The sequence below is a fragment of the Pseudomonas sp. JL2 genome (assembly GCF_031570495.1).
In the GTDB taxonomy this organism is placed as follows: Bacteria; Pseudomonadota; Gammaproteobacteria; order Pseudomonadales; family Pseudomonadaceae; genus Aquipseudomonas; species Aquipseudomonas rhizophila.
This window is the reverse complement of the sequence record NZ_JAKUDH010000007.1, coordinates 115,344-171,258: the sequence shown is the minus strand read 5'-3', so window position 1 is coordinate 171,258 and position 55,915 is coordinate 115,344. Positions and strand designations below refer to the sequence as shown.

General features: G+C 62.7%; 54 protein-coding genes (1 of these 54 running past the window's edge). 33 read left to right on the top strand and 21 right to left on the bottom strand.

Annotated elements, in window-relative coordinates; all coding sequences use genetic code 11:
- From MKS85_RS12375 to pedF, 5 genes are all read right to left on the bottom strand, one after another.
- On the bottom strand, positions 1–611 hold the 5' portion of the coding sequence (locus MKS85_RS12375; protein WP_188251610.1) for an alpha/beta fold hydrolase. Its footprint begins 262 nt before the window's first position; the window shows 611 of its 873 coding nt (coding positions 1–611); its start codon is at positions 609–611; its stop codon lies beyond the left edge, outside the window.
- Between the two features lie 178 nt (positions 612–789).
- Positions 790–1,725 carry a quinoprotein relay system zinc metallohydrolase 1 gene (locus tag MKS85_RS12370; RefSeq protein ID WP_076385153.1) on the bottom strand — a complete coding sequence of 312 codons (936 nt, stop codon included), beginning with the start codon at positions 1,723–1,725 and terminating at the stop codon, positions 790–792.
- Between the two features lie 16 nt (positions 1,726–1,741).
- A complete protein-coding gene (locus MKS85_RS12365; RefSeq protein WP_188251611.1) occupies positions 1,742–2,497 on the bottom strand; it encodes a quinoprotein dehydrogenase-associated SoxYZ-like carrier in 756 nt (251 codons plus the stop codon).
- 10 nt (positions 2,498–2,507) lie between these two features.
- Entirely contained in the window at positions 2,508–3,383 is an 876-nt protein-coding gene (locus MKS85_RS12360; protein WP_047229004.1) for an ABC transporter substrate-binding protein, read from the bottom strand.
- Positions 3,384–3,388: 5 nt separating this feature from the next.
- The gene (pedF, locus tag MKS85_RS12355; protein ID WP_160892508.1) at positions 3,389–3,850 is read right to left on the bottom strand and encodes a cytochrome c-550 PedF; all 462 of its coding nucleotides are present in this window, start codon (positions 3,848–3,850) and stop codon (positions 3,389–3,391) included.
- A 252-nt stretch (positions 3,851–4,102) separates the two neighbouring features.
- Here pedF and exaA point away from each other — a divergent pair, with 252 nt between their 5' ends.
- Positions 4,103–5,959 carry a quinoprotein ethanol dehydrogenase gene (gene exaA, locus MKS85_RS12350; RefSeq protein WP_047229002.1) on the top strand — a complete coding sequence of 619 codons (1,857 nt, stop codon included), beginning with the start codon at positions 4,103–4,105 and terminating at the stop codon, positions 5,957–5,959.
- A 783-nt stretch (positions 5,960–6,742) separates the two neighbouring features.
- Positions 6,743–7,384: a pentapeptide repeat-containing protein gene (locus MKS85_RS12345; protein WP_310662926.1), complete on the top strand. Its 642-nt coding sequence runs from the start codon at positions 6,743–6,745 to the stop codon at positions 7,382–7,384.
- Positions 7,385–7,570: 186 nt separating this feature from the next.
- Here MKS85_RS12345 and MKS85_RS12340 read toward each other — a convergent pair whose 3' ends face one another.
- Positions 7,571–8,209: a response regulator transcription factor gene (locus MKS85_RS12340; RefSeq protein WP_047229000.1), complete on the bottom strand. Its 639-nt coding sequence runs from the start codon at positions 8,207–8,209 to the stop codon at positions 7,571–7,573.
- Positions 8,209–9,465 (bottom strand): sensor histidine kinase, encoded by a 1,257-nt coding sequence (locus MKS85_RS12335; RefSeq protein WP_047228999.1) that lies wholly within the window; start codon positions 9,463–9,465, stop codon positions 8,209–8,211. Before MKS85_RS12335 ends, MKS85_RS12340 begins: the two co-directional genes overlap by 1 nt.
- A gap of 406 nt (positions 9,466–9,871) precedes the next feature.
- On the opposite strand from MKS85_RS12335, the gene MKS85_RS12330 reads away from it, so the two are divergent.
- From MKS85_RS12330 to MKS85_RS12305, 6 genes are all read left to right on the top strand, one after another.
- Entirely contained in the window at positions 9,872–11,056 is a 1,185-nt protein-coding gene (locus tag MKS85_RS12330; protein WP_188251613.1) for an ABC transporter substrate-binding protein, read from the top strand.
- A gap of 31 nt (positions 11,057–11,087) precedes the next feature.
- Positions 11,088–12,092 (top strand): YVTN family beta-propeller repeat protein, encoded by a 1,005-nt coding sequence (locus tag MKS85_RS12325; protein WP_047228996.1) that lies wholly within the window; start codon positions 11,088–11,090, stop codon positions 12,090–12,092.
- Positions 12,089–12,817 carry an ABC transporter ATP-binding protein gene (locus MKS85_RS12320; RefSeq protein ID WP_274090829.1) on the top strand — a complete coding sequence of 243 codons (729 nt, stop codon included), beginning with the start codon at positions 12,089–12,091 and terminating at the stop codon, positions 12,815–12,817. Before MKS85_RS12325 ends, MKS85_RS12320 begins: the two co-directional genes overlap by 4 nt.
- Positions 12,814–13,605: an ABC transporter permease gene (locus MKS85_RS12315; RefSeq protein ID WP_076385171.1), complete on the top strand. Its 792-nt coding sequence runs from the start codon at positions 12,814–12,816 to the stop codon at positions 13,603–13,605. The genes MKS85_RS12320 and MKS85_RS12315 overlap by 4 nt, the downstream gene beginning before the upstream one ends.
- A 250-nt stretch (positions 13,606–13,855) precedes the next feature.
- Positions 13,856–14,389 carry a PQQ-dependent catabolism-associated CXXCW motif protein gene (locus MKS85_RS12310; RefSeq protein WP_310662925.1) on the top strand — a complete coding sequence of 178 codons (534 nt, stop codon included), beginning with the start codon at positions 13,856–13,858 and terminating at the stop codon, positions 14,387–14,389.
- 56 nt (positions 14,390–14,445) lie between these two features.
- Positions 14,446–15,111, top strand: a complete 666-nt coding sequence (locus MKS85_RS12305) for a response regulator transcription factor (RefSeq protein ID WP_188251614.1) — start codon at positions 14,446–14,448, stop codon at positions 15,109–15,111.
- Positions 15,112–15,273: 162 nt separating this feature from the next.
- Here MKS85_RS12305 and nahK read toward each other — a convergent pair whose 3' ends face one another.
- The 4 genes from nahK to MKS85_RS12285 all read right to left on the bottom strand — a co-directional run bounded on the left by nahK (position 15,274) and on the right by MKS85_RS12285 (position 21,988).
- Positions 15,274–17,916, bottom strand: coding sequence for a hybrid sensor histidine kinase/response regulator NahK/ErcS' (nahK, locus tag MKS85_RS12300; protein WP_281459298.1), 2,643 nt, complete (start codon positions 17,914–17,916; stop codon positions 15,274–15,276).
- Entirely contained in the window at positions 17,846–19,009 is a 1,164-nt protein-coding gene (nosP, locus tag MKS85_RS12295) for a nitric oxide-sensing protein NosP (protein ID WP_310662924.1), read from the bottom strand. The genes nahK and nosP overlap by 71 nt, the downstream gene beginning before the upstream one ends.
- 237 nt (positions 19,010–19,246) lie before the next feature.
- Complete coding sequence (locus tag MKS85_RS12290; protein ID WP_310662923.1) at positions 19,247–20,431, bottom strand: porin; 1,185 nt, start codon at positions 20,429–20,431, stop codon at positions 19,247–19,249.
- A gap of 282 nt (positions 20,432–20,713) precedes the next feature.
- Positions 20,714–21,988: a glucarate dehydratase family protein gene (locus MKS85_RS12285; RefSeq protein ID WP_188251615.1), complete on the bottom strand. Its 1,275-nt coding sequence runs from the start codon at positions 21,986–21,988 to the stop codon at positions 20,714–20,716.
- Between the two features lie 107 nt (positions 21,989–22,095).
- On the opposite strand from MKS85_RS12285, the gene MKS85_RS12280 reads away from it, so the two are divergent.
- Entirely contained in the window at positions 22,096–22,992 is an 897-nt protein-coding gene (locus MKS85_RS12280; RefSeq protein WP_188251616.1) for a LysR substrate-binding domain-containing protein, read from the top strand.
- A gap of 143 nt (positions 22,993–23,135) precedes the next feature.
- Positions 23,136–23,570: a nuclear transport factor 2 family protein gene (locus MKS85_RS12275; RefSeq protein ID WP_047228987.1), complete on the top strand. Its 435-nt coding sequence runs from the start codon at positions 23,136–23,138 to the stop codon at positions 23,568–23,570.
- A 95-nt stretch (positions 23,571–23,665) separates the two neighbouring features.
- On the opposite strand, the gene MKS85_RS12270 is transcribed toward MKS85_RS12275, so the two are convergent.
- Positions 23,666–24,589: a LysR family transcriptional regulator gene (locus MKS85_RS12270; RefSeq protein ID WP_107321696.1), complete on the bottom strand. Its 924-nt coding sequence runs from the start codon at positions 24,587–24,589 to the stop codon at positions 23,666–23,668.
- 126 nt (positions 24,590–24,715) lie between these two features.
- Here MKS85_RS12270 and MKS85_RS12265 point away from each other — a divergent pair, with 126 nt between their 5' ends.
- Together MKS85_RS12265 and MKS85_RS12260 are read left to right on the top strand one after the other, a co-directional pair.
- Complete coding sequence (locus MKS85_RS12265) at positions 24,716–24,922, top strand: 4-oxalocrotonate tautomerase family protein (RefSeq protein WP_003202537.1); 207 nt, start codon at positions 24,716–24,718, stop codon at positions 24,920–24,922.
- Between the two features lie 286 nt (positions 24,923–25,208).
- Complete coding sequence (locus tag MKS85_RS12260; protein ID WP_310662922.1) at positions 25,209–25,943, top strand: SDR family NAD(P)-dependent oxidoreductase; 735 nt, start codon at positions 25,209–25,211, stop codon at positions 25,941–25,943.
- Positions 25,944–26,009: 66 nt separating this feature from the next.
- On the opposite strand, the gene MKS85_RS12255 is transcribed toward MKS85_RS12260, so the two are convergent.
- The gene (locus MKS85_RS12255) at positions 26,010–28,151 is read right to left on the bottom strand and encodes a TonB-dependent siderophore receptor (RefSeq protein WP_310662921.1); all 2,142 of its coding nucleotides are present in this window, start codon (positions 28,149–28,151) and stop codon (positions 26,010–26,012) included.
- 205 nt (positions 28,152–28,356) lie between these two features.
- On the opposite strand from MKS85_RS12255, the gene MKS85_RS12250 reads away from it, so the two are divergent.
- From MKS85_RS12250 to MKS85_RS12175, 16 genes are all read left to right on the top strand, one after another.
- Complete coding sequence (locus MKS85_RS12250; RefSeq protein ID WP_076385185.1) at positions 28,357–29,028, top strand: GntR family transcriptional regulator; 672 nt, start codon at positions 28,357–28,359, stop codon at positions 29,026–29,028.
- A gap of 111 nt (positions 29,029–29,139) precedes the next feature.
- Entirely contained in the window at positions 29,140–30,072 is a 933-nt protein-coding gene (locus tag MKS85_RS12245; protein ID WP_139050463.1) for a 4-hydroxyproline epimerase, read from the top strand.
- Positions 30,069–31,184, top strand: a complete 1,116-nt coding sequence (locus MKS85_RS12240; RefSeq protein ID WP_139050464.1) for an FAD-binding oxidoreductase — start codon at positions 30,069–30,071, stop codon at positions 31,182–31,184. The genes MKS85_RS12245 and MKS85_RS12240 overlap by 4 nt, the downstream gene beginning before the upstream one ends.
- Positions 31,177–31,413, top strand: coding sequence for a 2Fe-2S iron-sulfur cluster-binding protein (locus MKS85_RS12235; RefSeq protein WP_047228979.1), 237 nt, complete (start codon positions 31,177–31,179; stop codon positions 31,411–31,413). The genes MKS85_RS12240 and MKS85_RS12235 overlap by 8 nt, the downstream gene beginning before the upstream one ends.
- Complete coding sequence (locus tag MKS85_RS12230; RefSeq protein WP_139050465.1) at positions 31,410–32,666, top strand: FAD/NAD(P)-binding oxidoreductase; 1,257 nt, start codon at positions 31,410–31,412, stop codon at positions 32,664–32,666. The genes MKS85_RS12235 and MKS85_RS12230 overlap by 4 nt, the downstream gene beginning before the upstream one ends.
- 188 nt (positions 32,667–32,854) lie before the next feature.
- Complete coding sequence (locus tag MKS85_RS12225) at positions 32,855–33,604, top strand: AraC family transcriptional regulator (RefSeq protein WP_139050466.1); 750 nt, start codon at positions 32,855–32,857, stop codon at positions 33,602–33,604.
- 232 nt (positions 33,605–33,836) lie between these two features.
- Positions 33,837–34,655 (top strand): transporter substrate-binding domain-containing protein, encoded by an 819-nt coding sequence (locus MKS85_RS12220; protein WP_310662920.1) that lies wholly within the window; start codon positions 33,837–33,839, stop codon positions 34,653–34,655.
- 10 nt (positions 34,656–34,665) lie between these two features.
- Positions 34,666–36,444, top strand: a complete 1,779-nt coding sequence (locus tag MKS85_RS12215; RefSeq protein WP_310662919.1) for an aconitase family protein — start codon at positions 34,666–34,668, stop codon at positions 36,442–36,444.
- Positions 36,437–37,102, top strand: coding sequence for an amino acid ABC transporter permease (locus MKS85_RS12210; protein WP_047228974.1), 666 nt, complete (start codon positions 36,437–36,439; stop codon positions 37,100–37,102). The genes MKS85_RS12215 and MKS85_RS12210 overlap by 8 nt, the downstream gene beginning before the upstream one ends.
- Before the next feature lie 24 nt (positions 37,103–37,126).
- A complete protein-coding gene (locus MKS85_RS12205) occupies positions 37,127–37,777 on the top strand; it encodes an amino acid ABC transporter permease (RefSeq protein WP_139050468.1) in 651 nt (216 codons plus the stop codon).
- On the top strand, positions 37,770–38,492 hold the full coding sequence (locus MKS85_RS12200) for an amino acid ABC transporter ATP-binding protein (RefSeq protein ID WP_139050469.1): 723 nt from the start codon (positions 37,770–37,772) through the stop codon (positions 38,490–38,492). The genes MKS85_RS12205 and MKS85_RS12200 overlap by 8 nt, the downstream gene beginning before the upstream one ends.
- 118 nt (positions 38,493–38,610) lie before the next feature.
- Positions 38,611–39,639 carry a trans-3-hydroxy-L-proline dehydratase gene (locus MKS85_RS12195; protein ID WP_310662918.1) on the top strand — a complete coding sequence of 343 codons (1,029 nt, stop codon included), beginning with the start codon at positions 38,611–38,613 and terminating at the stop codon, positions 39,637–39,639.
- Positions 39,640–39,726: 87 nt separating this feature from the next.
- Positions 39,727–40,644, top strand: coding sequence for a dihydrodipicolinate synthase family protein (locus MKS85_RS12190; RefSeq protein WP_310662917.1), 918 nt, complete (start codon positions 39,727–39,729; stop codon positions 40,642–40,644).
- Positions 40,645–40,821: 177 nt separating this feature from the next.
- A complete protein-coding gene (locus MKS85_RS12185; RefSeq protein WP_310662916.1) occupies positions 40,822–41,376 on the top strand; it encodes a DinB family protein in 555 nt (184 codons plus the stop codon).
- A 26-nt stretch (positions 41,377–41,402) separates the two neighbouring features.
- Positions 41,403–41,753, top strand: coding sequence for a DUF6152 family protein (locus MKS85_RS12180; RefSeq protein WP_047228968.1), 351 nt, complete (start codon positions 41,403–41,405; stop codon positions 41,751–41,753).
- Complete coding sequence (locus tag MKS85_RS12175) at positions 41,753–42,259, top strand: DUF6644 family protein (protein WP_274091103.1); 507 nt, start codon at positions 41,753–41,755, stop codon at positions 42,257–42,259. Before MKS85_RS12180 ends, MKS85_RS12175 begins: the two co-directional genes overlap by 1 nt.
- A gap of 55 nt (positions 42,260–42,314) precedes the next feature.
- On the opposite strand, the gene MKS85_RS12170 is transcribed toward MKS85_RS12175, so the two are convergent.
- The 5 genes from MKS85_RS12170 to MKS85_RS12150 form a co-directional block, all read right to left on the bottom strand.
- Positions 42,315–43,379, bottom strand: a complete 1,065-nt coding sequence (locus MKS85_RS12170) for a 2,3-butanediol dehydrogenase (protein WP_230682633.1) — start codon at positions 43,377–43,379, stop codon at positions 42,315–42,317.
- Between the two features lie 84 nt (positions 43,380–43,463).
- The gene (locus tag MKS85_RS12165) at positions 43,464–44,576 is read right to left on the bottom strand and encodes an acetoin dehydrogenase dihydrolipoyllysine-residue acetyltransferase subunit (protein WP_274091102.1); all 1,113 of its coding nucleotides are present in this window, start codon (positions 44,574–44,576) and stop codon (positions 43,464–43,466) included.
- A complete protein-coding gene (locus MKS85_RS12160) occupies positions 44,576–45,592 on the bottom strand; it encodes an alpha-ketoacid dehydrogenase subunit beta (protein ID WP_047228964.1) in 1,017 nt (338 codons plus the stop codon). The genes MKS85_RS12165 and MKS85_RS12160 overlap by 1 nt, the downstream gene beginning before the upstream one ends.
- 35 nt (positions 45,593–45,627) lie before the next feature.
- Entirely contained in the window at positions 45,628–46,605 is a 978-nt protein-coding gene (locus tag MKS85_RS12155; protein ID WP_047228963.1) for a thiamine pyrophosphate-dependent dehydrogenase E1 component subunit alpha, read from the bottom strand.
- A 2-nt stretch (positions 46,606–46,607) separates the two neighbouring features.
- Positions 46,608–47,681, bottom strand: a complete 1,074-nt coding sequence (locus MKS85_RS12150; protein WP_310662915.1) for an NAD(+)/NADH kinase — start codon at positions 47,679–47,681, stop codon at positions 46,608–46,610.
- A gap of 361 nt (positions 47,682–48,042) precedes the next feature.
- Here MKS85_RS12150 and MKS85_RS12145 point away from each other — a divergent pair, with 361 nt between their 5' ends.
- Entirely contained in the window at positions 48,043–49,923 is a 1,881-nt protein-coding gene (locus tag MKS85_RS12145) for a sigma-54-dependent Fis family transcriptional regulator (protein WP_047228961.1), read from the top strand.
- Between the two features lie 8 nt (positions 49,924–49,931).
- Here the strand turns inward: MKS85_RS12145 and MKS85_RS12140 are convergent, their stop codons facing one another.
- The 3 genes from MKS85_RS12140 to MKS85_RS12130 form a co-directional block, all read right to left on the bottom strand.
- Positions 49,932–50,261, bottom strand: coding sequence for a hypothetical protein (locus tag MKS85_RS12140; protein ID WP_047229012.1), 330 nt, complete (start codon positions 50,259–50,261; stop codon positions 49,932–49,934).
- Between the two features lie 227 nt (positions 50,262–50,488).
- Positions 50,489–51,700, bottom strand: a complete 1,212-nt coding sequence (locus MKS85_RS12135) for a cytochrome c biogenesis protein DipZ (protein ID WP_310662914.1) — start codon at positions 51,698–51,700, stop codon at positions 50,489–50,491.
- Positions 51,701–51,878: 178 nt separating this feature from the next.
- A complete protein-coding gene (locus tag MKS85_RS12130) occupies positions 51,879–52,142 on the bottom strand; it encodes a DUF2790 domain-containing protein (protein WP_047228959.1) in 264 nt (87 codons plus the stop codon).
- 232 nt (positions 52,143–52,374) lie between these two features.
- Between MKS85_RS12130 and MKS85_RS12125 the strand changes: the two genes are divergently transcribed.
- The 4 genes from MKS85_RS12125 to MKS85_RS12110 all read left to right on the top strand — a co-directional run bounded on the left by MKS85_RS12125 (position 52,375) and on the right by MKS85_RS12110 (position 55,885).
- Complete coding sequence (locus MKS85_RS12125) at positions 52,375–53,115, top strand: response regulator (protein ID WP_003202589.1); 741 nt, start codon at positions 52,375–52,377, stop codon at positions 53,113–53,115.
- Positions 53,112–54,422 carry an ATP-binding protein gene (locus tag MKS85_RS12120; protein WP_310662913.1) on the top strand — a complete coding sequence of 437 codons (1,311 nt, stop codon included), beginning with the start codon at positions 53,112–53,114 and terminating at the stop codon, positions 54,420–54,422. Before MKS85_RS12125 ends, MKS85_RS12120 begins: the two co-directional genes overlap by 4 nt.
- 284 nt (positions 54,423–54,706) lie before the next feature.
- On the top strand, positions 54,707–55,372 hold the full coding sequence (locus MKS85_RS12115) for a ferric reductase-like transmembrane domain-containing protein (protein WP_310662912.1): 666 nt from the start codon (positions 54,707–54,709) through the stop codon (positions 55,370–55,372).
- An 18-nt stretch (positions 55,373–55,390) separates the two neighbouring features.
- A complete protein-coding gene (locus MKS85_RS12110; protein ID WP_047228956.1) occupies positions 55,391–55,885 on the top strand; it encodes a DoxX family protein in 495 nt (164 codons plus the stop codon).
- The last annotated feature ends 30 nt before the right edge of the window (positions 55,886–55,915 follow it).

Below are 55,915 nucleotides of genomic sequence, written 5' to 3'. Positions count from 1 at the left end.
CGCAGCGCGCCTGGTTTGATGATCTGCCGGACATATTCCTCGAAGTCCTCGCCGCTCACGCCCTCAGGGTTGGCGGACATCTTCCAGAAAAACCAGGAGAGCAGCTCGCGCTCCTTTCCGCGAATGAACATTTCCGCAACATCGGGCTGAGTGAAGAAGCTGAGTTGCCAGCTACTGGCGACGTCCCAGTCTCGAGATGGCGTCAGCTTGGCCTCGTAGCCGAACCCCGGCAGCGCATATTCGGCGAGGGCCAGCCGTAGAACCTCGTTGGGGTGCGCGCCGGCATATTGGTAAGCAACGCCAACACCGTGATCGTAGCCCACAAGGAAGACCGGCCCCAGGTTGAGCTTCTCGATGAGGGCTCGTAGATCGCGCGCCATGGTCCGCTTGTCGTAGCCCCCGGGCGTAATCGACGATCCTCCGGCTCCGCGCAGATCAGGGGCAATGATTAGATACTGGTCGGCGAGTTCCGCCATGACCCGATTCCACATCAGAGAGTGTTGTGGCCAGCCGTGGAGAAGGACGATCGGTGCCCCTTGCCCGGTAAACCGATAGTGCATTTCGATGCCATTGGCGTGGACTTTGTCGTGGAGGATTTTTGTGATGGTCATTTCATCGCTGCTCCAGAGTTCTGCCTTGCGTAGAAAGCACTCTGCGGCCATGACATCTTCGGTTCCGCGACTTCGGCTATTTTTTCAGGCACCACACCCCTGCTGTGTCCTTAACAATGACCTTAGACCAAGGCCCGCCTTTTTTCATTTTTGGCGCTAGCCGGGGGATTTGCCGGGACTACTCAATCTTGGCATCTACTCGCTTCATCCCTACCCGCTCATAACGCGGATAAAGATGACTGACACTGCGAATCAGCTCATACCGACTCAAGCTGATTCCGGCAAAACGCTCGGGGATGGGGCTGCGGATCATCTCGGCCATGTCATCGCCCCGGGCCGCGCCGTCGCGCATCAGTTGGTCGAGCCAGCTGAGGTAGTCGCGCATTTGCAAGAAAGGCCGGGCATCGCTCGCCACTGGACCATGGCCGGGTACGATCTGCTTCCACGACAGGCTTTGCAGGGTGTCCAGATCCTTGAGCCAGACCTCCAGACCGGGGCTGTTCGGGGTGGTCAGGGCTCGTTCGTAGAACACCAGATCGCCGGCAAACAACACGCCGGTGGTTTCATCGAGGATCGCCAGGTCCGCCCCGGTGTGCCCGGCCAATGCCAGCAGACGCAACGAATGGTTGCCGACCTTCAGCGGACCGGGAACCAGCACTTGGTTTGGCAACACCACTTCGGTGCCACGCATCCAGTCACCGACCAGCCGGTACATGTTCTCGGCCATGGCATCGCCCTGCTGGCGCAACAGATCCGTGGTCCCCGCCAGCGCGCCGATGGAGACGTCGCTGAAGGCCTGGTTGCCCAAGACATGGTCGGGGTGATGATGGGTCAGCAACACCTGGACTACCGGCTTATCGGTGATCGCGGCAATCGCCTGGCGCAAGGCCTGCCCGTAGCGCCGGGACGGGCCGCTGTCGATGACCACCACGCCGGCCTCGGTGACAATAAAAGCGGTGTTGACGATGTTGCCGCCGTTGGCCTTGGCAAAATTGTCCGTGCTGCCTTCCAGCAGCCAGGTGCCTTCGGCGATCTGCCGGGGCTTGAGTGAATAGTCCGCTGCGGCCCATGTCGGCAGGCACAGGCCCAGCCAGATCAGCAACAACCAACGCATGGCGCGCTCCTTGTGGTCAGGGGACCGTTGCCTCGAATTCATTGCCGCTGTTGTCACGCAACAACAGGCGGGTCTGCCCGGGGCCTTGAATGTCGAAGCTCAGGTTGGGGTTTTCGCTGACGGCCGGGAACAGCTCCAGGCGCGCCAGCACCTGGCCGTCGTCGTCCAGCAACTGCGCCTGGTTGAGGTAAAACTCCGGGATGCCGCTCACCAGCCCATTGTCCATCGGGTGGGCGACTTGCAGGCGCAGGCGGCTGTCTTCACCTCGGGGGTACCGAGCTCCCAGCACTTCGCCCAAGTGTTCTTCCCAGCCCGGCTGGGTCCGCACCACGCTTGGCGCGGTGCAGCCGCCACCGGCCGCGTCGATCAACGTCGAACCGACGTGCCACAGGCCGTCACGGGTCTGCACGGCGGCGCGCAACGGCGTGGCCTGCTCGATGCGAATGCGGATCGACAGCCAGGGCAGCACCCGCTCCCCCGGCTGGAAATCGACGATCTTGGGCAGTGGGTTCAATTCGGCCCAAACCAGCATGCGCACCACGTCGCCGGTGAATGCGCGGGCATCGATCTGCAACGGCACCTGGCGCGCGTCTTCGGCAAAAGGCGGCGCCAGCAATCGGACCCGGTCATCGAACACGAAGGGCGCCTCAGCCAGCAGTTGTTTGTGATAGAAGGCCCACATCACCGAGGGCACCGGGTCCTTCCCGGTCTCGAGCGCCGTCGCCGTCAACGGCAGGCAGCACAACAGCAGACCCCACGCTCGCCAGTTCATCCCTGCGCTCCTATTGATACATCTCGGGCACTTCGTAACGCAGGCCGTAATGGGCATAGATGGTTTTGAGACTGCCGTCGCGGATCAACCCTTCCAGCGCTTCTTCTACCGCATAAGCCAACTGCCGGTTGCTCTCATGCACCGCCATACCGATTTCCCACCGTTGCTTGCCCATGTTCGGGTAAGCATTTTCGGCCAATGCCAGTTGCGGATCGGCCGCCTCATGCAGTTGCCAGTCGATCTCCCCGCGCATGGCCATGACCGCGTCGACCTGCCCGGCCCGCATGGCCTTGAACGCCTGGCCTACGCCGGGGAAGTGATGGGTCCTGGCGCTGAGCATGCCGTTGAACACCGAGGTCAGGTAGAACGACGGCACGCTGTCGACTTCAACGCCAATGGGGTGCTGCTGGAATACCGCGACACTGCCTACACTTTCAAGCCGGCGGCGGTCGTACGCCACTTGCCAGCACTCCTGCTGATAAGGCCCGAACATGGCGACCTGGGCGTTTTCCAGTTCACCGATGTCGTTGCGCTTTTGCACGTAGTCGCGATCGTAAGGCACGCGCATCATCAGGTCGGCCAGTTGCCGACCATGCAGGGCGCTGCTGCGCCAGATGTAATCGCGCAGGTCGTCATCGAGCTTTTCGCCGGGCGGCGCCCAGATCAATCGCAGGCGCACGCCAAGGGCTTTGGCCAGGGCCTGGGCCAGCTCCACATCCACGCCCCGAGGCTGACCGTGGTCTTCGAAGCTATAGGGGGCAAAATCCTTGTACACCGCCACTTTCAGCTCGCCGGCGGCGATCATTTCGTCGTAGTTACGCACCTGTGCCTGAACCGTCTGGCCACACAGCAACAGGCTGCAGAATATCCACGCGAACAGGCGCATGGCGATCACTCCTCGACGTGCACGCTGTCGAGATAGGTGCGCACCGCCCACAAGGCTTCCTGGCTCAAATAGTCCGCCATTTTCGGCATGTAGACCCGGCCGTCGCGCACCGCGCCGTGACGCACGCGCTCGACAAACCACTCATCTCCGGCTTCGGCGGCATCCAGCATGCGCAGATCCGGCGCGATCCCGCCGGACTTGGCTTCCAGGCCGTGGCACGCGGCGCAGTTCTGGTTGTAGGCCGAGGCGCCGATTTCCACCGCTTTGTCTCGCTCAGGAGAACTGCGGTAAGGGTTCTGGGCGACCCAACCATCGCCATCCAACGGCAGGCCGGTGTCCTTGATCGGGGTCAGCCCTTTGGTTTCCACTGCCTGGGGCACTACGTTGCCATGGGCCCACACGGAGCCTGCGCCGGTCAGCCCTATCAGCAATGCGGTAGCGATGATGGCGTTGCGTTTTGTTGTCATTGTTATGCCCTCGAATTTGCACGCAAGACCTCTCTACAGAGGCCGTGCCGTCATCTTAGGAACGCCTGCACCCCAGCCGAATGCTGCTTTGGTGGCCGCACTCTAGTTCCTTGGTAGCGGGTCATCCGGCGCGGTTCGCAAAGACAGCCGGTTCGGGAAGTCTTCCCGGCAAGGGCGGGACTTTTTCCGTATCGGTAGAGCCCTGACGCGACCCAACCTAGTCAGGCCAAAACCTCACTGGGAATGCCCACCATGACAATAAAAACGCTCCCCGCCCTCTCTTCCCTGACCGTTGCCTTGCTGCTGGCCGGCAGCCTGTCCCTGACTCCGCAGGCGAACGCAGCAGTCACCTGGGAAGACATCGCCAACGACCACCTGACCACCCGCGACGTATTGCAATACGGCATGGGCACCAACGCCCAGCGCTGGAGCCCGCTGGCCCAGGTCAATGACAAGAACGTGTTCAAGCTCACGCCGGCCTGGTCTTATTCATTCGGCGACGAAAAGCAGCGCGGCCAGGAGTCCCAGGCCATCGTCAGCGACGGCGTGGTGTACGTCACCGGCTCTTACTCGCGGGTGTTCGCCCTCGACGCCAAGACTGGCAAACGCCTGTGGACCTACAGCCATCGGCTGCCGGACAACATTCGCCCGTGCTGCGACGTGGTCAATCGGGGCGCGGCCATTTACGGCGACAAGATCTACTTCGGCACGCTGGATGCGCGGGTGGTCGCCCTGAATAAAAACACCGGCAAAGTGGTGTGGAACAAGAAGTTCGGCGATCACGCGGCCGGCTACACCATGACCGGAGCCCCGGTACTGATCAAGGATAAAACCAGCGGCAAGGTGCTGTTGATCCATGGCAGTTCCGGGGATGAGTTCGGCGTGGTCGGGCAACTGTTCGCCCGGGACCCGGACACCGGTGAAGAAGTCTGGATGCGGCCTTTCGTCGAAGGCCACATGGGCCGTCTCAACGGCAAGGACAGCACGCCGACCGGCGATGTGAAAGCACCGTCCTGGCCCGACGACAAAACCACCGAAACCGGCAAGGTCGAGGCCTGGAGCCACGGCGGCGGCGCACCTTGGCAGAGCGCCAGTTTCGACCCCGAAACCAACACCATCATCGTCGGCGCCGGCAATCCGGGGCCATGGAACACCTGGGCGCGCACGGCCAAGGATGGCAACCCGCAGGATTACGACAGCCTCTACACCTCCGGCCAGGTGGGCGTCGACCCGAGTACCGGCGAGGTGAAGTGGTTCTACCAGCACACGCCCAACGATGCCTGGGATTTCTCCGGCAACAACGAGCTGGTGCTGTTCGACTACAAAGACAAGGACGGCAAGCTGGTCAAGGCCACCGCCCACGCCGACCGCAACGGCTTTTTCTACGTCGTGGACCGCAACAACGGCAAGCTGCAGAACGCCTTCCCTTTCGTCGACAACATCACCTGGGCCAGCCACATCGACCTGAAGACCGGCCGCCCGGTGGAAAATCCAGGTCAGCGTCCGGCCAAGCCACTGCCGGGTGAAACCAAGGGCAAACCGGTGGAGGTCTCACCGCCTTTCCTGGGTGGCAAGAACTGGAATCCCATGGCCTACAGCCAGGACACCGGGCTGTTCTACGTGCCGGGCAACCAGTGGAAGGAGGAATACTGGACCGAAGAGGTTAACTACAAGAAAGGCTCGGCCTACCTGGGCATGGGCTTTCGCATCAAGCGCATGTATGACGATCACGTCGGCAGCCTGCGGGCGATGAACCCCACCACCGGCAAGGTGGTCTGGGAACACAAGGAAGCCTTGCCGCTGTGGGCCGGGGTGCTCGCCACCAAGGGCAATCTGGTGTTCACCGGCACCGGCGACGGCTTCTTCAAGGCCTTCGACGCCAAGACCGGCCAGGAATTGTGGAAGTTCCAGACCGGCAGCGGCATCGTCTCCCCGCCCATCACCTGGGAACAGGACGGCGAACAGTACATCGGCGTGACCGTCGGCTACGGCGGCGCCGTGCCGTTGTGGGGCGGCGACATGGCCGAGCTGACCAAGCCGGTGGCCCAGGGTGGGTCGTTCTGGGTGTTCAAGATTCCGAGTTGGGATAACAAGGTGGCCCGCCAATAACCCTTGTGGGAGCGAGCCTGCTCGCGATAGCGGTGGTTCAGTGGGCAGTGATGTTGAATGTACCGACGGCTTCGCGAGCCGGCTCGCTCCCACTCTTGATCTCATTGGACCCAGAATCTGTTGCCAGCAAAGAACCCATGCGGGAGCGAGCCTGCTCGCGATAGCGGTGGTTCAGTTGGCAGTGATGTTGAATGTACCGACGGCTTCGCGAGCAGGCTCGCTCCCACTCTTGATCTCATTGGACACAGATTCTGTGTCCAGCAAAGATCCCTTGTGGGAGCGCGCCTGCTCGCGAAGCCGTCGGTACATTCAACATCACTGCCAACAGAACCACCGCTATCGCGAGCAGGCTCGCTCCCGCAAGGGATCTTTGCTGGACACAGAATCTGGGTCCAATGAGATCAAGAGTGGGAGCGAGCCAGCTCGCGAAGCCGTCGGTACATTCAACATCACTGCCAACAGAACCACCGCTATCGCGAGCAGGCTCGCTCCCGCAAGGGATCTTTGCTGGACACAGAATCTGGGTCCAATGAGATCAAGAGTGGGAGCGAGCCGGCTCGCGATAGCGGTGGTTCAGTTGGCAGTGATGTTGAATGTGCCGACGGCTTCGCGAGCAAGCCCGCTCGCACTCTTGATCTCATTGGACACAGATTCTGTGTCTAGCAAAGATCCCTTGTGGGAGCGAGCCTGCTCGCGATGGCGGTGGTTCAGTTGGCAGTGATGTTGAATGTACCGCCGCAATCGCGAGCAGGCTCGCTCCCACAGTTAACTCGAGTTCCTGCCATGAACTATCCACTGGTTTTATTGATCGTGTTCGCCGCAAATGCCAGCGCCGCCGACCCCGACATGCCCCTGACCATCAACGGCTGCATCATCGCCGAGTCCAGCCAATGCCCCGGCGCCGACCTTCGCGGCGCCCGGCTGGCCAACCAGGACCTGCGCAAAATGAACCTCAGCGGTGCCGACCTGCGGGGCGCCGATCTGCGCCATGCGCGGCTGGACCTGGCCAATCTGGAAAAAGCCCGTCTGCAAGGCGCCAACCTGACCCGAGCCAGCTTGCAGCAAAGCAACCTGCGCCTGGCGGACTTCAGTGGGGCCACGCTCAAGGCTATCCAGGGCTGGGGCCTGTTTGCCCAGGGCGCGCAGTTCCAGAAAGCCGACCTGAGCGCCGCGTATCTTCAATTCGCCCGGCTGTCCGGCGCCCGAATGCACGAAACCAACCTGCAAGCCGCCGACCTGGAAATGGCCTGGCTGAGCAAGGCAGATCTCAAGGGCGCCGACCTGCGCGACGCCAACCTGCAGGAAGCCAAGCTTGGCGAAAGCAACCTGGAAGACGCCGACATGAGCGGTTCACGCCAGCATTACGGGAATTTTCAGGATGCGAATATGCAAGGGTGTACGGGTTGCCCGACGACTTGGGATTAGTACCCATTCAAGGACCGACACAGATCCCGTGGCGAGGGAGCTTGCTCCCGCTGGGCTGCGCAGCAGCCCCCATCCAGACAACTCAATCTTCCTGATGCACCGAAGCGATTGGTATTGGGGCTGCTTCGCAGCCCAGCGGGAGCAAGCTCCCTCGCCACAGTTGTGTATTGCTTTCAAGGATGGGATTCACCCCGCCACCCGCACCACGCCCATGTCGATCCCCAGGTGGACCAGTTCGGCATGGGAACTGACCTGCAGCTTGCTCTTGAGCAGCGTCAAGTGATTGGACACGGTCTTGGCGCTGATGCACAACTGTTCGGCAATGGTGCGAGCCGGGGTGCCCCTGGCGAGCATGACGAAGATCTCCAGCTCGCGCTGGGTCATGCATTGCAAGCGCGGGTCGGTGTCGTGTCGGGTACTGGCGCAGGCCAACTGGGTGGCCAGGGCTTGTTCGATGTAGGCATGGCCGGCCAGCACCCGGCGCACGGCCTCCACCAGTATCTGAGGTGCCGAATTCTTGGTCAGGTAGCCCGCAGCCCCGGCGTCCAGCGCCTGACGGACCAATGGCAGTTCATCGTGCATGCTGAAGAACAGCACCCGCAGTTGCGGCAGGCGCTGGCGCAGGCGCCGGGTGGTTTCCAGCCCGCTGATACCGGGCAGGCCGAAATCCATGATCACCAGATGAGGCACCTGCTCCAGCACTTGACTCAACGCCTCCTCACCGGTGGCGGCTTCGCGCACGTGCAGCTCCGGCATCAGCGCCCGCAATAGGCTGGCATAGCCCTGCCGAACCACCGCATGATCGTCGACCAACAAGATGTTCATCACGCCTCCAGGGGAATATTCAAGGCCAGCGCCCAACCGGCACCGGGCTGGCTGATGATGCGCAGTTCGCCACCCAGGCTGCGGGCGCGCTCGGACATCGAGTGCAGGCCAACGCCCGCTCGATGGGGCCCGGTCGCTCCCCGGCCGTTGTCACGCACCAGCACTCGCAAACGCCCGGCCCGATGGTGCAGGCGAATCCGCACCTGCGTGGCGCCGGCATGCCGGACGACATTGGTCAGCGCTTCCTGCAACAGGCGATACAGGTGGGTCTTGTTCGAGCCCGACAACGGCGGCAACGGCGCGTTGATCCGCAGCTGACAGGCGATGCCCTGGTTTTGTTGCCACTGAGCCACCAGCAGCTCGATGGCCTCGGACAGCGGCAGGTGCTGAAGCACCACCGGATACAGGTCTTGCACCAGCGCACGGAATCCCTGTTGCAGATGCTCGCAATGACCCTCGAGCTGGCTGACGGTCTGCTCCAGCATCGGCGGCTGATCGATCACCAGCCGCAGCAAGCATGCCCGGGCGCGGATCCCTGCCACGTATTGGCCCAGGTCATCGTGCAGGGTCCGAGCCAGCTGCGTGCGTTCCTGCTCCTGCACGGCCAGCAGGGCTTGAGTAAGCCGGGTGTTATCGGCCTGGGCCTGAGTCAGGGCAGCGGTCATGCGATTGAAATGCACCGCCAATTGCCGGGCCTCCGGGATAGCATCAGCGGCCAGCCGCACCCGCAGATCGCCGGCGCAGACCTGACGCAGGGCCTGCAGCAATTCATCGAGCAATCCCATACCCCGGCGCACCGCCCAGCGGATCACCAGCAGGCTGACCAACAACGCCAGCGCACAGACGCCGAGCAGTTGCACCAGGGAATCGAGGACTTCTTCGATTTCGTCCCGAGGGTCGACCGCGATCCAGGCCCGGCGACCGTCGCGCAAATCCACCACCGCGGCAGCCGGAGCGTCGCCCAGTAACCAGCGACCAAGCCAGGCGCTCACCCCGCCCTCGCTGTTCCCCGGCTGCACCTGCCCCGCCGCCAACCAGTGCACCCGCACATGACGCAAACTGCCGGTCAGCCGCGACTGGAGACTGGCCGGGTTGCGCTCGGCGGTTTCACTCAGGTAATGCACCACGGACTCGGCCGATTGCAGCTCACGTTTCACATCAGCCGTGGCTTGATGCAGCAACAGGACCGCACAAGCCAGGGTGACCAGGGCGAAAAACGCCGTCACCCAGAGGTTGATTCGCCAGAGGGCCGACATGGTTAGCGGCCCATTCCCTGGCCGGCACAAAACCCCTGTGGGAGCGAGCCTGCTCGCGATGAGATCGGCACATTCAACAGCGCTGTCGACTGAACCACCGCTATCGCGAGCAGGCTCGCTCCCACAGGGGGACCTCTGTGCTCGCAGGTTTTGTGTTCGCGGCTGCTCTTTGGTTTGCCAGACAACCGGTCCACGCCAATCAGACTCAAGATCAGCAACAGCGGCAGCAGCAGGGCTTTGAGAATCCGCACGGTCTGTCCGCTCCTGATGAATGACGATGACTGGCATCCTAAAACCCCGGCGTCGACAGCGGGTTACTACCTTGGTACTGGCCCGGCGGTACTTTCTGCATATTTCCCCCTGGACACAGGCTTCCTATGCTGGCGCTACCCGCAATGGAGGTGTTATGCGCCGGCTCGTCAGTTACGCCTTGATCCCTTTGCTCGCAGCGGCCAGCGCCGGGTTGCCGGTCGCCGCCCAGGCTGGCGACGGCGCGCCGCTGCAAGTGCGCATCGGCTACCTGGGTTATCGCCCCGACCCGGGCCCGCTGCTGTCCAACGTCATTGAAGAGCCCGCCGATGCTGGGCTGCGCGGGGCGCAGTTGGCGATTGTCGACAGCAACAGCACCGGGCGTTTTCTCAAGCACGATTACCAGCTGCAAAGCGCCAGCGTCGACAGCCCCGAAGCCTTGCTCCAGGCCGCCCAAGCGCAGCATGACCAGGGCCTGCGGTTGTTTGTGGTCAACGCACCATCCGCCAGCCTGCGCCAACTCAGTGCCGCCCTGCCCGACAGCCTGCTGTTCAATGTCGGCAGCGCCGACGACAGCCTGCGCACCACCGATTGCCTGGGCAACGTGCTCCACAGCCTGCCCGACCGGGCGATGCTCGCCGATGCCTTGGTGCAGTTCAGCGTCGTACGCAAATGGCAGCGGGCGTTACTGATCGTCGGCCAGACCGCCGAGGACCAGGCCTATGCTGCCGCGCTACGACGAGCCATGAAGCGTTTCGGCATGAAGGTCGTCGCGCAAAAAGACTGGCAGTTCGACAACGACCAGCGCCGCAGCGCCCAGGCCGACATGCCTTTGTTCACCCAGACCGCCGAATACGACGTGGTGCTGGTGGCCGACGAGCGCGGCGACTTCGGCGAATACGTGCCCTATCAGACCTGGTACCCGCGTCCGGTGGCCGGCACGCAAGGCCTGACCCCCACCGCCTGGCACAAGACCGTGGAAACCTACGGCGCGGCACAGCTGCAAAAACGCTTCGAAGCCCTGGCCGGGCGCTGGATGAATGATCGTGATTTCGCCGCCTGGATCGCCGTGCGCAGCATCGCCAGCGCCGTGAGCAAACTGCGCCAGGACGACCCATTGGCCATCCGCCAACTGGCGCTGAGCGAGCAATTGCCGCTGGACGGTTTCAAGGGGCGCAAGCTCAGTTACCGGCCGTGGAACGGGCAACTGCGCCAGCCGATTCCCCTGGTTCAGCCGCGAGCGCTGGTGAGCACCTCGCCCCAGGACGGTTTTCTGCACCCTACCAACGAAATGGACAGCCTGGGCTACGACCGGCCCGAAGTGAGCTGCCGCTACCCCTGATCCCTTCAAGAACAACAATAAGGAAACCGCCATGCGCCGCCCCCTGCTTGACCCGACCCGGTTCCAACCTGCCCTGCTTTGCCAGACCCTCACCCTGGCGGCGGCGTTGTTGGTCGCCGGACCCGCCGCCGCCAGCATCGCCTGGGTTTCCAATGAGAAAGACAACAGCCTGAGCCTGATCGACATGCAGAGCCTGGAGGTCATCGAGACCCTGCCGGTGGGCCAACGCCCCCGAGGCCTGTTGCTGTCCCACGACAACCGCCTGCTGTACATCTGCGCCAGCGATTCGGACCGGGTCCAGGTGATGGACGTCGCCACCCGCAAGATCATCAAGGAATTGCCCTCCGGCAAGGACCCGGAACAGTTCGCCTTGCACCCCAATGACCGCTGGCTCTACGTGTCCAACGAAGACGATGCCCTGGTGACCGTGATCGACACCCAGACTTCCGAGGTGCTGGGACAGATCGGCGTCGGCGTCGAGCCCGAAGGCATGGCCGTCAGCCCCGATGGCAAATGGGCGGTCAACACCAGTGAAACCACCAACATGCTGCACTGGATCGACACCAGCACCCAGACCTTGGCCGACAACACACTGGTGGACCAACGGCCGCGTTTCGTCGAGTTCAGTCGTGACGGTTCGCAGCTCTGGGCCTCGGCGGAAATCGGCGGCACGCTGACGATTCTCGATGTCGCCAGTCGCCAGGTGCTCAAGACGCTGACGTTCCAGATCAAGGGCGTTCACCCCGACAAGGTACAACCGGTGGGCATCAAGCTCAGCGCCGACGGCAAACTCGCCTTCGTCGCCCTGGGCCCGGCCAATCACGTCGCCGTCATCGATGCCAAGACCTTCGAAGTGCTGGATTACCTGCTGGTGGGGCGGCGCGTCTGGCAACTGGCATTCACTCCCGATCAACGCCAACTGCTGGCAACCAATGGCGTCAGCGGTGATGTGTCGGTGATCGACGTGCAGAGCCGCAAAGTGCTCAAGTCGGTGAAGGTTGGGCGCTATCCCTGGGGCGTAGTGGTGACGCCATGAACGCCCTGGAAGTCAGCGACCTGAGCTTCGCCTACGGCGCGCGCGAAGCCCTCAGGCAGGTGAGTTTCAACCTCGCAGCCGGGCGCTTCGCCGCGTTGCTGGGCCCCAATGGCGCCGGCAAATCGACGCTGATTGCTTTGCTCACGCGCCTGTACGACGTACAGCGCGGTGAGGTCCGCGTCGGCGGCCATTCGTTGCAGACCTCGCCGCGGCCGGCCTTGCGCCAGTTGGGCGTGGTATTCCAACAGAGCACCCTGGACCTGGACCTGAGTGTCGAGCAGAACCTGCGTTACCACGTCGCGCTGCATGGCCTGTCGCGGCGCCAGGGCAGTGTGCGCATTGACGCCGAACTGGCCCGCCAGCAGTTGACCGAGCGGCGCCACGAACGGGTGCGCGCCCTGAATGGCGGCCATCGTCGCCGGGTGGAAATCGCCCGGGCGCTGCTGCATGAACCGCGCCTGTTACTGCTCGATGAACCCAGCGTTGGCCTTGACCCGGCCAGCCGGCTGGCCCTGAACCAACACGTCCGCCAGTTGTGCCACGAGGGCATCAGCGTGCTGTGGACCACGCACCTGCTGGACGAAGTACAGCCCAGCGACGATCTGCTGATCCTGCATCAAGGCCGCCTCGTCGCCAGCGCACGCGCCGACGCCGTGAGCCAGGCACACGGCGGCACCCTCGGTTCGGCCTTCACCCACCTCACCGCAGCGGGAGTTCACCCATGAACGCGTATTGGCAATGCTTCAGCGGCATCGTGGTGCGTGAATGGCTGCGTTTCGTGCTGCAACGCACGCGCTTTCTCAGTGCCCTGGTGCGGCCGCTGCTGTGGCTGCTGGTGTTCGCCGCCGGCTTTCGTGCGGCACTGGGCATCGCCATCATTGCCCCCTATGACACCTACATCCCTTATGAGGTGTACATCGTGCCTGGGCTTGCCTGCATGATTCTGTTGTTCAATGGCATGCAGGGTTCACTGTCGATGGTCTATGACCGGGAAATGGGCAGCATGCGCGTGCTGCTCACCAGCCCCCTGCCGCGGGCCTTCCTGCTGGCGAGCAAGTTGCTGGCAACCTCGCTGATCTCGTTGTTGCAGGTCTACGCATTTCTCGCCATTGCCTGGCTGTACGGCATCCAGCCACCGGCCATGGGTCTGCTGCTGGCATTTCCGGCGCTGCTGCTGGTGGCCCTGATGCTCAGCGCCCTGGGCCTGCTGCTGTCCAATGCCATCCGGCAACTGGAGAACTTTGCCGGGGTGATGAATTTCGTGATCTTCCCGATGTTCTTCCTGTCCTCGGCACTGTATCCATTGTGGAAAATGCTGGAGGCCAGCCCTTGGCTGTATTGGCTGTGCGCGGTGAGTCCGTTCACCCATGGGGTGGAGCTGGTGCGTTATGCGTTGTATGAACGGTTCAATCTGCTGGCGATGGTGGTGTGCGCGGGCTTGACCCTGGTGTTCGCATTACTGGCGGTGTGGACGTTCAATCCGCAGCATGCGGCGTTGCGCAAAGCAGGCTGATTGCACGACGAATATCCCTTGTGGGAGCGAGCCTGCTCGCGATAGCGGTGGTTCAGTTGGCAGAGACGTGACTGACGCACCGCTATCGCGAGCAGGCTCGCTCCCACAGGGGATAGAGCATGACCTAGGTTTCACACTTGTCTTTGAGCCCGAAATTACTACTTTAGTACCGGTTTTCCTGTCTATGGTCGCATTCACAAGACCTCGACCCTGGCATGTAATGGGCGCATAACAAAAAGGATAAATTCCCATGCCCCGTTTGCTGGTGATCGTCTTGCTGGGCCTGTGGCTGAATGTCGCCCAGGCTGACACTGCGCTGTTCTCCGCGCAGGGCTATCGCATTGCCCAGTACCGCAGCCCGACGCCCGCCACCGTCGATGGCGCAGAGACGCTCGATACCCAGGCACTGCAACAGCTGATGATGCAAACGCCGTCTGCGATCCTGATCGACGTCTATCGCCGCCCCTGGCTCCAGGGACGCTTCATCGACAACGAGCCCCACGCCAACCTCCCCGGCAGCCTGTGGCTGGCCAATACCGGCGACGGCGAACTCGACCCAACCTGGCAGGATTACTTCAACCATCACCTTGGAAAAGCCACGGGCGGGCGAGCGGATCAACCGCTGGTCTTTTATTGCCGCTCTGATTGCTGGTTGAGCTGGAACGCGGTAAAACGCGCCGCCGCCATGGGCTATAAACAGTTGTATTGGTACCGCGACGGCCTCGACGCTTGGGAGGCGGCCCGCCTGCCCTTGCAAGCGGCCCGGCCCGAACCCTTTCCCTGATTTCAATGAGTGCGTGCCCCCGCTCCACCCACACGACAATAACGAGGTGAATGGCCATGTATAAGATCCTGATAGCCGACGATCACCCACTGTTTCGCGAAGCCATCCACAACGTCATCAGCGACGGTTTTGCTGGCAGCGAGGTGATGGAAACCGCCGACCTGGACAGCGCCCTGGCGTTGACCCGCGAGCACGACGACCTCGACCTGATCCTGCTGGACCTGAACATGCCCGGCATGCACGGCCTCAATGGCCTGATCAACCTGCGCAACGAGGCGCCGACCATCCCCGTGGTGATCGTCTCCGCCGAACAGGACAAACAGGTGGTGCTGCAAGCCATTACCTACGGCGCGGTGGGGTTCATCACCAAGTCCTCGCCGCGCTCGCAGATGACCGACGCCATCGAGCAGATTCTCAACGGCAACGTGTACCTGCCACCGGACATCATCCGCACGCAGAAAAGCCCGATGGGCCGCCGCCTGAACGAAACCCCGGCCTTTGCGCCCGAGCTGCTGCAGGCACTGACCCGTAAACAATTGCTGGTGCTGGAACGCATGACCAAGGGCGAGTCGAACAAACAGATCGCCTACACGCTGGAGATCGCCGAAACCACGGTCAAGGCTCACGTTTCGGCCATCCTGCGCAAGCTCAATGTGCACAATCGGGTGCAGGCGATTCTCAGTGCCGGGGATATTGATTTCGGGGCTTATCTGCGCCGTTGAACCGCTGACACACATCCCTGTGGCGAGGGGATTTATCCCCGCTGGGGCGCGAAGCGCCCCCAAACCCAGGCACCTCGGTGAGTCAGGCTTACTCAGTAAGCTGGATGGGGCTGCTTCGCAGCCCAGCGGGAGCAAGCTCCCTCGCCACAGAAGCGGTTCGGCTCAATGACTCTTGGGCCCACTCAACAAATGACTCATCGCAATCTTCAGTTTCATCGGCCGCACCGGCTTGTGCATCAGGGTGTGGCCGCGTTCGCGGATCTGCTGCTTGAGTTCGTTGCTGTAGTTGGCGGTGATCATCATGGCCGGGATCGCCGAGGCCCGGCGGGCGTTGATCCGGGCCACGGCGTCGACGCCGTTCTGCTCGTTGTCCAGGTGATAGTCGGCAATCAGCAGGTCGGCCTCGGCATGGTAATTGTCCACCTGGCGCGCCAGGTCCTGCTCCGACAGCGCAGTCACCACCCGACAACCCCAACCTTCGAGCAACGTACGCATGCCGGCGCAGATGGCCGCGTCGTTATCCAGCACCCAGACCCGGGCCCCGCGCAAGCGCTCAAGCATCGGTTCGCTCATCTCCAGGCTCGGCAACGGCTTGGGCGCGGTGGCGCTCAGGGGCACGTCGATGGAGAACACCGAGCCCTTGCCCGGCCATGAACGCACCTGGATCCGGTGCCCAAGGATCCCGGCGATTTTCTCGACGATCGCCAGCCCCAGGCCCAACCCTCGATCCTGATCCGGGCGCTGCACATCGCCGCGCTTGAACTCCTGGAAGATCTCTTCAAGACGGTTTTCGGCAATGCCGATGCCGCTGTCCCAGACCTGGATGGACAAGCGCTGACGGTGCCGGCGACAGCCCAACACCACCCGCCCGCTGGGGGTATAGCGAATGGCATTGCTCAGCAGATTGCGCAGGATCCGCGCCAGCAACTGCATGTCGCTGCGCACCAGGGCCGAACACGGCACAAAGTGCAGTTCCAGCCCCTCACTGCGCGCCACCTGGACGTATTCGGCGGCCAGGTTGTCGAGCAACTCGCTGAGGGCGAACGGCGCGATATCGGCCTTGATCACCCCGGCATCGAGCTTGGAAATGTCCACCAGCGTGCCCAACAGGTTTTCCACGTCCTGCAGCGAGTGGCTGACGTTGCGCACCAGTTGCGCGTTCGCTACCGGCTCACGGCGCTCGAGCAAAGCGCTGGTGAACAGCCGCGCGGCGTTGAGCGGTTGCAGCAGGTCATGGCTGACCGCCGCGAGGAATTTGGTTTTCGACAGGTTGGCCTGCTCGGCCTCGCGCTTGGCCTCGCGCAAGCGCAACTCCACCCGGCTGCGCTCGTCGATTTCGCGCAATAGCTGGTCATTGAGGGTGGTCAGTTCGGCGGTGCGTTCCTGGACGCGCTGTTCCAGGTTCTGGTAGGCCTGGTGCAGCGCCTCGGCGGTGCGACGCCGCTCGGTGATGTCGCGGATCAGCACGAAGATTCCCACTACTTCACCATTGGCCAGCCGATTGGGCACGTAGGAACGCAGCATATAGCGTTCCTGGTTGTTGATATTGGTCTCGGCAAACTCGAACGTCACACTCTCACCGGCCAAGGCCCGGGCCACGTAGGCCTCCAGGCGCTGGTAATGCTGTTCACTGTGGGCCTCGCGCAGGCTCTGGCCGAGCATCACGCCACGGGGCCAGCAATACCATTGCTCGTAGACTTTGTTGGTAAATTCGTAGACCAAGTCGGCATTGAGGTAGGCGATCAGCGCCGGCACATGGTCGGTGATCAGGCGGATCCAGCGTTCGCTTTCACTCAGGGCCTCGGCGTGCTGGTAGCGCTCGGTGATGTCGGTGAAGGTGTTGACGTAGCCGCCGGTGGGTAGCGGATGGGTGCGAATCTCCAGGACCCGGCCATCCGACAGGCGCTGCTCGCATTCGTGGATGAGCCGGCCATTGCTGTCGCGACTGGCCGGGGTCAGCAGTTGCAGTTCACTGTCGGCGATCACCTCGGAAAACGGCCGATGGGCCGCCACTGGCGCCAGACCGCTGAGTTCCAGGAAGCGACGGTTCCACAACTCCAGCACACCCTGGGCATTGACCATGGCCACGCCCTGGGAAAGGTTGTCCACGGCCCGTTGCAACAAGTGCGATTTCTGCGCGATGGCCTGTTCGCGACGCACGGTTTCACTGAGTTTGACGTCGGTGATGTCGGTAAACAGAATCACTCGACCGCCTTCCTGGGTTGGTCGTTCGCTGACTTGCAGCCAGCGCCCGTTCTGCAAGCGGTAAAGCACATGCTCGTCGGCCTGGCCACGCGGCTCTTCGCTGAACAACCCGTTGGCGGTCATCAGTCGCTTGACCTCGGAAATGCGCATCCCGGCGATGATACGCACGCGGCTGTGGGCCCAGAATGCCTTGAAGCGGCTGTTGAACAGGACGATGCGCTGTTGTTCGTCGAACAGCACAAATGCATCGGAAATGCTCTCAATGGCATCGATCAGGTGCCGGTGGGCGGTTTCCGCGCGCAGCCGCGCTTCGCCCAGCAGGTGATTACCGGCCTTGAGTTCGGCCATGGCCTGGTTCAGGGCATCGGTGCGCTCGCGAACCTGCTCGGCCAGCACCACTGAATGCTGGAACGCCGCATACGGGTCGTTGCCCCGGGTCACGCCGGACTCCACCCGTTCGATCAGTGCGTCGTTGATCCGCCGCAGTTTGCGGTTTTCGTGCTGCAGGCTGGCGATCTGCGCCTGCAGGTCAGCGATGGCCGGGGACGCGATGGCGGGCAATGGCAACTCCGGTGAAGGTCTGGTTGATGTGCATGCCATTGAACTGCTCTCCGTAGGTGTTGAAGCCCATCACGCGATGGTCGCGCAGGAACTGGCCGATCTGCTCCAGGCCACCGCGATCTTCCAGTTCCATGCGCCTGAGAAAACAGTCACAGCCGATGGTCAGCAGCAAGTCACCCAGGCGCCCCTGCAAGCCGCTGAACAGTTCTTGCAGGTTGTGCAGCAAAGGGCCCGGGGTCATCGCCGTGAGCACGATGCCGTTCTCCACCGCACAGTAAAAACTCAGGCTCAGGTCTGGGTGCACCTGCTGGATCGCCCGCACGTAATACTGGTCGTTGATGCGCACCGCCAGCGGATGGGCGGCGAAGACCCGGTAGTTCAACGCGTTCACCGGCACACCGATGTGCCGGGCATATTCCTCGGCGGCGGGCTCGGCATTGAGCTCGTAAACGCGCCGTGAGGTGCTGTCGGCCCCGGTCACGACCAACTTCTCCTCCCGAGGCAGGATGTGATGGGTGGTGAACACCTCGAAATCCAGCCAGGTGTTGATCAGCACCACCACGGCCGCGCCGCTGTGGAACTGACCTTCGTAGTACACGTGGGTGTGAGTCAGGTAGTTGTCGTCGCCGGCCGAACCGCCGAAATGCGGAATGTCCCCCAGCGCCGCGCTCAACGCCGCCAGCACCATCTCCTCGCGACTGGACAACCCATCGAGCAAGGTCAGGGCAAAGCTGTGGCCCTTGATCGGCGCCAGCGCATTGCTGCGGCAACCGCTGGCCAGTCGTTCGACCATCTGCTGGGCGTCGATCAGGCTGAAGTGCTCCATTTCCCCGATCAGCTCGGCGGCAATGGAAAAATGCCGATGATCGAAACCCACCGCCGTAACGCAGTTGCGGCCATAGCCTTGGTTGGTGATTTCTCCGGCGCTGGTGCAGCCCACCAGGCGAATCCCGCCGAAGCTCTGGGAGAGCGCCTGGCCAAGAGCCGGCAAGTCGTATTCAGCGGAGCAGAAAAACAGCACGAAGCCCAAGTGCGGGTGCAGCAACTGCCGCGCCAGCTCCTGGGCAACCTGCTGGACGTTCGTTGCCTGGGACATGGCGCTTATCACACCTTCGCTCTGGGCCTTTAGCATCTTCGCCTCCGACGGGTGCGTGACAGGAACCTTGAGTGTACGAAGCGGCGCCCGGCTCACGAATGCTACTTGGGTAGCGGGTAGACGCTTCCATGGGAGGAGAACAGTGGCGGCCCCTGCCGCGATGCGCACGGCAGGGGCCACCACAAAAAAACGGGGCTTCGGCTGGAATGCTCCTGTGGTGAGGGGATTTATCCCCTCACCACAGGGTTGTGCATAGCTGCCGATGGATCCTCTTTACCAGGTCAACACCGCCCCCACCGCAAAGGTGTCGGTGTCTTCGTTCTGGGCGCTGGTGTCATGGCCGTTGATTTCGAACTGGTTATATTCGGCCACGAGCTTGAGGTTGTCGTTGACGTCATGGAACAGCGCTATGCCACGGGTTTCATAGTCGGCGCCGCTGCCCACCACGCCATTGCCGTCGTCCTCGGTCTTGCCGTAGGACAGCGCCAGGCGGTTCTTGCCCAGTTTGTAGGAGCCCTGCAACAGGTAGCCGGTACTGTCGACATTGCGCAACGTCGCTTCGCCGGCGTTGTTAGTGAAGAACGGGTTGATACCCTTGGCCTGGAACCCGGAACCGGTGAGCGACAGGCCGCCCATCTTCGCCTGTACGCCATAGCCCAGGCCTTTGGAGGTCACTGAATCGACCGTGGTGTCGGTGTTGTCCGAGGTCTGGTAGCTGCCGTTGAGCCAGCTGTAGATCTTCGCTCCACCCAGGTCGAACTGGTAGGTCACCTCACTTTCAGTACGCGGATTTTTCTGGTAGGCCTTGCCGGTGGCGCTGCTGTCGTTGGTGTCCACCGGGTCCATGATGCCCACCGCCACCCGCAGCCCATCCATCACCGGCGTACGGTAGGTGATCTGCGAAGTCGGGAACGGATATGGGTAGCCGCTGCCGATGTTGCCGAACGACACCCCGCCGCCGTCCACCAACCCGAGGGTGTCGCTGACCTGCCCGTAACCGGCCAGCAACTCGTCCAGCAGAATATTGGAACGGGCGAACAGACCGAAGTCCTTGCCGACCAGCACTTCACCCCACTGCGGATTGGCGACGGTGCCGTAGAACTGCCGCACGTCGATGGCGGTGTCGGTGCCGTTGGTTTCGCTGTCGTTGATGGTCACCCAGAACGAGGCACGGGCGCCAAGCTTGAGGTCATCGACCTGCTTGCCCATGTTGAAGCCCAGGTAGTTGGGCAAGAAGCCCATCTTGACCCGCGCCTGCCGACGGTCGAACTGCTCCCCTGCCCGGTCAACATCGCTGTTGACGTAAAAGGCGTTGATATAGCCGTCGGTGGAAAAGGTGGTCTGGTCCTTGTCGTACAGCATGATTTCAGCCTGGGCCCACGACGTCAGGCCAAGGCTCGAAAGGCCGGCGATGACCGCAGGCAAAAAACGGTGGCGAGTATTTTTATTGTTGTGCATGGCGCGCTCCGCAACATGAGACGGGATGTCGGAGGCGATTATCGAAAGGCGACAGGCCGCGTCATACGCTGCCTTGGAGGCAATTGGCGGATGCTTTAGAGGCGCCGGCCCGGCGCGGCAGTTTGGGTGTAAGACTGCGATGTGACGGAGAGGCAATACTTAGGGCCTAACCCTGAAACTAAGGTGGGAGCGAGCCTGCTCGCGATGGCGGTGTGTCAGCCACCCTAAATGCTGCTGACCCAACGCCATCGCGAGCAGGCTCGCTCCCACAGGATCCTTGACTCAGAACCTCGGTTTGACGGTTTTCCAGTCCGGCTTGTAGCGCTGCATCTGCCGCACATCGTCGCGCTGGCGGATGCCGCAACTGAGGAACTGCTCATGCAGCTTGCCCAGTTGATCGCGGTCCAGCTCCAGTCCAAGCCCCGGCGCACGGGTGATTTTCACGCAACCATCGACAATCGGCAGCTTGCCGCCCTTGATCACCTCTTCATCCGGTTCCTGCCACGGGTAATGGGTGTCACAGGCGTAATCGAGGTTCGGCACCGAAGCCGCGACGTGGGCCATGGCCATCAGGCTGATGCCCAGGTGGGAGTTCGAATGCATCGACACGCCCAGGCCAAAGGTGTCGCACATTTTCGCCAGCGCCTGGGTGTCTCGCAGCCCGCCCCAGTAATGATGGTCGGCCAAGACGATCTGCACACTGTTGAGCGCCACGCTGCGACGGAACTCGTCGAAATCGGTGACCACCATATTGGTCGCCAGCGGCAGGCCCGTGCGCTTGTGCAGTTCGGCCATGCCTTCGAGCCCTGGTGTGGGGTCTTCGTAATATTGCAGGTCATCGCCCAGCAGCTCGGCCATGCGAATGGAGGTTTCCAGCGACCAGTTGCCATTGGGATCGATGCGCAGCGGGTAGCCGGGAAACGCCTGTTTCAACGCCTTGATGCAGGAAACCTCGTGTTCCGGCTCCAGGGTGCCAGCCTTGAGCTTGATACTCTTGAAGCCGTAGTCCTGGATCATGCGCCGGGCCTGGGCGACGATCTGCTGTTCGTTGAGCGCCTCGCCCCAGCTGTCCGGCGGATACGGCGAATCGACGTGCTCGGCGTACTTGAAAAACAGATAGGCGCTGAACGGGATCTCATCCCGAATCGCCCCGCCCAGCAGATCCACCAGCGGCACGTTCAGGTAATGGGCTTGCAGGTCCAGGCAGGCCACTTCAAACGCTGAGTAAGCATTGCTCACCGCCTTGCTCGCATGGGAACCCGGCGCCAGCTCCGCACCGGCAACGCTGGCGGGCCGGTGGGCGGCCACGGTGGCCTGGACGATGGCCCGCAACTGGTTGAGATTGAACGGGTCCAGCCCGATCAACTGGCTTTGCAATTGCTGCTGGATCGCCAGGGCCGGCGCATCGCCGTAACTCTCGCCCAGGCCGATGTAACCGTTGTCGCTCTCGACCTCGATGATCGAACGCAACGCGTAGGGCTCATGAATGCCGCTGGCGTTGAGCAGCGGCGGATCGCGAAAGGCGATGGGTGTGACGGTGACGCGGGTGATCTTCATGCAGCGGCTCCGATCATTGTTTTTGTAGAGGACGGGTCGATGATGGACGGAGGGTATTGTTCCCGTCTAATCTAACTTGGCACTTGATTGATACCTGGATTGAATCAATGTTTGAACTGGCCCAGCTACGCTGCTTCACCACGGTGGCGACCGAACTCAACTTCCGTCGCGCCGCCGAACGTCTGAACATGACCCAGCCTCCGCTGAGTCGGCAGATCCAGTTGCTGGAACATCACCTGGGTGTCGAACTGTTCACCCGCAGCACTCGCAGCGTGGCGCTCACCGCCGCCGGACGGGCGTTTTTCATCGAAGCGCAGAACCTGCTGGAGCAGGCGCAACAAGCCGCCGTGGCCGCCAAGCGGTTTGCCCAGGGCGACATCGGCTCAGTCACCATCAGCTTCGTCGGCAGCGCGGTGTATGAGTTTCTACCCAAAGTCATCGCCGAAGCCCGCTTGAAGCAACCCCAGGTAAAAATCGTTCTGTCGGAGATGAACACCTACCAGCAACACGAGGCCCTGCGCGCTCGCCGCATCGACCTGGGGATCGTCCGCTCGCCACTGCTGGAAACCGGCTACGCCACCGAGTGCCTGGTGCGCGAACCGTTCGTCCTGGCCGTGCCTGTGGGGCATCCGCTGGCCAGTGCCGATTCGGTGGGCGTCGAAGATCTCGACGGTGAACCGTTCCTGATGTACTCCCACTCCGCCTACCCACCTTTCAACGAACTGCTCACCGGCATGCTGCGCTCGGCCCGCGTTGCACCGCAGTTCGTGCAATGGCTGGGTTCCTCACTGACGATCCTGGCGCTGGTCAACGCCGGCATGGGTCTGGCACTGGTGCCCCGGTGTGCCACCAGCGTGGTGTTCAGGCAGGTGGTGTTTCGTGAGATCGATCTGGGTGAAGGGGTACAAAGCGAGTTGCACCTGATATGGCGCCAGGACAATGACAACCCGGCGTTTGCCATGTTGCTGGAGGGCATTCGCGGGGCCGTTCGCGAGGGTCTCTGAATCTGAAGCCCACCGATGTCGCCCTCCGCAGTGACCAAACTTGACGACCTATTCCCGTCACCCCAAACAAGTTGTACGATGACAGACGAGATCAGCCGAAAACGCTAATCCGCTCCGATACCTACAAAAATAAGGAAATACCCATGAAAAAAGCCACATTGGTCATCAGCTTTCTGTGCCTGTTCAGCGGCTACGTCGCGGCTGCCTCTTCATCGGCCGAGCAGGAAGTGGCCCAGGCCGTCGACCATCTGACCCAAGCCATGCTGCACAAAGACATCCCACAACTCCAGGCACTGGCCGCCGAAAACCTGACCTACGGGCACTCCAGCGGGAAGATTCAGGACAAGAAAGCCTTCATTGCCGACATCGAAACCGGCAAGAGCGCGTTCAAGACCCTGGAGATGAAGGATCAGAAAATCACCCTGTCAGGCGATGTGGCCCTGGTGCGTCACCACTTCTCCGCGCAAGCGCTCAAAGGCACCGAAGTGGTTCCGACGGAAATTGAGAACTTTCAGATCTGGCAGAAGCAGAAGAATGGCAAGTGGCTGCTGATTGGGCGGCAGGCGTTTCGGTTCTGAGCTAAAAATCTCCGTGGGCGCCGTTAGTTAACTTGAAGCGGCAGGGATTCAATGTGGCGAGCGGATTTATCCCCTCGCCACAGGTCACCGTTACTTCAATCCGCCGCCCACTGCTCCCGGTACTGCAGCAGGAAATCGACAAAGGCGCGCACCCGCTGCGGCACGTACCGACCGTGGGGATACAGCAAGGTGAACGGACGTGAGCGCCCCGCGAAAGGCGCAAGTACCTCCACCAATTGCCCGTTGGCCAGCTCCTGCTCCACGATGAATTTGTAGGTCTGGAACAAGCCGGCGCCATGTTTGGCCAGCGTCACGCCGCCGAGCACATCGTCCGAACAGCAATACCCTCCTTCGCCGAACACCTCCTTTTCCTTGCCGTCGACATTGAACAACCAGGAAATCCGCCGTCCGCTGCTGGGCAATTCGAACTGGATGCACTCATGGTCGTCCAGATCTTCAAGGACCTGCGGCGTGCCGGCCTTGCGCAAGTAATCCGGGGACGCGACCACCACCAATTTCGCGTCTTCCAGCAGTCGGGCGATCATCGATGAGTCGGGTTGTGCTCGCACCCGGATGGCGAGGTCATAACCTTCGGCAACGAAGTCGATGTTTCGGTTGCTCAGGTGCAGGTCCACCGTCACTTGCGGGTACAGCGCCCGAAAGGCCGGCAGCAAGGGCAGGATGCGGTGATGACCGTAGGTGGTGGGCAGGCTGATGCGCAGTTGCCCGGACGGCACCGATTGCGCGCCCATCATCTCCTGTTGCGCCTCCACCAGTTGCGTCAGCGCTTGCCGGCATTGCTCGAAATAGGTCTTGCCGGCTTCCGTCAGCCGAATGCTGCGTGTGGTGCGCACGAAAAGACGCGAACCCAGGCGCTCCTCCAGACGGAAAATCGAGCGACTCACCGCCGCCGGAGTCACACCGGCAAGCTGGGCCGCTGCGGTGAAACTCCCTGCCTCCGCCGCCAGGCAGAACAGTTCTATGCTGCCCAACTGCAAGTCTTCGAAATGACGCTTCATGATTCGTTACACCGCGTATCAACTGAAGTTTCCAGACACCTGTTTATCAGCCGCAGGCGTATAAATATAGTGGCCCCCGTGGCGCGGGAACCTCCTGCGCTCATTTCTCATCAGCAGGAGTGCATCATGCCTTTCGTCAATGTGCGTATAACCCGCGACGGCGTCACTCGCGAACAGAAAGCCCAGGTCATTTCCGAGATCACCGAAACCCTGCAACGGGTGCTGGGCAAGGACCCGCACTTGACCCACATCGTGATCGAGGAAGTCGACACCGATAACTGGGGTTACGCGGGTATGACGACGACGCAATACCGAAGCTTGCCCAAAGAGTGACGGTTCTACCTTCCCGAGCCCGGTCCAACTGACCGGGCTTTTTTGTGCCTGATGATTAACCCTGTGGGAGCGAGCCTGCTCGCGATGGCGATGGACCCGTCACATTGATGTTGGCTGGAATACCGTCATCGCGAGCAGACTCTCTCCCACATTGAATTAATTACATGACGTATCAACTCAAGTACCAGCCCCCGCATTTATCAAACCCAAGCGCATCAATACCCTGATCTCAACCACCGCCAACATCGGCGCAACGGTTTCAATTCAATTGATCAGGAGTCCAATCATGAGCCTCAACAAAACCGTCATCATCACCGGCGCCTCCAGTGGCATCGGCCTGGGTCTGGTCCAGGCGTTCCTGGATCGGGGCTATAACGTGGTGGGCAATGCCCGCTCTCAGTCCGGCCTGGACAGCGCGGCGCAACAGCTCGGCCATCCGGCGAACTTCATTGGCGTGGCCGGTGATATCGCTGACCCGGCGACTTCAACCCGTCTCATCAACAAAGCCATCGAAACCTTCGGGGCCGTGGACGGGCTGGTGAACAACGCCGGTTTCTTCCTGCCAAAACCTTTCATCGAATACAGCCCACAGGACCTGGAAGCGCTGCTGGACACCAACCTCAAGGGTCTGGTCTACGCCAGCCAGGCGGCTGCCGCGCACATGATCGGTCGTCAGCAGGGTTTCATCATCAACATCTCCGCCGCCGTGGCCCTGCAACCGAACATCCAAGTGCCGGCGGCGCTGCCGGTGTTGATCAAAGGCGGAGTCAACCAGATGACCCGTGCCCTGGCGCTGGAGCTTTCGCCCCACAACATCAAGGTCAACGCGGTCGCCCCCGGCATCATCGACACGCCCATGCATGACCCGGTGCACCGCGACTTCCTCAACAACCTGGCGCCGGCCGGTCGCGTCGGCACCATCGAGGAAATTGCCGAGGCCGTGTTGTACCTGGCGCGCGCTGATTTCACGACCGGCGCGATACTGCCGGTAGACGGCGGGATGAGCACGGGCAAGTGGTAAACAGGCAAGTGGTAAAAAGAAAAACCCCGGAGGCACAACCTCCGGGGTTTTCATGACGCCTGGAGTTCAGAGCGTATAGGAGATGCCGGCCTGCACGGTTCGCGGTGCGCCTGGGTAGGCATAGACGTTACCGAAAGCGCCTTCTTCGTAGTCGGCGTCGAACAGGTTCTTCAGGTCCAGGTTGAGGCGGATCCGCTCGTTGACCTTGTAGTAGCCGAGCAGGTCCACCACCGTGTAGCTGTCCATGGAGAACGCAGTCGCCGCCGTCTGGCCGGCCCGTTCATCCACATACTTGGCGCCTAGTCCCAGGCCCAGCCCTTTGAGGCCGCCATCCTGGAACTCATAGACGTTCAACAGGCTGAAGGTGTTTTTGGGCACGTTGAGCAAGCGGGTGCCGGACGGGATATTGATGTCCTTGGTCACTTCGGCATCCACATACGCGTAACCACCAATCACGCGCCACTCCGGCGTCAAATTGCCCGCCACGTTCAGGTCAAAACCACGGCTGCGCACTTCGCCAGCGGCCACGCTGAAGGTGGAATCCACTGGGTCAGTGGTGAGCACGTTACGTTTTTCGATCTGGTACACCGCCGCATCGACACTCAACTGACGATCCAAGGCTTCCCACTTGATCCCCATCTCATAAGACTTGCCCTCTTCCGGCTTGAACCCGCCGCCTTCGCGACTGGCACCGTTGTTGGGTTTGAACGAGCGTGCGGTATTGGCATAGACAGCCACGGTGTCGGTCAGGTCGTAGATCACACCCAGGCGCGGGGTGACGGCGCTGTCGGTGACGTCCCAGTTCCGACTACCAGGCGGGGTCTGAGGGACGAAACTCTCGTACTGATGCTCGAACCGCTCAAACCGCGCCCCAGCCAACAGCTTCAAGCGCTCAGTCAGCGCCACTTGATCCTGCACGAATACACCAAACGTCTTGAGGTTTTCCTGATCATCGGTGGGCGTGCGTGTCAGCGCCGGGCGTGGCTGGCCATACACCGGATCGAAGATATCGATCGGATAAGCACTGCTCCCCGCGGCGGAACGTTTGATGATGGACTGGTAGTCGTAGTCTTCATACTCGATGCCGGTCAACAGCGTGTGCTCGAACCCGCCAGTGGAAAAATGCCCGGTGAGGTTGAGTTGGGTGTCCCGGTCAGTCCACTCCAGTTTGCGATAGTTGAAATTGCGCCCCAGGGTACGCCCGTCGGCGGCGATACCGTTGCCTTCCACCGCGTTGCCCTGCAGGGTGCCGTCCAGCCATTGGGTACCGCCGGCCAAGGTCCAGTCGTCGTTGAGCATGTGCTCGAAACGCACCTGCAGCATGTTGTTGTCGTTGTGCAACTTGCCGGCGTCTTTCTCGCCGAAGAACGTATCGCGCGAGGCGGTGCCGCGCTGACCGGCGTAATGGGTCAGGCCACGGTCCAGCGGCGCATTGTTGCGCATGAAGTCGCCTTCGAAGGTCAGGCGCGTGGTGTCGTTGACCTGCCAGGTCACCACCGGCGCAATGCCATAGCGTTCGGTCTCGACGTGGTCGCGGAACGTATCGCCACCCTCGCCGATCACGTTCAGGCGATACGCCAGGCGCCCTTCTTCGTCCAGCGGGCCCGAGGCATCCAGGGTCCCGCGACGCATGCCCTGGTCGCTGACCTGGCTGCCCAGGGTCACCGTGCGTTCGGCCAATGGCTGCTTGGACACCACGTTGAAGGTGCCGCCTGGATCGCCGCGACCGTACAACATCGTCGCCGGGCCGCGCAGCACTTCCAGGCGCTCGATGGTGTTGGCATCTGGCATGTTCGGGTAACCGCGGTTGATCGGGAAACCGTTGCGGTAGAACTCGCCCGTGGTAAAGCCGCGGACCGTGAACGTGGTCAGGCCCTGGCCACCGAAGTTGTTCGCCCTGCCGACCCCGCCGGCGTAATCGAGCGCGTCTTGCAGCCGGGTGGCGCTGAGGTCTTCCACCACGTCGCGCGAAACCACGGAAATCGACTGTGGGGTTTCATGAATCGCGGTGTCGGTACGTGTCGCGCTGGCCGAACGGGTCGCGTGGTATCCCTTGACGGGCCCTTGCGCGGACTCGATCTCCGAAAGACCCACGATGTCCGTGGCTTGCAGTTCCAACGGTGCGGAGGTTGCGGCCATGGGCTCGTCTGCCCACGTGGATACGGAATAAGCCTGGAGCACACACAGTGAAACGAGAATCCGACGCATCGATGCACAATCCTAACGAAAATACGTCAGCCCCCCAGAGGCCGACAAGAATGTGTCGCGAAAGATACAGCAACTCATTCTTGTTTGACACAAATTCCCATTCACAACCCAGCAAAATGCCCCTTCCTGGCACGTGCCAACTGCACAACGCGACTGCTGGCAAAGTCGTATACCATATCCCCAACCAAGCCAAACGACCGCCGCCGTGACCTTATCCAAGTTCAATCTGCCTGATCTGGGCAACACCCCTTCCACTTCGGAAATCATCACCCGTCATCTGCGCGAAGCCATCGTGGCCGGGCATTTTGCCGAGGACGAGCCCATTCGCCAGGACGACATCGCCCGGCAGTTCAACGTCAGCAAGATTCCCGTGCGCGAAGCCCTCAAGCGCCTGGAAGCCGAGGGGCTGGTGATGTTCCAGCGCAATCGCGGGGCGATGGTCACGCGCATTTCCGAGGCGGAACTGGCGCAGATGTTCGAGGTGCGGATGCTGCTGGAAGACAAAGTGCTGCGCCTGGCGATTCCCAACATGACTGAAGAGACCTTCGCCCGCGCCGAGAGCATCTGCCGTGAGTTCATCGGTGAAGACGACGTGGGTCGTTGGGCTGAACTGAACTGGCAATTGCATGCCTGTCTCTACGAGCCGGCGCAGCGCCCCTTTCTGGTGGGTTTGATCCGCTCGGTGCACGACAAGCTGGAGCGCTACCTGCGCATGCAGATGAGCCTTTCGGCCGGCAAGGAACGCGCCGACCACGAGCACCGGGAAATTCTTGCGGCCTGCCGCGCCGGTGATGTGGAGCGGGCGGTGAAGTTACTGGACGAACACATCGCCGGCGTTTGCAAGACGCTGTTCGAGTTCCTGCCTTCCAGCCATTGATGCGTCGCTGCTGTGCCGATTTCGTCATGAGTGACAGATAAATCCATCAAGCCGTCACCCCCCAGCGCGGGCCACGCTTGCCGTCACTCATCTGAACGGACGTGGCCCCCCATGAAACGCATCACCGTGATCGATTCCCATACCGGCGGCGAACCGACCCGTCTGGTCACCGACGGTTTTCCCGACCTGGGCCAAGGCAGCATGGCCGAGCGCCGCCAGCGTCTAGCGACACAGCATGACGCCTGGCGCACCGCCTGCGTGCTGGAACCACGGGGCAGCGATGTGCTGGTGGGGGCGCTGCTCTGTGAGCCGCAGGACCCGAGCGCCTGTGCCGGGGTGATCTTCTTCAACAACAGCGGCTACCTGGGCATGTGCGGCCACGGCACCATCGGCCTGGTGACGTCACTGGCACACCTGGGCAAGATCGGCCCTGGCGTGCACACCGTCGAAACCCCGGTGGGCACGGTGCAATCGACCTTGCATGAGGACCGTTCGGTCAGCGTACGCAATGTGCCGGCCTACCGTTACCGCAAGGCCCTGAGCCTGGAGGTGCCCGGTATCGGCCCGGTGGTGGGCGATGTGGCCTGGGGCGGCAACTGGTTTTTCCTGATCGCTGACCATGGCCAGCGCGTGGCGGGCGACAACCTCGACGCGCTGACCGCCTATACCTACGCCGTGCAGCAGGCCTTGGAACGGCAAGGTCTGCGGGGTGAGGACGGTGGCCTGATCGATCACATCGAACTGTTCGCCGATGACCCGCACGCCGACAGCCGCAACTTCGTGCTCTGCCCCGGCAAGGCGTATGACCGCTCCCCATGCGGCACCGGCACCAGCGCCAAACTGGCGTGCCTGGCCGCTGACGGAAAACTGCAACCCGGGCAGATCTGGCGCCAGGCCAGTGTCATTGGCAGTGAATTCGAAGGCTCCTATGAGTTCGACGGCGAGCGCATCGTGCCGACCATTCGCGGCCGCGCCTACATCAGCGCCGAAACCACGCTGGTCATTGAGCCGGATGATCCGTTCGCCTGGGGCATCGTCCCGTGAACGCCGGCCACGTCGCCGATGTGATCATCATCGGTGCCGGCATCATCGGCGCCGCCTGCGCCCGAACGTTGGCCCGGCGAGGCTTGAAGGTCCTGGTACTCGATGCCGGTTGGCACGGCGCCACAGCCGCCGGCATGGGCCACTTGCTGGTGCTGGACGACAACCCGGCGGAACTGGCCCTCAGTCAGTATTCCCTGCAGCGCTGGCGCCAGTTGGCCCCGGCCCTGCCCGACGCCTGCGCGTGGCGCAACAACGGCACCCTGTGGCTGGCGGCCAATGCCGAGGAAATGGCCGTTGCCCATAGCAAGTACCTGAACCTGCTGGCTCATGGCGAAGACTGCGAGCTGATCGGGCGTGCGGCCCTGCAGCAGCGTGAGCCGCAACTGCGCGAAGGCCTGGAGGGCGGCCTGCTGATCAAGGGCGACGGGATCCTGTACGCCCCGGCTGCCGCGCGCTGGATGCTGGACGAGGCCAATATTGCTCAGCAACGCGCCCAGGTCATTGAAGTGGACGGCCATCGAGTGCGTCTTGAGGACGGTCGCTGGTTGAACGCAGAAGCGGTGATTCTCGCCAATGGCATCCAGGCCACCGAGCTGTGCCCGGAGTTGCCGATCGAAGCCAAGAAGGGCCATTTGTTGATCACCGATCGTTACCCCGCCACCGTCTGCCACACCCTGGTGGAGCTGGGGTATGTCACTAGCGCTCACAACGCCAGCGGTCCATCGGTGGCGTGCAATATCCAGCCGCGTCCGACCGGGCAGCTGTTCATCGGTGCCTCGCGACAGTTCGGCACCGTCGACCCGCAGGTGGAAGGCTGGATGCTGGCAAAGATGCTCAAGCGTGCTGTCGACTACATGCCAGGCTTGGCACACCTCAACGGCATCCGCGCCTGGACCGGTTTTCGCGCCGCCAGTCCCGACGGCCTGCCGCTGGTCGGGCAACATCCGCAACGCCCGGGCCTGTGGCTGGCGGTGGGTCACGAAGGCCTGGGCGTGACGACGGCACCCGCAACGGCCGATCTGTTGGCCGCGCAACTGTTCAACGAAACCTCACCGCTGGCGGCACAACCGTACCTGCCACAGCGTTTTCTGGGAGAACCGGCCCATGCCTGATCTGTTTCTCGATGGTCGCCCGCTCACGGTCGTCAGCGGCACCAGCGTCGCCGCCGCCCTTGCCCTGGGAGCCGACGGTTGCAGCCGCACTTCGGTCAGCGGCCAGCGCCGCGCGCCTCTGTGCGGCATGGGCATTTGCCAGGAATGCCGGGTGATGATCGATGGCCATCGACGCCTGGCCTGCCAGACGCTATGCCGCGATGGCATGCAGGTGCAAACACGACCATGAACGAAACCACCGACCTGCTGATCATCGGCGCCGGCCCCGCCGGCATGGCCGCCGCCCTGGCCGCGGCAAGCAGCGGCATGCGCATTGTGCTGCTGGACGATAATCCATTGCCGGGCGGGCAGATCTGGCGCGACGGCCCCCAAGCTCACCTCCCCGCCGAGGCCCGACGTCTGCGCAACTCATTACAGGCCTGCGCCAATGTGCGCTGCCACGCCGGCACCCGCGTCATCGCCTGCGCCGCCGATAAAACCCTGCTGGTGGAAGATGCCGAGCGGGGCTGGCAGATCACCTACCAGCGCTTGATCCTGTGCACCGGCGCGCGCGAACTGCTGCTGCCCTTCCCCGGCTGGACGCTGCCGGGGGTGACCGCCGTCGGTGGTTTACAAGCATTGATCAAGAGTGGCCTGCCAGTGCGCGGCGAACGGCTGGTGATCGCCGGCAGCGGTCCGTTGCTGCTGGCCAGCGCCGCCACCGCCAAACATCAAGGGGCGCAGGTACTGCGGATCGCCGAGCAGGCCAGTCGTGGCGCCGTCGCTGGTTTCGCCGCGCAGTTGCCGCGCTGGCCGGGCAAGTTTTTGCAGTCGTTCAGCCTTTTCGATCCACACTACCGCACCGGCACGCATGTGCTGGAGGCCCTGGGTCGCGAGCGGCTTGAGGGCGTGCGCTTGCTGCAACAGGGCAAGACACTTGAACTGGCCTGCGACCGTCTTGCCTGTGGGTTCGGGCTCATTCCCAATACTCAGCTCGGCCAGGCCTTGGGCTGTGGTCTTGAAGGCCAGGCGCTAGCTGTTGACGCCTGGCAAGCGACCACCCGCCACGACCATTACGCCGCCGGTGAATGCACCGGTTTCGGTGGCAGCGAACTGGCGCTGGTGGAAGGCGCCATCGCCGGCCACAGCGCCGTCGGCAATAGTGTCGCCGCGCAACGTTTGTGGCCTCGCCGGGCACGCTGGCAAGGTTTCGCCCGGGCGTTGAACAAGGCCTTCGCCTTGGACGCGCGACTCAAGACCCTCGCTCGGGACGACACCCTGGTGTGCCGCTGCGAAGACGTGCCGTATGGCGAGCTGGTCGGCCAGCCGGACTGGCGCGCAGCGAAACTGGCGAGCCGGTGCGGCATGGGGGCCTGCCAGGGGCGGGTCTGCGCTGCCGCGCTGGAACATCTGTTCGGCTGGCCCTCACCCACGCCGCGCCCGCCCTTTAGCCCGGCGCGGATCGAGACTTTGCTGCACCTGGAAGAAACCCCGACAACCTGAGACCACACCAGATCCTTCTGTGGGAGCGAGCTTGCTCGCGAATGCGTCGGCACATCCAGCATCGATGCAAGCTGACCCACCGCTTTCGCGAGCAAGCTCGCTCCCACAGTGGACCGCGTCAGGCCTGGACTTCCTGCCTCGATGACTTTGCACCTATGATCCCTGCGTCCCCTCAGAAACCTGACGCCATGTACCCCTCGCTCACTTCCTTCGCCCCCTGCGATTTGCCGACCCTGCTCAAAAGCCTGCAAGCCATCGCGCCGTTGCTCGACACCCTGTCGGACGTGGTGTTTTTCATCAAGGACAGGCAAGCCCGCTATGCCTTCGTCAACCAGACCCTGGCCCGGCGTTGCGGCTTCAAACAAAGCGCTGACCTGCTGGGCCTCACTGCCGAGCAGGTTTTTCCCGAGCGTTTCGGCCCGCTGTACACCGAGCAGGACCGACGGGTGCTGGCCAGCGGCCGGGAACTGGCCGACCAGCTCGAACTGCACCTGTACTACGGCAACCAGCCGGTGTGGTGCCTGACCCATAAACTCGCCCTGCATGCGCCCAACGGCCAGATCGTCGGCCTGGCCGGGATTTCCCGGGACTTGCAACTGCCGCAGTCGAGTCACCCTGCGTTCCACAAACTGGCGGCGGTGGATGCCCATATCAAGCAGCACTTCGCCCACCCCATCAGCCTTGCCGACCTGACCGCCATCGCCGGGTTGTCGGTGGCGCAGTTGGAGCGCCACTGCAAACGCATCTTCCAGCTCACGCCGCGGCAGATGATTCACAAGGCACGGCTGGAAGAAGCCTCGCGGTTGTTACTGGACCACGACCTGCCCATCACCGAAATCGCCCTGCGCTGCGGCTACACCGATCACAGCGCGTTCAGCCGGCAGTTCCGCGCCTTGACCAGCCTTTCGCCCAGCCAGTATCGCGAAAATCAGCGCTGACCGGTGTTCCCTGGTGGGGCATGGGGACTGCGATTGCTCCTATCTGTAACACCGCAAGCAAGCGTTGTTCGGCGTCTGACGCAGCTCCACGTCTTTTAATGCATGCACATCAAAGCCTTACCAATGACCACTGACTTAACCTCAAACCGGCACGCTGCTTGCTTTATTTAATATCGTATACGAAATCCTCAATACGATATTTCATCCGCATTTATTCGACAGCGAGGCATTTATGAAAAACCCTGCATTGGCTGTAGCCCTGAGCGTTGCCCTCACGCCCCTTTTCATCGCCCCCGCTCACGCCGACAAACTCGACGACATCATCGGCTCCGGCAAACTGCGCTGCGCCGTGACCCTGGACTTCCCGCCCATGGGTTTTCGTGACGCTGGCAATAAACCCGCTGGTTTTGACGTGGACTATTGCCACGACCTGGCGAAAGTCCTCGGCGTGGAACCCGAAGTGGTGGAAACGCCGTTCCCGGACCGGATCCCGGCGCTGGTTTCCGGCCGTGCGGACGTGATCGTCGCCTCCACCTCCGACACCCTGGAGCGGGCCAAGACCGTGGGCCTGACCGTGCCCTACTTCGCGTTTCAGATGGTGGTGCTGACCCGGGACGATACCGACATCAACAGCTACGACGACCTCAAGGGCAAACCTCTGGGTAACACCAGCGGCACCTACGAAGCCATCGCCCTGGAAAAAGACCAGAAAAGCTGGGGCAGCGGCAGTTTCCGCGCCTACCAGTCGCAGAACGACACGCTGCTGGCCGTCGCCCAGGGCCACATCGATGCGACCGTGGTGACCAACACCGTGGCGGCCGCGACCATCAAGTCGGGCAAGTACAAGAACCTGAAAATCGCGGGCAACGCGCCCTATGTCATCGACTACGTGTCCCTTGGCGCCAAGCGCAACGAGTACGGGTTGATCAACTACCTTAACCTCTTCGTCAACCAGCAGGTGCGCACTGGCCGTTACAAGGAGCTGTTCGTCAAATGGGTGGGCACCGATATCCCGCCGGCCGACCTGGTGGTGCCGCAGGTCTACTACTGAGGATTGGAGCATGCCAAGCCCGCCTACCCGTGTGACGGGCCGAAGTCTGGTGGAGGGTGCCGCCCAGGGCGCCCTGCTGTACGCCGATGTGGGCCTGAGTTTCTGGGGCGGGGTCGATCCGGCCAGCGGCGAGGTCATTGACCGCCATCATCCGTTGAGCGGCGAACGCCTGGCCGGGCGCGTGCTGGCGATTCCCAGCGGGCGTGGCTCCTGCACCGGCAGCAGCGTGCTGATGGAGCTGATCAGCAACGGCCACGCCCCTGCGGCCCTGGTGCTGGCCGAGGCCGATGAAATCCTGACCCTGGGCGTGCTGGTGGCGCAGGTGATTTTCCAGCGCTCCCTGCCGGTGGTGTGTGTCGGGCACGAGGCCTTCAAGCGGTTGCGCGGCCAGGGTTTTGTGCGCATTGAAGGCGCTTGCCTGACCTTGTCAGGTCAGCGCCCCAACGATGGCTGGCACGGGCTGGACTTTCCAACCCCCGCGCTCAGCGGTTCAACCATCAGCCTCAGCCAACAGGACCAGGCGCTGCTGGACGGCAGCCACGGCAAGGCGGCCCAGGTCGCGATGCAGATTGTATTGCGCATGGCCGATATCCAGGGCGCCACACAACTGCTGGATGTGACCCAGGCCCACATCGATGGCTGCATCTATACCGGCCCGGCCAGCCTGCGTTTTGCCGAACAACTGGTGCAGTGGGGCGCGAAGGTGCGCGTGCCCACCACGCTCAATTCGATCTCCGTGGACCAGCGGCGCTGGCGGGAACTGGGCGTCGACCCCACCCTGGGTGAGCCGGCCAGCGCCTTGGGGGATGCCTACATGGCAATGGGTGCGCAGTTGAGTTTCACCTGTGCCCCCTACCTGCTCGACAGCGCGCCCAAGGCTGGCGAACAGATCGTCTGGGCCGAATCCAACGCCGTGGTCTACGCCAACAGCGTGCTCGGTGCCCGCACGCAAAAGTACCCGGACTTCCTGGACATCTGCATCGCCCTCTGCGGCCGCGCGCCATTGACCGGCTGCCATCTTGACGCGCAGCGCAAAGCCGCGCTGATTATCGATGTGCCGCCGTTGGGGCCCGTGGACGACAGTTTCTATCCGCTGCTGGGTTATCACATCGGCAGCCTGACGGGCCGTCGCATTCCCCTGATCCGCGGCCTGGAGCACGCCGCCCCCACGCGGGACGACTTGAAAGCCTTCGGCGCCGCGTTCGCCACCACCAGCGCCGCGCCGCTGTTCCACATCGCCGGGGTGACGCCCGAGGCCCTCGACCCGGTCGATGTCCTGGAGCCGGGAGTCAGTTTGCCGCAGGACACTGTCAGCGCTGCCGGCCTGCTCGCCAGTTGGCGCGAACTCAACAGCGCGCGGCACCGCCAGGTGGACGTGGTCTCCCTGGGCAATCCGCATTTTTCCCTCAGCGAATTCGCCGCCCTGTCGGCCCTGTGCGCAGGCCGCCACAAACATCCGGAAGTGGTGCTGGCGATCACCTGTGGCCGAGCGGTACTGGAACAGGCCCGCGAGGCGGGCCATCTGCAGGCCATCGAAGCCTTCGGCGCGCTCCTGGTCACCGACACCTGCTGGTGCATGTTGGGCGAGCCGGTCATTCCGCCCGAGGCCACCACCCTGATGACCAACTCCGGCAAATACGCCCATTACGCACCGGGTCTGGTCGGTCGCGGCGTGCACTTCGCCAACCTTGCGCAGTGCGTTGAAGCCGCGTGCAGCGCAACGGCCAGCGGTCAACCGCCGACGTGGCTGCAACCGACTGTCCATACGGGGGGCCTAACCGATGTTTGACTACAGTTTCCAGTGGCGCCCGGCCTTGCGTGCCCTGCCCGACATGCTCGCCGGGGCCTGGGTCACCTTCGAGACCGCGGCGCTGTCGATGATCTTCGGCGTGCTGATCGCCCTGGTGCTGACGGTGATGCGCCAGGCCCGCCATCCGCTGCTGCGCGGCGTGGGCAATGGCTGGGTGTCGATCGCCCGCAACACGCCCTCGCTGTTCCAGATCTACATCCTTTACTTCGGCCTCGGCTCTCTCGGGCTGCACGTCAGTTCCTGGCTGGCGTTGCTGGCCGGTATCACCTTCAACAACGCCGGTTACCTGGCGGAAAACTTTCGCGGCGGCCTCAAGGCCGTGCCGAGTACCCAGATGCGCGCCGCCCGCTCCCTGGGCATGAGCGCCTGGCAGGCCTACCGGATGATCATCGTGCCGCAACTGCTGCGCATCGTGTTCTACCCGCTGACCAACCAGATGGTCTGGGCGGTGCTGATGACCTCCCTGGGTGTGGTCGTGGGCCTGAACAACGACCTGACCGGCGTCACCCAGGAATACAACGTCAAGACCTTCCGCACCTTCGAATACTTCGCCCTCGCGGCGGTGCTGTATTACCTGATCGCCAAGCTGATCGTCGGGCTGGCCCGGCTGTTGTCCTGGCGCCTATTCCGTTATTGAGTGTTTCGTTATTGAGGGCTCGTCATGTTTGAAACCAGCCTCACCCTTAACGATCTGCTGTTCTTGCTCGACGGGGCCTGGGTCACGCTGCAACTGACCGCGTGGTCGATCCTGCTGGGCTCCCTGGCCGGCTTGCTGTTCGGCCTGCTGCGGGCATTGCTGCCGCGGGCCAGCCTGCCACTGGCGTGGGTACTGGACGTGTTTCGCAGCGTTCCGCTGCTGATCCAGTTCGTGCTGTTCAACGCCCTCAAGAGCATCGTCGGCCTGAACCTGAGCGCCTTCGCGGTCGGTTGCATCGTGCTCGGCGTCTACGCCGCCGCCTACTTCACCGAGATCGTGCGCGGTGGCGTGCTGGCGGTGCCGTTGAGTACCCGGCGCGCCAGTCGCTCCCTGGGCCTGAGTTACCTGCAGGATCTGCGCTACATCGTCCTGCCGATTGCCACGCGGGTCGCATTCCCTGGCTGGCTGAACCTGGTGTTGGGCGTGATGAAAGACACCGCGCTGGTGATGTGGATCGGCATCGTCGAACTGCTGCGCGCCTCGCAAACCATCGTCACCCGCATCCAGGAACCGCTGCTGGTGCTGTGCATTGCGGGCCTCATTTACTACGTCATGAGCCTGGTGGTCGCCCGCCTTGGCGCACGTCTGGAAAGAAGGTGGCAGGAAAATGATTGAGATCGAGAACGTACACAAATCCTTTGGCGAGCTGGAAGTGGTCAAGGGCGTGAGCCTGACGGTGGACAAAGGGGAAGTGGTGTCGATCATCGGCGGCTCCGGCTCCGGCAAATCGACCCTGCTGATGTGCATCAACGGCCTTGAGCCGATCCACAAAGGCAGCATCCGCGTGGACGGCATCGAGGTTCACGACCGCGCCACCGACCTCAACCGCTTGCGGCAAAAGATCGGCATCGTGTTCCAGCAATGGAACGCTTTCCCCCATCTGACCGTGCTGGAAAACGTGATGCTGGCGCCTCGCAAAGTGCTGGGAAAAAGCAAGCAGGAGGCCGAAGCGCTGGCGCTGCGACAGCTGGAACATGTGGGCCTGGGAGACAAGCTCAAGGCCTTCCCCGGCAAGCTTTCCGGTGGTCAACAACAGCGCATGGCGATCGCCCGGGCCCTGGCGATGTCGCCGGACTACATGCTCTTCGACGAAGCCACCTCGGCCCTGGACCCGCAATTGGTGGGCGAAGTGCTGGACACCATGCGCATGCTCGCCGAAGACGGCATGACCATGGTGCTGGTGACCCACGAGATCCGCTTCGCCCGGGACGTGTCCGACCGCGTGGCGTTTTTCTGCGACGGGCGGGTCCATGAGATCGGGCCGCCGGATCAGGTGATTGGCAACCCTGTGCAGCCGGAGACGGCGGCGTTTCTCAAGTCGGTGAAATAGCGATGGCCCCATCGCGAGCAAGCTCGCTCCCACACTGTTTCGTGTACACCACAGAACCCTTTGTGGGAGCGAGCTTGCTCGCGATGAGGCCCTACAAGACAACACAAGGATTTGACTCATGCGCTCATCGAAAATCATCCATATCGTCAGCTGCCACGCCGAAGGCGAAGTCGGCGATGTGATCGTCGGCGGCGTCGCACCACCGCCCGGCGCCACCGTATGGGAACAGTCACGCTGGATCGCCCAGGACCAGACCCTGCGCAACTTCGTCCTCAACGAACCCCGTGGCGGCGTGTTCCGTCACGTCAACCTGCTGGTGCCGGCCAAGGACCCGCGGGCGCAGATGGCCTGGATCATCATGGAACCGGCCGACACACCGCCGATGTCCGGTTCCAACTCGTTGTGCGTCGCCACTGTGTTGCTCGATAGCGGCATCCTGCCCATGACCGAGCCCCAGACGCGCTTGGTCCTCGAAGCGCCCGGCGGGCTGATCGAAGCGGTGGCCGACTGCCGCGACGGTAAAGTCCAGCGGGTGGAAATCAAGAACGTGCCCTCCTTCGCCGACCGCCTCGATGCCTGGATCGAAGTCGAGGGGCTGGGGTCGCTGCAGGTGGACACTGCCTACGGCGGCGACAGTTTCGTCATCGTCGACGCCCAGCGCCTGGGCTTTGCTATCCGTCCTGATGAAGCGGCCGATTTGGTGGCCGTGGGGCTGAAAATCACCCGGGCCGCCAACGAGCAACTGGGCTTTGTGCATCCGTTGAACCCGGACTGGTCGCATATCTCGTTTTGCCAGATCGCCGCGCCCATCGTCCTGGAGAACGGCATCGCCAGCGGTGCCAACGCCGTGGTGATCCAGCCCGGCAAGATCGATCGCTCCCCCACCGGCACCGGTTGCTCGGCGCGCATGGCGGTGTTGCACGCCAAGGGGTTGATGCAAGTGGGAGAGCGTTTCATCGGCCGCTCGATCATCGGCTCCGAGTTCCACTGCCGTATCGATTCATTGACCGAAGTGGCCGGGCGTCCGGCGATTTATCCGTGCATCGCCGGGCGCGCGTGGATCACCGGCACGCATCAGTTGCTGCTCGACCCGGCAGATCCCTGGCCACAGGGGTATCGGCTTTCGGATACCTGGCCTGGCGCATGACTTCTTGAATTGGCATCGCCCCCTGTGGGAGCAAGCTTTGCTCCCACAAATTCCCTCGCCACATACCATTAACAACCGGAGACAACCATGAGCAAACGCATCAACTGGAGCGGCGTATTCCCCGCCGTCACCACGCAGTTCAACGATGACTTTTCCATCAACCTGGAAAAAACCCATCAAGTGATTTCCAACGTCATCCGCGATGGCGTGTCAGGCCTGGTGGTCTGCGGCTCGGTGGGGGAAAACACCTCCCTGAGCGCCGAGGAGAAAATCGCCGTGACCGAAGTGGCGGTGGATGCTGCCCGGGGCCGGGTGCCGGTGATCTGCGGCGTGGCCGAGTTCACCAGCGTGCAGGCGGCCAAGGTCGCCAACGCGGTGCGCCGGGTTGGCGTCGACGGCGTGATGCTGATGCCAGCGCTGGTCTATGGCTCCAAGCCGTTCGAGACCGCCGAGCATTTCCGCTACGTGGCCCGGCATGCCGACGTGCCGTTGATGGTCTACAACAACCCGCCGATCTACAAGAATGACGTGACCCCGGACATCCTGATTTCCCTGGCCGATTGCGACAACGTGGTGTGCTTCAAGGATTCGTCCGGCGACACCCGGCGCTTCATCGACGTGCGCAATGAAGTGGGCGACCGCTTTGTGTTGTTTGCAGGCCTGGACGACGTGGTGCTGGAAAGCCTGGCCGTGGGTGCCGAAGGCTGGGTCTCGGGGATGTCCAACGTGTTCCCCCAAGAAGGCGAAACCATTTTCCGCCTGGCCCGCGCCGGACGTTTTGCCGAAGCGATGCCGATCTATGAATGGCTGATGCCGATCCTGCACCTGGACGCCCGCGCCGACCTGGTGCAGTGCATCAAACTGTGCGAAGCCATCGCCGGTCGCGGCAGCTCCCTCACCCGCCCACCACGCCTGGCGCTGCCGGAGGAAGATCGCGTGTACGTCGAGCAGATCATGGCCAAGGCCCTGGCCAATCGGCCGGTGTTGCCGGATGTGGGGCTTTGACCGCAGGACATGGCGCTGACCGGCGGTGATAGCGCCGCCGCCATCGCGAGCAGGCTCGCTCCCACATTCACCACAAATCCCTGTGGGAGCGAGCCTGCTCGCGATAGCGGTCTGTCTGAATCGACTATGCTGGATGTGCCGCCCTCATCGTGAGCCAGCTCGCACACAAGGTGCCCCATGAACTATTTCCTGGCCCAGGCCCTGAACAATCAGTGGGCCAATCACCGACTACTCACTGCCTGCGCGCCGTTGAGCGAGGCCCAATACCAGGCACCGCGCACGGGGTTCTTCCCGTCCATCCAGGCCACGCTTTGCCACATCCTGGAAGTGGACCGCTATTACCTCACCGCCCTGGAAGGCGACCGTGACGGCCAGATAAAGGATTTTTCCGAGACGCTGGCCTTTGCCCAACTACGGCACAATCAAACTCAAACCGACCAGCGACTGGTGGCATTCTGCGAAGCCCTGCGGGAAACCGACCTCGCCCGCTCCGTCGATCTGGTGCGTGTCGACGAGGTGGTGCGCGAACGAATCGACCGACTGCTGTTGCACCTGTTCGAACATCAGATCCATCATCGCGGACAGGTCCACACCATGCTCAGTACCACCCACGTCAAGCCGCCGCAACTCGATGAGTTCTTCCTCGACTGCGACCGCAGGTTTCGCGAAGAAGACGAGCAGTCACTGCAGCTCGGCGAAGACCGCGTCTGGCGCAACTACCTGCCGGGCTGAACCGATGATCCAACAGGAGACCTGCCATGAAACACATACTCGGTTGCATCGGCTTATCGTTGATGCTGGTGGCAACGACAGCCCTGGCCCATCACGGCTGGAGCGAGTACGACACTGACAACACCCTGCAACTCAACGGAACGATAGAAGAATCCGGCTATTCGCATCCCCATGGCTTCGTGCGCCTGAAAACGGCGGACAAAACCTGGACCGTGGTCCTCGCCCCGCCGTCACGCATGGAGAACCGAGGCCTGAGCAAGGACATGCTCAAGCCTGGCAACCAGGTGGGCGTGGTCGGCTATGCAAACCGCAACAAACCCGATGAGTTGCGCGCAGAACGCATCACCGTCGACAACAAGACCGTCGAGTTGCGCTGATGCAGGCCATCGAGGCAGGCAACGACCCGCAGGGCTGGCTGGACCAACTGGAAGGTTCGTCCCTGGCGCTGGCCATGCGCGGCGAACTGTGGCTCTACCCGTTGGTGGAGGTGGTGCACATCATCGGGTTTTCGCTGTTGGTGGGCGCGGTGGTGATGTTCGATTTGCGGGTGCTTGGGGTGTCCAAGGACATTGCCGTGACGGCGCTGGCCCGCCATCTACTGCCCTGGGCCCTTGCGGCCCTGCTGTTGATCGTACCCGCCGGTTTGATGATGTTCAGCGCCCATCCCCATGACTTCGCCGGCAATGGCGTGTTTATCCTCAAGCTGTGCCTGATTGCGGCAGCGGGCCTCAACGCCCTGGTGTTTCACCTCGGGATTTATCGCACGGTCAGCCAATGGAACACCGCCAGCGCGGCACCAGGACTGGCAAAAGCGCAGGCGGTGCTGTCCGTGGCGATATGGTTCACGGTGGTGTTGTGTGGGCGCTTGCTGGCCTATACCTGAGATAAAAAGTGCGATGGCCTTGCCGGCCATCGCCAATCGCCCACCTCAGGCGCGCTCAGATCCGTGCGGGTGACACGATGATTTTCACGTTGTGCTCCTTGTTGTTGACCAGTTCCTCGAACCCCTGGCCAACGATCTGCTCCAGCTGGATGCGCCCGGTCACCAGCGGCGAGATGTCCAGGCGCCCATCGGCGATGAAGGCAATCACGTCGGCGAATTCACCGTTGTAGGCCAGCGCGCCAAGTACCTGCTTCTCGGTGGAGACCAGTTCAAAGAAGTTGAACTCGCTCGGTTCCTCGAAAATCCCCACCAGCACACATTTGCCCGCCTTGCGGATCAGGTCGATGGCGAGTTTGGCGGTGTGCTTGTTGCCGATGCACTCGAAACTGACGTCGGCCCCCAGACCAGCGGTCAAACGACGGACTTCGGCCAGGGCGTCGCACTCGTTCGGATCGATCACATGACTGGCCCCGACTTCCAGGGCCTTGGCCTTGCGCGCACCGGACATTTCCAGGGCGATCACCTGCGCCGCGCCGGCGGCCTTGGCGCACATGATGGTGCACAGGCCGATCGTACCGGCGCCGACCACCACTACGTTCTGGCCCAACAGGCTGCCGGCCTTTTTCACCGCATGCATGCCCACCGCCAACGGCTCGATCAGCGCGCCGGCTTCGGCGGGAAAATCGGCAGGCAGTTTGTAAAGCAGATTGGCCGGCACATTGACCAGCTCCGCGAACGCACCGTTGTTCATCAGCCCGGTGAACGCCAGGTTTTCGCAGATGTTGTAGAGCCCGTGGGTGCAGTAATAGCAGGTGCCACAGTGCTGACAGGCATCGGCCGCCACCGGCTCGCCGACGCTGAAGCCCTCGACACCAGCCCCCAATTCGACGATTTCACCGCAGAACTCATGGCCGAGGATGCACTGGCCCTTGATGCCGGTCAGCGGATGCGGCGCGTCCACCGGAATGAACACCGGCCCGGCCACATATTCATGCAGGTCAGAACCACAGATGCCGCACCACTGCACGCGGATCTGCACCCAGCCGGCGGGCGGCGCTACGGGCAGCGGCACGTCTTCGACGCGGATGTCGTTGCGGCCATGCCAGACAGCGGCGCGCATGCTGCGGGTAGGCTTGATTGAAACGTTCATAGCGTTGCCTCCAGAATTTTGTAGGGGCGACGAATCACCGCGCCGCCCGCTTGGTCAGTGCTGCTCAATGAACCCTAGGATCAACCGGTTGACCTGCTCGGCCGCTTCCATTTGCACCATGTGCCCCTGGCCGGGCAGCACCTCGACCTGGGCACTCAGCCCGTCGCTGTGGGCTGCCGGGATGATCGCGTCGTCGCTGCCCCAGATCACCAGCGTCGGGACGTGGCCGGCCTGCACCACTTCGCGTAAATCCACCTGCTGGCGGCTGTCGGCGAACAGCGTCGCTGACAGTTGCAACAGCGCAGCGTCCACACCCTCCAGGCGCTTGTACTTGAGCATGTCATCGAGCATCTGCCGGTTGACCAGCTCGGCATTGGAGAACAGTTGCACCAGTTGCGGCTTGAGGGCGTTGCGGTTGGCCGCTTCGACAAAACCTTTGAGGTAGCTGCCATTGATCTGCGCGCCCAGCCCGGCACTGCCGATCAAGGTCAGCGACCGCACTCGCTGGGGCATCAGGCGCGCGGCGTTCAGCGACACCGCCCCACCCATGGAATGCCCCACCAGATGCACAGCGTTGATGTCCAGGTGATCGAGTAAGGCCAGCACCACGCCGCTCAGTTCGTCCAGGTCACCGCGTTGCAGTGTCTTGGCGGATTCGCCATGGCCCGGCAGGTCCAGGGCGATGACCCGACGCCCGGCCGCCAGTGCTTCGTGGTTGAACAGCCAATTGTTCAGGTCGCCGCCGAAACCATGCACCAGCAGCAGCGGCGTGCCGCCTTCGCCACGCTCGAAAAAGCGGATCACCCGGCCATCCAGTTCGACTTTCTGCGGTTTCGGGCCGCTGTCTTCGTCGGCAGCGTCGCCGGGCACAAAGGACGACTGGAACTGCTCGATGACCGCATCGATCTCGGCATCGCTCGCTTCACCGTCGACGACAATCCCGAGCAAGGCGCCGACCGCCAGGGTTTCGTCCTGTCGGGCAACCTGCCGCCGCAAGATCCCGGAGAACGGCGCTTCGACGCTGCTGGAAATCTTGTCGGTTTCCACGTCCATCACTTCATCACCCTTGGTGATGGCCTGGCCCTCCTCCTTGAGCCAGGCATCGACCCGGCCTTCGGTCATCGACAGGCCCCACTTGGGCATGGTCAGGGTATGAATCTGGCTCATCAGCGCTTGCTCCACTCGATCACGTTGAGCACGGCTTGTTCGATCTTCGCCGCGTCAGGGATGTACAGGTCTTCCAGGGCATCGGAGAACGGCACCGGGGTATGGGGCGCGGTGACCATTTCAATCGGCGCCTTGAGCGCGCCAAAGGCTTTTTGCGCCACCAGCGCGGAAATGTCGGTGGCCATTGAGCAGCGTGGGTTGGCCTCATCGATGACCACCAGGCGCCCGGTTTTCTCGACGCTTTCCAGGATGCTGTCCTCGTCCATCGGGCTGGTGGTGCGCAGGTCGATGACCTCGCAGTCGATGCCGCGCCCGGCCAGGCTGCGGGCCGCGTCCATCGCGGTGTTGACCATGCGCCCGTACGACACCAGGGTCACGTCTTTGCCGTCGCGCAGGAAATTGGCCTCGCCGAAGGGAATGGTGTAGAGCTCTTCCGGCACCTCGCCCTGCATGCTGTAGAGCAATTTGTGCTCGCAGAAGATCACCGGGTCGTTGTCGCGGATCGCCTGGATCAGCAGGCCCTTGGCGTCGTAAGGCGATGACGGACACACCACTTTCAGCCCCGGAATGTGCGTCCACAAGGAGGTGAGCATTTGGGAATGCTGGGCGGCGGCACGCAAGCCGGCGCCGACCATGGTGCGGATCACCAGCGGCGTGGAGGCCTTGCCGCCGAACATGTAGCGAAACTTCGCCGCCTGGTTGAGGATCTGGTCCAGGCAGCACCCGGCGAAGTCGACGAACATCAGTTCGCACACCGGGCGCACGCCACAGGTCGCCGCCCCGACCGCCGCGCCGACGTAACCGATTTCCGACAGCGGCGTATCCAGCACACGCCCGGGAAACTGGTCGTAAAGCCCCTTGGTGACACCGAGCACACCGCCCCAGGCGTCGTTTTCACCGGGCGCGCCGGCACCACCGGCGACGTCCTCGCCCATGATGAAGACGCTGGAATCGCGGCGCATTTCCTGGGCCAGGGCTTCGTTGATTGCCTGCTGATAGCTGATTTTTCTCGCCATGATGGGATTCTCTGTTCTTGTTTTATGAAGAGCGTTCAGGGATAGGAGACGTAGACGTCGGTCAGCAGGTCCGCCGCGGTGGGCTTGGGATCGGACTTGGCTTTGTACACGGCGTTTTCGATCAGCAACTCGATCTCCTTGTCGATCTGGTCCAACTGCTCGACGGTGAGCAATCCGGCCCGCGTGGTGCGCTCGCGAAACTGCATCAGGCAATCCTGGTTCTCGCGAAAATGCTTGACCTCGTCGGGTGCCCGATAAGTCTGGGCATCGCCCTCGAAGTGGCCGTAGTAACGGGTCAGCTTGACCTCGATCAGCGAAGGCCCCTCCCCGGCACGGGCGCGTTCGACGGCGGCCCCGGCGGCTTCGTGCACGGCAAAGAAGTCAAAGCCATCCACCGTCACCCCGGGCATGCCGAAACCGGCGGCGCGGTCGGCGATGTGATCGCAGGCCACCGACCAATTGGACGCGGTGGCTTCGGCGTAGCCATTGTTTTCAGCGATGAACAGGCACGGCAGGTTCCACACCGAGGCCATGTTCATGGCTTCGAATACCGCGCCTTCGTTGGAGCCACCATCACCGAAAAACACCACGGCGACGCTGTCGGTGCCCTTGAGCCGGGCGGCCAGCGCGGCGCCCACCACCAGGGGCGCGCCCGCCCCGACAATGCCATTGGCGCCGAGCATGCCTTTCTCGAAATCGGCAATGTGCATGGAGCCGCCCTTGCCTTGGCAGACGCCGGTCTTCTTGCCGTAGATCTCGGCCATCATCCCGTACACGTCCACGCCCTTGGCGATGCAATGACCGTGGCCTCGGTGGTTGGAGGCGATGCAATCGTCATCGCCCAAATGGGCCATGACGCCGGCGGCCGACGCCTCTTCGCCGGCATACAGGTGGACGAAACCGGGAATCTCGCCAGTGGCGAACTCCACGTGCAGGCGCTCTTCGAAAGCGCGGATGGTGCGCATCACCTGATAGGCGTGCAGCAGTTGATCGTGGGTGAGCGGTGTCGACATTTTTATTCTCCTGGGGTGTCTTCTTGAAGATTCAGAGGGTGTTGCGGGTGTTCGCGGCCGATGGCCAGCAAACGCTGTTGCGCGGCGTAGGCCAGCACCGCATTGACATCGATGCTCAGCGGGCCGCCGGCATCGAGAGTGACCGTGGGCCGGTCCTGCGCGTTGAATTCGATTTCCCGTTCGCCGTCCAGGGCCAGGGTGCCTCTGGAGAGCGACAGACTGTGGGCGACGCCGGGCTCCAAAGGGCCGGCGGCGAGCACGCCACAGCCTTGCAACAGACCTGGGGCCAGCGGCACCAGCAACGCTTCGGGCGATTGCGGGTCCAGGCGCATCCAGGCACCACCCGCTGCCTGGCGTGACACCGGGAACCACAAGCCGCACAGCGCCGACAGGCCGATGGATTGCGGCTCGGCGAAGGTCACGAACACCTCGGCCAGGTCCTGCGCCCGACTGATGGCCCGGGCGCCGACAAAGCGCAGCGGCGACACGGCGACGTCCACCAGGGCGACTTCGCGCAAACCGCGTCCGGCATCGCAGACCAACAGGCGTTTGTTGCGACGCAGGCCGATCTGCGCAGGTATCCGGCCGCTGGCGTACAACCCACCAGCCAATCCGGCACTGGTGGCTTCGCGCAGTTCGGGGAAGGCGTTATTGGTGCCCGTGGAGAGGGTCAGCAGCGGGATATCACCGACTTCGGCGGCCACGGCCTTGTGGGTGCCGTCGCCGCCCAGCACGGCGATCAGGCTCACCTCGCGTCCTGCCATCAGGCGGGCGGCCTGACGCGTATCTTCGACGGTCTGGCGCAGCGTCAGGTCGAGAAATTCCAGGGCCGGCCAATGGCTGCTGCGCGCCTGGCGGCTGTGGCTGTTCTTCAGCACGGCGGCGGCAATGCCGGTCATGTCGGTCGGCATCAGGACCTGCTCGATACCGGTGGCACCAAAGGCGGCCAGCAGCCGCTGGATCACCGAAACCTTGTCGGTGCTGGAAAACAGCCCAGCGTTGGCGGTCAGGCGTCGCACGTCGCGCCCCGACGCCGGGTTGGCAATGATGCCCACGGTCAGTGGACGGCGACTCATGGCGCCACCGGCAGTTGAGTAGATGGACGACCTGGGCAGCAAAACCCTCGGTGCAGAGACATGGGACACCTCGTTTTTTATTATTGGCAGTCCGAACGGGTCGGTTGCAGACGCTAGAGCAAGGGCGGTGCCAGATACCGATAGAACCGGCGAAAGGCCCGGAACAGAGCCCTCGCAGCGCCTCCTCCGAGGGAATCCACCCACGCGCTGTGAGACGCGACATGTCAGCCTGCACGAGGTTCTGGCGAGACCGTGAGACGTGGCGTCTCACACTTGCCGGTGCGGCTCGCCGAGCTTGTCTGCGCACAACGAACGGCGCTTAATGAGCGCACAACGATAAGAAGCTGAAACGGAGGCCCGTATGCTTTCCGCTCACTCCCGGGCGCATGTGGATTGCGTCAGCCGCGTACTGAAAAACGCGGCGCAACTGCCACAGCTGCCCGTCCCGGACCTGATCCTCGACTCCTGGCGTCGCTCCATGGAGCAACATCATCTGGACCCCGGTTCGCTGCAGGGCCCGCGCATCCTGTCCCAGGACGTGCTCAAGCAATGCCGCGAGCGCTCGGAACTGTTCCTTAATATCGCCAGCGAAGAAGTCGCCCGGCTGCATGGTCGGGTGCGGGATGCCGACTACTGCGTGCTGCTCACCGATGCCCAGGGCCAGACCATCGATTACCGGGTGGAAACCACCATTCGCAATGACTGCCGCAAGGCCGGGCTGTACTTGGGCACCTGCTGGTCGGAGGGGGAAGAAGGCACCTGCGGCGTGGCGGCGGTGCTCACGGCCAAAGCCCCGGTGACGGTGCACAAGCGCGATCATTTCCGGGCGGCGTTCATCGGCCTGACCTGCTCCGCCGCGCCGGTTTTCGACCCGCAAGGGCAGTTGCTCGGGGTTCTGGATGTCTCGGCGGTGCGTTCACCGGATGATCGACGCTCACAGCACCTGATCCGGCAGATGGTGGTCCAGAGCGCTCGGGAAATCGAACAGGCGTTTTTCATGAGCAGCGCCCAGGGCTACTGGGTGCTGCGGGCCCATCGCAACGCCGGCTACGTCGACAGCCAGCCGGACTTGCTGTTCGCCTGGGACGACGACGGTTGCCTGCAAGCCCTGAACCCCGCAGCCCGCCAGTACCTGCTGCAACACTACGGCCAACTGCCGCAGCACATCAGCCAGGTGTTCGACCAGCAACTGCTGCACCGTGCCCGCGACGAGCGTCTTTATCCGCTGTCCAGTCCCGGCATCGAGTCGCCTTTGCATGGTCGCTTGAGCGCGCCGCGACAGCGGGCCAATCCGCGCCCCCGGGTTGCCATGGCCCCGGTGGAGCTGGATCCTCGATTGGCCGACAGCCTGCGTCTGGCGGTACGGGTCAAGGATCGCAACTTGCCGGTGCTGATCCAAGGCGAAACCGGCTCTGGCAAGGAGGTATTTGCCCGCCAACTGCATCAGGCCAGCCAGCGTCGTGACCGGCCGTTCGTGGCATTGAACTGCGCGGCGATTCCCGAAAGCCTGATCGAAAGCGAGTTGTTCGGCTACGTTGCCGGGGCCTTCACCGGGGCCTCGGCCAAAGGTATGCAGGGCCTGCTGCAACAAGCCGATGGCGGCACACTGTTTCTGGATGAAATCGGTGACATGCCGCTGGCTTTGCAGACGCGCCTGCTACGGGTATTGGCCGAAGGTGAAGTGGCGCCACTGGGGGCGTCACGGCGCAGGGCCGTGGACATTCAGGTGATCTGCGCCACCCACCGCGACCTGGAAACATTGGTTGCCGCCGGCGGGTTTCGCGAGGATCTGTACTTTCGCCTCGGCGGCGCCCGCTTCCAACTGCCGCCGCTGCGTGAGCGCAGTGATCGGCTGGCGTTGATCAACCGCATTCTGGATGAGGAATCGGCGCAGTGCGGGGGGATGGCGCAATTGAGCGGCGCAGCCCTGGAATGCCTGCTCGGTTATCACTGGCCGGGCAATATCCGCCAGTTGCGCCATGTGCTGCGCTACGCCTGCGCGGTGAGCGAGGCGAGTGTGATCCAGCTCAGTCACCTGCCCGAGTCATTGCACTGCACACAAGCGCCTGTGGACGCACCACAACCCAGCGCCAGCCCGGAGCGTCAGATGCTGCTCGATGCGCTGGTGCGGCATCGCTGGAAGCCCACCGCCGCTGCACGGGCGCTGGGCATTTCCCGAGCGACCCTGTATCGAAGGGTTCACCTGCATGGCATCGAAATGCCCGGCAGAAGCCCGGCGTGAACCAACGCTTATCTTCGCGCCAGCGCATGCCGCACGCACTGTTCATAGTAGGTCTGCTTGATGGCCGCGGGCTTGAGACGTGAAGCGCTGTTATAGGTCTGTTCGGTGATGCCCAGGGCGGTCATGCGCATCCACGGCCGGGGAAACTTGCGCACCTGCAACCTTTTGCGCGCGCCGTACAAGGTGATCCCGGAAAGCTTCGACGCCTGGGCGCCGGCGGCAATGTCCGAACCCCAGCGGCACACCGACTGCTGGTTTTTCGTCAGGGCCTTTGCCTGAGCCTCAAGCGAAACGGCGACCAGGAGACACGTCACCACGACCCACATAGAAATCCGCATAGGTTTGTCGCCCAACTTTCTGAAATAAAAGAAGTTTGACAACCTTGGAAAGAGCAAGGGGCCAGCACGGCTACGCAATTTTTTGTAGAGAGGGATTTATCTGTAGGAGCAAGGCTTGCCCGCGATAGCCGCACCGCGGTCGAACAACTGAACCGCGTTATCGTTCATCGCGGGCAAGCCTTGCTCCCACAGATCCCTTCGCCACAAGCAAGCTCCCTCGCCACGGGTTACTGGCTGGCCTTGGCTTCCTCCAACAATTGCCCAATCACCCGTTCCTGCTCGGCATACCGCCCTTCGCCAAAGTGGCTGTAGCGCACCTGCCCCTTGGCATCGATGAAGTAGTGGGCTGGCCAGTACTGATTGTTGAAGGCGCGCCAGATTGCATATTGGTTATCGATGGCCACCGGGTAGTTGATCCCCAGCTTGCGAACCTGCTCACGCACGTTGTCGATGATTTTCTCGTAGCCGTACTCAGGTGTGTGCACGCCGATCACCACCAACCCCTCCTTCTCGTACTTGCGCGCCCAATCGTTCACATAGGGCAGCGTGCGCTGGCAGTTGATGCAGTCATAAGTCCAGAAATCCACCAGCACCACTTTGCCCCGCAGTGACTCGCTGCTCAAGGGTGGCGAGTTCAACCATTGCACGGCGCCCTCCAGGGACGGCATCTCGCCCTGAGGCTGAAGCGATTCGAGGGAGGCCGCGCTCGCCTTTTCGACCAGGTAATCGATGGCCTTGGGCACATTCTTCAGTACTCCCTGCTCCAGGGTCGCAGCCCCTTGGGAGGAGGTACTGGCCAACAGGCGATCATCGGCACCCGTGCCAATCGCCACGGCTGCCAGCAATACCACGACACCGGTACCCCGGCGCAGCCAGGTGGTGATCGGCAATGACAGCTTGAGGCGGTCGGCCAATCCGCGCCCGGCCAGGATCAGCACACCCAGCGACAAGGCACTGCCCAGCCCGTAAGCGAGCAGCAGCAGACTGGTTTCAGCGCTCGCGCCTTGCAGCATGGCCCCGGTCAGAATCACCCCGAGTATCGGCCCGGCACACGGCGCCCAGAGCAGCCCGGTGGCGACCCCGATCAGCACCGAGCCCACAGGCCCGGCCATCCGTCCGGCGCCGTTATCGATACGGTTGCCCAGGCTCACCAGCGGCCGCGCCAGCCATATACCGACGCGGCTGAACATCAGCGACAAGGCGAACAGCACCATCACCCACAGAGCGATTTGCCGGCCAACGCTGCTGGCTCGCACCACCCACTCGCTGCTGACCACCGCCAGACTCGAAACCAGGGCAAACGTCAGCACCATGCCGGCCAGCGTCAGCAGTACCGAGCCCCGTGAGCGATTGGCCCGGGCAAACAGAAACGGCACCACCGGAAGAATGCAGGGACTGAGGATCGTCAGGATCCCGCCCAGAAAAGCGATCAAAAGCATGGCAACACCTCAACGGTAGGTAGATAGACTGAACACACCAAATCGGGCGGCGCCTCCGTGGGAGCAAAGCTTGCTCGCGATAAACGATGACGCGGTATTGCCAGGAATCGAGGCGCCTGCATCGCGAGCAAGCTTTGCTCCCACAGATTTACTGCCACAGGTTGGCTGCCACGGCGAGTCAGTTCTGGTTGCTGCAGTTGTCAGCCAGCTTGCGATAGTCCAGCGCCTGCTTGTGGCCCGCTGAGTCGAGGTAGGTCATGCGGGCATTCACCACGCCGCAGGCCGGGGTCGGATCTTCGCTGAGGGACAGGACCTTCTGGATATCCAGGTGGGTGCCATAGGCGTAGGTCTGAGCCTGGACGTGACTCTCGGCCCGGGCCGACAAGGTGCAGATGTTCAGCGCGGCGAAAAGGCAGGCAGCGTAGACGGCTTTGGTGTTCATGGCGGTATCCTCGATGCATTCAATGGGTGTGTTTTTCGGCCGGGGCGTGTTGTGCCGCCTCGATGGATGCCATTGAATGCCCGTGAGGTATCGCGTCTGTATCGGGCAACGCGGCTTTTTGAATCCCTGTGTATCCGCCGCGCGCCAGATACACTGCAATACAAACCGCCGCGAGCCGGGCTGGCCGGCGCCTGTAGACTGATCACAACGAAACGCCAAGGGGCAGAACACCATGGATCACGTCGATCATGTGTTGATCGTGGATGACGATCGCGAAATCAGAGAACTGGTGGGCAACTACCTGAAAAAGAACGGCCTGCGTACCACCGTAGTTGCCGATGGCCGACAGATGCGTGCCTTTCTCGAAACGACCCCGGTGGACCTGATCGTGCTGGACATCATGATGCCGGGCGATGATGGCCTGGTGCTGTGCCGGGAACTGCGCGCCGGTAAACACAAGGCCACACCGGTACTGATGCTCACCGCCCGCAACGATGAAACCGACCGCATCATCGGCCTGGAAATGGGCGCCGACGATTACCTGGTCAAACCCTTCGCCGCCCGGGAGTTGCTGGCGCGGATCAACGCCGTGCTACGGCGTACCCGCATGCTGCCGCCCAACCTGGTGGTCACCGAAAGCGGTCGCCTGCTGGCGTTCGGCCGCTGGCGCCTGGACACCACTGCACGGCACCTGCTGGACACTGACGGCACCATGGTCGCCTTGAGCGGCGCCGAATATCGCCTGTTGCGGGTGTTCCTCGACCACCCGCAGCGGGTGCTCAATCGCGATCAGTTGCTGAACCTGACCCAGGGCCGGGACGCCGATCTGTTCGATCGCTCCATCGATCTGCTGGTCAGCCGCCTGCGTCAACGGTTGCTGGATGATGCCCGGGAGCCGGCCTACATCAAGACCGTGCGCAGCGAAGGCTATGTGTTCTCGTTGCCGGTGGAGATCCTTGAGGCGTCGGTATGACCCTGCCGCTGCGCTGGCCGCGCACCCTCGCCTCGCGCCTGTCGCTGATCTTCCTGATCGGCCTGATCCTGGCCCAGGGCCTGTCGTTCGGCGCCCAGTACTACGAGCGCTACCAGAGTGCCAAGACCACCATGCTCGGCAACCTGGAAACCGACGTCTCGACCTCGGTCGCCATTCTCGACCGCCTGCCGGCTGCCGAGCGCCAGGCCTGGCTGCCGAAACTCGCCCGACGCAACTATGGCTACCTGCTCGATGAAGGTCAGCCAGGCCAGCGAATGCTTCCTGACAACGCCCCGGTGTCGGTGACTTCAATCCAGGAGGCGATCGGTCAGGCCTACGCCCTGACGTTCACCGACATTCCCGGACCCAAGCAGCACTACCAGGCGCACCTGCGCCTGGCCGACGGCAGCCCGCTGACCATCGACGTGCGCCCGGCGATGATGCCCCTCTCCCCCTGGCTCCCGGTGGTGTTGCTGGGGCAACTGGCGCTGTTGATCGGCTGCACCTGGCTGGCCGTGCGCATCGCCGTCGGCCCGCTGACCCGACTGGCCCAGGCGGTGGAAACCCTGGACCCGAATGCCCACAGCGTCCGCCTCGACGAAAAAGGCCCGACCGAAGTGGTGCATGCCGCCAAGGCGTTCAATGCCATGCAGGACCGTATCGCCGCCTACCTCAAGGAGCGCATGCAGTTGCTGGCGGCGATTTCCCATGACTTGCAAACCCCCATCACGCGCATGAAGCTGCGCGCCGAACTCATGGACGACGGCATCGAAAAGGACAAGCTGTGGAACGACCTGAGTGAAATGGAGCATCTGGTACGCGAAGGTGTGGCCTATGCCCGCAGCATCCATGGCGCCACCGAAGCCAGCTGTCGCATCAACCTGGATGCGTTTCTCGACAGCCTGGTGTTCGACTATCAGGACATCGGCCAGGACGTGCAGCTATCCGGGAAAAACGCCGCGGTCATCGACACCCGGCCCCATGCCCTGCGCCGGGTGCTGGTCAATCTGGTGGACAACGCCTTGAAGTTCGGCGGTGCGGCGCAGATCCAGGTGCAGCGCACTGACAACGGACAACTGGCGATTCAAGTGCTGGACCGTGGCCCCGGCATCAATGAGCAGGAGCTGGCCGAGGTGCTCAAACCGTTCTACCGGGTGGAAAGCTCGCGCAACCGGGAAACCGGTGGCACCGGGTTAGGGCTGGCCATCGCCCAGCAACTGGCGATCGCCATGGGCGGTTCGCTGACCTTGAGCAATCGTGACGGCGGCGGGTTGTGTGCCGAGTTGCGGCTCAGCCGGGAAATTTAACCCCGCTCCACCTGTGGGAGCGAGCCTGCTCGCGATGGCGTCGGTATAGCCAACATCTCTGCAAGCTGCACCACTGCTATCGCGAGCAGGCTCGCTCCCACAAAGGTCAGCCCCAGGCTTTAATGTACTCGGGCTTTGTATGCCAATGTGTCCGCCACAGGCACGGTTACACAGGCATGCAAACGCCCGAATTCCAGACACACCCCACTTACACCCGTTTGAAAAACTCCCTCGTGTTCCCGGTCGCTATTCAAGATCGGGCCCCACACCCAAGGAGCCTTCTCATGCCTGCTTCCACGTTTCGTTTCCAGGGCTGGTCGCTGTTCAGCCTGCTTGCCGCCCTGGTGCTGTTGATGACCGCACTGACCCTGGCGCTCCACCCGGACCTGACCGAGGGCGTGCGCAGCGCCATCCGCGCCACAGCCCGCTCATCCTTCGCCTTGTTTCTGCTGGCCTTTACCGCCTCGGCGTTTGCCGTACTGGTGCCGTCGCACCTGAGCCGGTCCCTGGTCCGCGAGCGACGTTTCATCGGATTGGCCTTCGCGTTTTCCCATCTGGTGCACGCCGTGCTGATCTACAGCTATGGGCAGCTCAACCCCGAGTTCTGGCCGGGTCGCACCACCGTTGGCAATATCCCCGGCTCCGTCGGATACGTATTCATCCTGCTGCTGGCCCTGACCTCCTTCAAAAGCACCGCGCGCCTGATTGGCGGCAAAACCTGGAAACGCCTGCACGTCAGCGGCATGTGGGTGCTGGTGGCGATCTTTGCCTACTCCAACTTCAAGCGCATTCCCATGAGTGCCTGGTACGTGCTGCCCTTCGGCCTGACCTGCGCCGCCATCGCGATTCGTCTGGTGGGCAAGCTCGCCCAGGCCAACGCGCGCCGAAGGAGTTCATCCCCGTCGGGCCGCGCAGCCGCCCCTCTGGTTGCCACTGACCACTCGAATTGAGCCCCTGGGAGATCGATCATGTCTGCAGATGTTTTGAAAGGCCTGCGCACAACACTCGATCAGACCGGAACGTGGCTCGGGCCATTGGGCCTGCGCCTGTTCCTGGCCTGGGAGTTTTTCGAATCCGGTTGGGAGAAATGGCAGGGCGACAACTGGTTTGCCCAAATCCAGGCCGCGTTCCCCTTCCCCTTCAACCACTTGCCGGCCAGTTGGAACTGGGAACTGTCGATGTGGGCCGAACTGCTCTGCGCCCTCGCCCTGCTGATGGGCCTGGGCACTCGCCTTTCGGCGCTGGTGTTGATGGTCGTCACGGTCGTCGCCACCGCCGCCGTGCACTGGCCGGCGGATTGGTCAACCTTGAGTGAACTGGCCCAGGGGTACGCCATCACCAACAAAGGTCACGGCAACTTCAAACTGCCGTTGATCTATCTGGTGGCGTTGTTGCCGCTGCTGTTGCAGGGGGCCGGGAAGTTGAGTGTCGATGCGCTGCTCACTCGGGGATACCGCCGATAACATCGCCTGATACATATCCCTGTGGGAGCG

What these genes read in the sequence shown, in the direction of transcription:
- MKS85_RS12370 (WP_076385153.1), bottom strand. Translation starts at nt 1,725, where the DNA reads ATGCGTTGGTTGTTGCTGATCTGGCTGGGCCTGTGCCTGCCGACATGG.
- MKS85_RS12365 (WP_188251611.1), bottom strand. Translation starts at nt 2,497, where the DNA reads ATGAACTGGCGAGCGTGGGGTCTGCTGTTGTGCTGCCTGCCGTTGACG.
- MKS85_RS12360 (WP_047229004.1), bottom strand. Translation starts at nt 3,383, where the DNA reads ATGCGCCTGTTCGCGTGGATATTCTGCAGCCTGTTGCTGTGTGGCCAG.
- pedF (WP_160892508.1), bottom strand. Translation starts at nt 3,850, where the DNA reads ATGACAACAAAACGCAACGCCATCATCGCTACCGCATTGCTGATAGGG.
- exaA (WP_047229002.1), top strand. Translation starts at nt 4,103, where the DNA reads ATGACAATAAAAACGCTCCCCGCCCTCTCTTCCCTGACCGTTGCCTTG.
- MKS85_RS12345 (WP_310662926.1), top strand. Translation starts at nt 6,743, where the DNA reads ATGAACTATCCACTGGTTTTATTGATCGTGTTCGCCGCAAATGCCAGC.
- MKS85_RS12340 (WP_047229000.1), bottom strand. Translation starts at nt 8,209, where the DNA reads ATGAACATCTTGTTGGTCGACGATCATGCGGTGGTTCGGCAGGGCTAT.
- MKS85_RS12335 (WP_047228999.1), bottom strand. Translation starts at nt 9,465, where the DNA reads ATGTCGGCCCTCTGGCGAATCAACCTCTGGGTGACGGCGTTTTTCGCC.
- MKS85_RS12330 (WP_188251613.1), top strand. Translation starts at nt 9,872, where the DNA reads ATGCGCCGGCTCGTCAGTTACGCCTTGATCCCTTTGCTCGCAGCGGCC.
- MKS85_RS12325 (WP_047228996.1), top strand. Translation starts at nt 11,088, where the DNA reads ATGCGCCGCCCCCTGCTTGACCCGACCCGGTTCCAACCTGCCCTGCTT.
- MKS85_RS12320 (WP_274090829.1), top strand. Translation starts at nt 12,089, where the DNA reads ATGAACGCCCTGGAAGTCAGCGACCTGAGCTTCGCCTACGGCGCGCGC.
- MKS85_RS12315 (WP_076385171.1), top strand. Translation starts at nt 12,814, where the DNA reads ATGAACGCGTATTGGCAATGCTTCAGCGGCATCGTGGTGCGTGAATGG.
- MKS85_RS12310 (WP_310662925.1), top strand. Translation starts at nt 13,856, where the DNA reads ATGCCCCGTTTGCTGGTGATCGTCTTGCTGGGCCTGTGGCTGAATGTC.
- MKS85_RS12305 (WP_188251614.1), top strand. Translation starts at nt 14,446, where the DNA reads ATGTATAAGATCCTGATAGCCGACGATCACCCACTGTTTCGCGAAGCC.
- nahK (WP_281459298.1), bottom strand. Translation starts at nt 17,916, where the DNA reads ATGGCATGCACATCAACCAGACCTTCACCGGAGTTGCCATTGCCCGCC.
- nosP (WP_310662924.1), bottom strand. Translation starts at nt 19,009, where the DNA reads ATGCTAAAGGCCCAGAGCGAAGGTGTGATAAGCGCCATGTCCCAGGCA.
- MKS85_RS12290 (WP_310662923.1), bottom strand. Translation starts at nt 20,431, where the DNA reads ATGCACAACAATAAAAATACTCGCCACCGTTTTTTGCCTGCGGTCATC.
- MKS85_RS12285 (WP_188251615.1), bottom strand. Translation starts at nt 21,988, where the DNA reads ATGAAGATCACCCGCGTCACCGTCACACCCATCGCCTTTCGCGATCCG.
- MKS85_RS12280 (WP_188251616.1), top strand. Translation starts at nt 22,096, where the DNA reads ATGTTTGAACTGGCCCAGCTACGCTGCTTCACCACGGTGGCGACCGAA.
- MKS85_RS12275 (WP_047228987.1), top strand. Translation starts at nt 23,136, where the DNA reads ATGAAAAAAGCCACATTGGTCATCAGCTTTCTGTGCCTGTTCAGCGGC.
- MKS85_RS12270 (WP_107321696.1), bottom strand. Translation starts at nt 24,589, where the DNA reads ATGAAGCGTCATTTCGAAGACTTGCAGTTGGGCAGCATAGAACTGTTC.
- MKS85_RS12265 (WP_003202537.1), top strand. Translation starts at nt 24,716, where the DNA reads ATGCCTTTCGTCAATGTGCGTATAACCCGCGACGGCGTCACTCGCGAA.
- MKS85_RS12260 (WP_310662922.1), top strand. Translation starts at nt 25,209, where the DNA reads ATGAGCCTCAACAAAACCGTCATCATCACCGGCGCCTCCAGTGGCATC.
- MKS85_RS12255 (WP_310662921.1), bottom strand. Translation starts at nt 28,151, where the DNA reads ATGCGTCGGATTCTCGTTTCACTGTGTGTGCTCCAGGCTTATTCCGTA.
- MKS85_RS12245 (WP_139050463.1), top strand. Translation starts at nt 29,140, where the DNA reads ATGAAACGCATCACCGTGATCGATTCCCATACCGGCGGCGAACCGACC.
- MKS85_RS12235 (WP_047228979.1), top strand. Translation starts at nt 31,177, where the DNA reads ATGCCTGATCTGTTTCTCGATGGTCGCCCGCTCACGGTCGTCAGCGGC.
- MKS85_RS12230 (WP_139050465.1), top strand. Translation starts at nt 31,410, where the DNA reads ATGAACGAAACCACCGACCTGCTGATCATCGGCGCCGGCCCCGCCGGC.
- MKS85_RS12225 (WP_139050466.1), top strand. Translation starts at nt 32,855, where the DNA reads ATGTACCCCTCGCTCACTTCCTTCGCCCCCTGCGATTTGCCGACCCTG.
- MKS85_RS12220 (WP_310662920.1), top strand. Translation starts at nt 33,837, where the DNA reads ATGAAAAACCCTGCATTGGCTGTAGCCCTGAGCGTTGCCCTCACGCCC.
- MKS85_RS12215 (WP_310662919.1), top strand. Translation starts at nt 34,666, where the DNA reads ATGCCAAGCCCGCCTACCCGTGTGACGGGCCGAAGTCTGGTGGAGGGT.
- MKS85_RS12210 (WP_047228974.1), top strand. Translation starts at nt 36,437, where the DNA reads ATGTTTGACTACAGTTTCCAGTGGCGCCCGGCCTTGCGTGCCCTGCCC.
- MKS85_RS12205 (WP_139050468.1), top strand. Translation starts at nt 37,127, where the DNA reads ATGTTTGAAACCAGCCTCACCCTTAACGATCTGCTGTTCTTGCTCGAC.
- MKS85_RS12200 (WP_139050469.1), top strand. Translation starts at nt 37,770, where the DNA reads ATGATTGAGATCGAGAACGTACACAAATCCTTTGGCGAGCTGGAAGTG.
- MKS85_RS12195 (WP_310662918.1), top strand. Translation starts at nt 38,611, where the DNA reads ATGCGCTCATCGAAAATCATCCATATCGTCAGCTGCCACGCCGAAGGC.
- MKS85_RS12190 (WP_310662917.1), top strand. Translation starts at nt 39,727, where the DNA reads ATGAGCAAACGCATCAACTGGAGCGGCGTATTCCCCGCCGTCACCACG.
- MKS85_RS12185 (WP_310662916.1), top strand. Translation starts at nt 40,822, where the DNA reads ATGAACTATTTCCTGGCCCAGGCCCTGAACAATCAGTGGGCCAATCAC.
- MKS85_RS12180 (WP_047228968.1), top strand. Translation starts at nt 41,403, where the DNA reads ATGAAACACATACTCGGTTGCATCGGCTTATCGTTGATGCTGGTGGCA.
- MKS85_RS12175 (WP_274091103.1), top strand. Translation starts at nt 41,753, where the DNA reads ATGCAGGCCATCGAGGCAGGCAACGACCCGCAGGGCTGGCTGGACCAA.
- MKS85_RS12170 (WP_230682633.1), bottom strand. Translation starts at nt 43,379, where the DNA reads ATGCGCGCCGCTGTCTGGCATGGCCGCAACGACATCCGCGTCGAAGAC.
- MKS85_RS12165 (WP_274091102.1), bottom strand. Translation starts at nt 44,576, where the DNA reads ATGAGCCAGATTCATACCCTGACCATGCCCAAGTGGGGCCTGTCGATG.
- MKS85_RS12160 (WP_047228964.1), bottom strand. Translation starts at nt 45,592, where the DNA reads ATGGCGAGAAAAATCAGCTATCAGCAGGCAATCAACGAAGCCCTGGCC.
- MKS85_RS12155 (WP_047228963.1), bottom strand. Translation starts at nt 46,605, where the DNA reads ATGTCGACACCGCTCACCCACGATCAACTGCTGCACGCCTATCAGGTG.
- MKS85_RS12150 (WP_310662915.1), bottom strand. Translation starts at nt 47,681, where the DNA reads ATGAGTCGCCGTCCACTGACCGTGGGCATCATTGCCAACCCGGCGTCG.
- MKS85_RS12145 (WP_047228961.1), top strand. Translation starts at nt 48,043, where the DNA reads ATGCTTTCCGCTCACTCCCGGGCGCATGTGGATTGCGTCAGCCGCGTA.
- MKS85_RS12140 (WP_047229012.1), bottom strand. Translation starts at nt 50,261, where the DNA reads ATGCGGATTTCTATGTGGGTCGTGGTGACGTGTCTCCTGGTCGCCGTT.
- MKS85_RS12135 (WP_310662914.1), bottom strand. Translation starts at nt 51,700, where the DNA reads ATGCTTTTGATCGCTTTTCTGGGCGGGATCCTGACGATCCTCAGTCCC.
- MKS85_RS12130 (WP_047228959.1), bottom strand. Translation starts at nt 52,142, where the DNA reads ATGAACACCAAAGCCGTCTACGCTGCCTGCCTTTTCGCCGCGCTGAAC.
- MKS85_RS12125 (WP_003202589.1), top strand. Translation starts at nt 52,375, where the DNA reads ATGGATCACGTCGATCATGTGTTGATCGTGGATGACGATCGCGAAATC.
- MKS85_RS12120 (WP_310662913.1), top strand. Translation starts at nt 53,112, where the DNA reads ATGACCCTGCCGCTGCGCTGGCCGCGCACCCTCGCCTCGCGCCTGTCG.
- MKS85_RS12115 (WP_310662912.1), top strand. Translation starts at nt 54,707, where the DNA reads ATGCCTGCTTCCACGTTTCGTTTCCAGGGCTGGTCGCTGTTCAGCCTG.
- MKS85_RS12110 (WP_047228956.1), top strand. Translation starts at nt 55,391, where the DNA reads ATGTCTGCAGATGTTTTGAAAGGCCTGCGCACAACACTCGATCAGACC.